Annotated in this window: 50 protein-coding genes, 1 tRNA gene and 3 pseudogenes (2 of these 54 cut by a window edge); 20 read left to right on the top strand and 34 right to left on the bottom strand. The window is 41.2% G+C overall.

What is annotated here, in order from left to right; translation table 11 throughout:
• The 6 genes and pseudogenes from asnS to L0B70_RS08410 form a co-directional block, all read right to left on the bottom strand.
• Positions 1-588 carry the 5' end (the start) of an asparagine--tRNA ligase gene (asnS, locus tag L0B70_RS08435; protein ID WP_235141378.1) on the bottom strand. The gene continues 858 nt to the left of window position 1, outside the view, so only the first 588 of its 1446 coding nucleotides appear in the window; its start codon is at positions 586-588; its stop codon lies beyond the left edge, outside the window.
• Positions 589-876: 288 nt separating this feature from the next.
• Positions 877-1419 carry a ribosome maturation factor RimM gene (gene rimM / locus L0B70_RS08430; protein WP_235141377.1) on the bottom strand — a complete coding sequence of 181 codons (543 nt, stop codon included), beginning with the start codon at positions 1417-1419 and terminating at the stop codon, positions 877-879.
• 227 nt (positions 1420-1646) lie between these two features.
• A pseudogene (locus L0B70_RS08425) lies at positions 1647-2207 on the bottom strand (30S ribosomal protein S16); the annotation flags it as partial.
• Positions 2208-2368: 161 nt separating this feature from the next.
• A complete protein-coding gene (locus tag L0B70_RS08420) occupies positions 2369-2887 on the bottom strand; it encodes a hypothetical protein (protein ID WP_235141376.1) in 519 nt (172 codons plus the stop codon).
• A gap of 109 nt (positions 2888-2996) precedes the next feature.
• Positions 2997-5216 carry a TonB-dependent siderophore receptor gene (locus L0B70_RS08415; protein ID WP_235141375.1) on the bottom strand — a complete coding sequence of 740 codons (2220 nt, stop codon included), beginning with the start codon at positions 5214-5216 and terminating at the stop codon, positions 2997-2999.
• Between the two features lie 228 nt (positions 5217-5444).
• A complete protein-coding gene (locus L0B70_RS08410) occupies positions 5445-7322 on the bottom strand; it encodes an ABC-F family ATP-binding cassette domain-containing protein (protein WP_235141374.1) in 1878 nt (625 codons plus the stop codon).
• 242 nt (positions 7323-7564) lie between these two features.
• On the opposite strand from L0B70_RS08410, the gene L0B70_RS08405 reads away from it, so the two are divergent.
• Positions 7565-8011: a PA2169 family four-helix-bundle protein gene (locus L0B70_RS08405; protein WP_235141373.1), complete on the top strand. Its 447-nt coding sequence runs from the start codon at positions 7565-7567 to the stop codon at positions 8009-8011.
• A gap of 64 nt (positions 8012-8075) precedes the next feature.
• Here the strand turns inward: L0B70_RS08405 and L0B70_RS08400 are convergent, their stop codons facing one another.
• Positions 8076-8939: a glycoside hydrolase family 25 protein gene (locus L0B70_RS08400; protein WP_235141372.1), complete on the bottom strand. Its 864-nt coding sequence runs from the start codon at positions 8937-8939 to the stop codon at positions 8076-8078.
• A 117-nt stretch (positions 8940-9056) separates the two neighbouring features.
• Here L0B70_RS08400 and L0B70_RS08395 point away from each other — a divergent pair, with 117 nt between their 5' ends.
• Positions 9057-9374, top strand: coding sequence for a hypothetical protein (locus tag L0B70_RS08395; RefSeq protein WP_235141371.1), 318 nt, complete (start codon positions 9057-9059; stop codon positions 9372-9374).
• 66 nt (positions 9375-9440) lie between these two features.
• Here L0B70_RS08395 and L0B70_RS08390 read toward each other — a convergent pair whose 3' ends face one another.
• The 7 genes and pseudogenes from L0B70_RS08390 to L0B70_RS08360 form a co-directional block, all read right to left on the bottom strand.
• Entirely contained in the window at positions 9441-11834 is a 2394-nt protein-coding gene (locus tag L0B70_RS08390) for an aldehyde dehydrogenase family protein (protein ID WP_235141370.1), read from the bottom strand.
• Positions 11835-12279: 445 nt separating this feature from the next.
• On the bottom strand, positions 12280-13278 hold the full coding sequence (gene deoC, locus L0B70_RS08385; protein ID WP_235141369.1) for a deoxyribose-phosphate aldolase: 999 nt from the start codon (positions 13276-13278) through the stop codon (positions 12280-12282).
• A 153-nt stretch (positions 13279-13431) separates the two neighbouring features.
• Entirely contained in the window at positions 13432-13902 is a 471-nt protein-coding gene (locus L0B70_RS08380; RefSeq protein ID WP_235141368.1) for an Lrp/AsnC ligand binding domain-containing protein, read from the bottom strand.
• On the bottom strand, positions 13903-14874 hold the full coding sequence (locus tag L0B70_RS08375) for an endonuclease/exonuclease/phosphatase family protein (RefSeq protein WP_235141367.1): 972 nt from the start codon (positions 14872-14874) through the stop codon (positions 13903-13905).
• Positions 14875-14933: 59 nt separating this feature from the next.
• Positions 14934-15571, bottom strand: a pseudogene (gene trmD / locus L0B70_RS08370) (tRNA (guanosine(37)-N1)-methyltransferase TrmD).
• A gap of 32 nt (positions 15572-15603) precedes the next feature.
• Positions 15604-16866, bottom strand: a complete 1263-nt coding sequence (locus tag L0B70_RS08365; RefSeq protein ID WP_235141366.1) for an NAD(P)/FAD-dependent oxidoreductase — start codon at positions 16864-16866, stop codon at positions 15604-15606.
• An 86-nt stretch (positions 16867-16952) separates the two neighbouring features.
• Positions 16953-17150 (bottom strand): T9SS type A sorting domain-containing protein, encoded by a 198-nt coding sequence (locus L0B70_RS08360; RefSeq protein WP_235143575.1) that lies wholly within the window; start codon positions 17148-17150, stop codon positions 16953-16955.
• Positions 17151-17432: 282 nt separating this feature from the next.
• On the opposite strand from L0B70_RS08360, the gene hemB reads away from it, so the two are divergent.
• Complete coding sequence (gene hemB, locus L0B70_RS08355) at positions 17433-18425, top strand: porphobilinogen synthase (RefSeq protein ID WP_235141365.1); 993 nt, start codon at positions 17433-17435, stop codon at positions 18423-18425.
• Positions 18426-18467: 42 nt separating this feature from the next.
• Here the strand turns inward: hemB and L0B70_RS08350 are convergent, their stop codons facing one another.
• From L0B70_RS08350 to L0B70_RS08325, 6 genes are all read right to left on the bottom strand, one after another.
• Complete coding sequence (locus L0B70_RS08350; protein WP_235141364.1) at positions 18468-18761, bottom strand: TM2 domain-containing protein; 294 nt, start codon at positions 18759-18761, stop codon at positions 18468-18470.
• A 59-nt stretch (positions 18762-18820) separates the two neighbouring features.
• On the bottom strand, positions 18821-19330 hold the full coding sequence (locus tag L0B70_RS08345) for a nitroreductase family protein (RefSeq protein ID WP_235141363.1): 510 nt from the start codon (positions 19328-19330) through the stop codon (positions 18821-18823).
• Between the two features lie 41 nt (positions 19331-19371).
• Entirely contained in the window at positions 19372-20010 is a 639-nt protein-coding gene (locus tag L0B70_RS08340) for a DoxX family protein (RefSeq protein WP_235141362.1), read from the bottom strand.
• Positions 20011-20083: 73 nt separating this feature from the next.
• A complete protein-coding gene (locus tag L0B70_RS08335; protein WP_235141361.1) occupies positions 20084-20533 on the bottom strand; it encodes a GreA/GreB family elongation factor in 450 nt (149 codons plus the stop codon).
• Positions 20534-20616: 83 nt separating this feature from the next.
• Positions 20617-21324 carry a 23S rRNA (guanosine(2251)-2'-O)-methyltransferase RlmB gene (gene rlmB, locus L0B70_RS08330; protein ID WP_235143574.1) on the bottom strand — a complete coding sequence of 236 codons (708 nt, stop codon included), beginning with the start codon at positions 21322-21324 and terminating at the stop codon, positions 20617-20619.
• Between the two features lie 140 nt (positions 21325-21464).
• Positions 21465-21935 carry a DinB family protein gene (locus L0B70_RS08325; RefSeq protein ID WP_235141360.1) on the bottom strand — a complete coding sequence of 157 codons (471 nt, stop codon included), beginning with the start codon at positions 21933-21935 and terminating at the stop codon, positions 21465-21467.
• Between the two features lie 361 nt (positions 21936-22296).
• Between L0B70_RS08325 and L0B70_RS08320 the strand changes: the two genes are divergently transcribed.
• The 9 genes from L0B70_RS08320 (at position 22297) to L0B70_RS08280 (ending at position 30840) form a co-directional block, all read left to right on the top strand.
• Positions 22297-23301: a MoxR family ATPase gene (locus tag L0B70_RS08320; protein WP_235141359.1), complete on the top strand. Its 1005-nt coding sequence runs from the start codon at positions 22297-22299 to the stop codon at positions 23299-23301.
• A 68-nt stretch (positions 23302-23369) separates the two neighbouring features.
• Positions 23370-24233, top strand: a complete 864-nt coding sequence (locus L0B70_RS08315; RefSeq protein WP_235141358.1) for a DUF58 domain-containing protein — start codon at positions 23370-23372, stop codon at positions 24231-24233.
• Positions 24234-24289: 56 nt separating this feature from the next.
• On the top strand, positions 24290-25186 hold the full coding sequence (locus L0B70_RS08310; RefSeq protein ID WP_235141357.1) for a BatD family protein: 897 nt from the start codon (positions 24290-24292) through the stop codon (positions 25184-25186).
• A 9-nt stretch (positions 25187-25195) separates the two neighbouring features.
• The gene (locus L0B70_RS08305; protein WP_235141356.1) at positions 25196-26200 is read left to right on the top strand and encodes a VWA domain-containing protein; all 1005 of its coding nucleotides are present in this window, start codon (positions 25196-25198) and stop codon (positions 26198-26200) included.
• A 206-nt stretch (positions 26201-26406) separates the two neighbouring features.
• Entirely contained in the window at positions 26407-27414 is a 1008-nt protein-coding gene (locus L0B70_RS08300) for a VWA domain-containing protein (protein WP_235141355.1), read from the top strand.
• Between the two features lie 88 nt (positions 27415-27502).
• Positions 27503-28246, top strand: coding sequence for a tetratricopeptide repeat protein (locus tag L0B70_RS08295; protein WP_235141354.1), 744 nt, complete (start codon positions 27503-27505; stop codon positions 28244-28246).
• Complete coding sequence (locus L0B70_RS08290; protein ID WP_235141353.1) at positions 28246-29988, top strand: BatD family protein; 1743 nt, start codon at positions 28246-28248, stop codon at positions 29986-29988. Before L0B70_RS08295 ends, L0B70_RS08290 begins: the two co-directional genes overlap by 1 nt.
• Positions 29989-30031: 43 nt before the next feature.
• Positions 30032-30628, top strand: a complete 597-nt coding sequence (locus tag L0B70_RS08285; RefSeq protein ID WP_235141352.1) for a MarC family protein — start codon at positions 30032-30034, stop codon at positions 30626-30628.
• A gap of 11 nt (positions 30629-30639) precedes the next feature.
• Positions 30640-30840, top strand: coding sequence for a hypothetical protein (locus L0B70_RS08280; protein WP_235141351.1), 201 nt, complete (start codon positions 30640-30642; stop codon positions 30838-30840).
• A 23-nt stretch (positions 30841-30863) separates the two neighbouring features.
• Here the strand turns inward: L0B70_RS08280 and L0B70_RS08275 are convergent, their stop codons facing one another.
• The 6 genes from L0B70_RS08275 to L0B70_RS08250 all read right to left on the bottom strand — a co-directional run bounded on the left by L0B70_RS08275 (position 30864) and on the right by L0B70_RS08250 (position 37631).
• Complete coding sequence (locus tag L0B70_RS08275; protein ID WP_235141350.1) at positions 30864-31916, bottom strand: diphosphomevalonate/mevalonate 3,5-bisphosphate decarboxylase family protein; 1053 nt, start codon at positions 31914-31916, stop codon at positions 30864-30866.
• Positions 31917-31999: 83 nt separating this feature from the next.
• The gene (locus L0B70_RS08270) at positions 32000-33778 is read right to left on the bottom strand and encodes a long-chain fatty acid--CoA ligase (protein WP_235141349.1); all 1779 of its coding nucleotides are present in this window, start codon (positions 33776-33778) and stop codon (positions 32000-32002) included.
• A complete protein-coding gene (locus tag L0B70_RS08265; RefSeq protein WP_235141348.1) occupies positions 33775-34794 on the bottom strand; it encodes an SDR family oxidoreductase in 1020 nt (339 codons plus the stop codon). Before L0B70_RS08265 ends, L0B70_RS08270 begins: the two co-directional genes overlap by 4 nt.
• A gap of 28 nt (positions 34795-34822) precedes the next feature.
• Positions 34823-35611: an alpha/beta fold hydrolase gene (locus L0B70_RS08260; protein ID WP_235141347.1), complete on the bottom strand. Its 789-nt coding sequence runs from the start codon at positions 35609-35611 to the stop codon at positions 34823-34825.
• A 34-nt stretch (positions 35612-35645) separates the two neighbouring features.
• Complete coding sequence (locus L0B70_RS08255) at positions 35646-36365, bottom strand: pyridoxine 5'-phosphate synthase (RefSeq protein ID WP_235141346.1); 720 nt, start codon at positions 36363-36365, stop codon at positions 35646-35648.
• A 6-nt stretch (positions 36366-36371) separates the two neighbouring features.
• The gene (locus L0B70_RS08250) at positions 36372-37631 is read right to left on the bottom strand and encodes a mechanosensitive ion channel family protein (protein WP_235141345.1); all 1260 of its coding nucleotides are present in this window, start codon (positions 37629-37631) and stop codon (positions 36372-36374) included.
• Between the two features lie 69 nt (positions 37632-37700).
• On the opposite strand from L0B70_RS08250, the gene L0B70_RS08245 reads away from it, so the two are divergent.
• Positions 37701-38192 (top strand): DUF456 domain-containing protein, encoded by a 492-nt coding sequence (locus L0B70_RS08245; protein WP_235141344.1) that lies wholly within the window; start codon positions 37701-37703, stop codon positions 38190-38192.
• Between the two features lie 4 nt (positions 38193-38196).
• Entirely contained in the window at positions 38197-38829 is a 633-nt protein-coding gene (locus tag L0B70_RS08240) for a hypothetical protein (protein ID WP_235141343.1), read from the top strand.
• Here L0B70_RS08240 and L0B70_RS08235 read toward each other — a convergent pair.
• Positions 38816-39456: pseudogene (locus L0B70_RS08235) on the bottom strand (uracil-DNA glycosylase). The gene L0B70_RS08240 and the pseudogene L0B70_RS08235 sit on opposite strands and share 14 nt — an antisense overlap.
• A 459-nt stretch (positions 39457-39915) precedes the next feature.
• On the opposite strand from L0B70_RS08235, the gene L0B70_RS08230 reads away from it, so the two are divergent.
• Positions 39916-42066: an endonuclease MutS2 gene (locus tag L0B70_RS08230; protein ID WP_235141342.1), complete on the top strand. Its 2151-nt coding sequence runs from the start codon at positions 39916-39918 to the stop codon at positions 42064-42066.
• 16 nt (positions 42067-42082) lie between these two features.
• On the opposite strand, the gene L0B70_RS08225 is transcribed toward L0B70_RS08230, so the two are convergent.
• The 4 genes from L0B70_RS08225 to L0B70_RS08210 all read right to left on the bottom strand — a co-directional run bounded on the left by L0B70_RS08225 (position 42083) and on the right by L0B70_RS08210 (position 46028).
• Positions 42083-42646: a DUF421 domain-containing protein gene (locus tag L0B70_RS08225; protein WP_235141341.1), complete on the bottom strand. Its 564-nt coding sequence runs from the start codon at positions 42644-42646 to the stop codon at positions 42083-42085.
• Positions 42647-42785: 139 nt separating this feature from the next.
• Positions 42786-42858: transfer RNA gene (locus L0B70_RS08220), tRNA-Phe, on the bottom strand.
• An 80-nt stretch (positions 42859-42938) separates the two neighbouring features.
• Positions 42939-44783 carry a lysophospholipid acyltransferase family protein gene (locus L0B70_RS08215; protein ID WP_235141340.1) on the bottom strand — a complete coding sequence of 615 codons (1845 nt, stop codon included), beginning with the start codon at positions 44781-44783 and terminating at the stop codon, positions 42939-42941.
• 6 nt (positions 44784-44789) lie between these two features.
• The gene (locus L0B70_RS08210; RefSeq protein WP_235141339.1) at positions 44790-46028 is read right to left on the bottom strand and encodes an aspartate kinase; all 1239 of its coding nucleotides are present in this window, start codon (positions 46026-46028) and stop codon (positions 44790-44792) included.
• A 253-nt stretch (positions 46029-46281) separates the two neighbouring features.
• Here L0B70_RS08210 and fbp point away from each other — a divergent pair, with 253 nt between their 5' ends.
• The 3 genes from fbp to menC all read left to right on the top strand — a co-directional run bounded on the left by fbp (position 46282) and on the right by menC (position 48915).
• Positions 46282-47292, top strand: a complete 1011-nt coding sequence (gene fbp / locus L0B70_RS08205; RefSeq protein WP_235141338.1) for a class 1 fructose-bisphosphatase — start codon at positions 46282-46284, stop codon at positions 47290-47292.
• Between the two features lie 118 nt (positions 47293-47410).
• The gene (locus L0B70_RS08200) at positions 47411-47872 is read left to right on the top strand and encodes a GNAT family N-acetyltransferase (RefSeq protein ID WP_235141337.1); all 462 of its coding nucleotides are present in this window, start codon (positions 47411-47413) and stop codon (positions 47870-47872) included.
• A gap of 32 nt (positions 47873-47904) precedes the next feature.
• Entirely contained in the window at positions 47905-48915 is a 1011-nt protein-coding gene (gene menC / locus L0B70_RS08195) for an o-succinylbenzoate synthase (protein ID WP_235141336.1), read from the top strand.
• Between the two features lie 109 nt (positions 48916-49024).
• Here the strand turns inward: menC and L0B70_RS08190 are convergent, their stop codons facing one another.
• From L0B70_RS08190 to L0B70_RS08180, 3 genes are all read right to left on the bottom strand, one after another.
• Entirely contained in the window at positions 49025-53242 is a 4218-nt protein-coding gene (locus L0B70_RS08190; RefSeq protein ID WP_235141335.1) for a T9SS type B sorting domain-containing protein, read from the bottom strand.
• A gap of 259 nt (positions 53243-53501) precedes the next feature.
• Positions 53502-54317 carry a sensor histidine kinase gene (locus L0B70_RS08185; RefSeq protein WP_235141334.1) on the bottom strand — a complete coding sequence of 272 codons (816 nt, stop codon included), beginning with the start codon at positions 54315-54317 and terminating at the stop codon, positions 53502-53504.
• A 6-nt stretch (positions 54318-54323) separates the two neighbouring features.
• The gene (locus tag L0B70_RS08180) at positions 54324-54926 is read right to left on the bottom strand and encodes a hypothetical protein (protein ID WP_235141333.1); all 603 of its coding nucleotides are present in this window, start codon (positions 54924-54926) and stop codon (positions 54324-54326) included.
• A gap of 285 nt (positions 54927-55211) precedes the next feature.
• Between L0B70_RS08180 and L0B70_RS08175 the strand changes: the two genes are divergently transcribed.
• Together L0B70_RS08175 and L0B70_RS08170 are read left to right on the top strand one after the other, a co-directional pair.
• The gene (locus L0B70_RS08175; RefSeq protein ID WP_235141332.1) at positions 55212-56906 is read left to right on the top strand and encodes a glutamine--tRNA ligase/YqeY domain fusion protein; all 1695 of its coding nucleotides are present in this window, start codon (positions 55212-55214) and stop codon (positions 56904-56906) included.
• A gap of 514 nt (positions 56907-57420) precedes the next feature.
• A protein-coding gene (locus tag L0B70_RS08170; protein WP_235141331.1) for a thioredoxin family protein crosses the window boundary here: on the top strand, positions 57421-57671 show its start. It continues 922 nt past the right edge of the window; the window shows 251 of its 1173 coding nt (coding positions 1-251); its start codon is at positions 57421-57423; its stop codon lies beyond the right edge, outside the window.

Genomic DNA, 57671 nt, shown 5'->3' with positions numbered 1-57671 from the left:
CTGTTCGAAATCGATGTCGCCGCTTTCGGTGCGCGGAATATTGTTAAGATCAAAGTTTGTAACGCCAAACATTTCTCCGGCCCCTTCTGCATCCGCGCCTGTAACGATAGGCGTGTTCATGTAGAAGAACTGGTTTTGGTTAAAAAACTGATGAATGGCAAAACTCACGGAACTTCTCACGCGGAAGATCGCGCTGAACAAATTGGTTCGAAAGCGCAAATGTGCCTGCTCGCGCAAAAGTTCTAAGGAATGTTTTTTGGGCTGAAGGATAGTTTTGTCGCGTTCTTCGGTAAAGTTATCGCCTAAAACGGTAATTTTTTTCGCGATGATTTCGATGCTCTGTCCCGCGCCCTGGCTCTCGACGACTTCGCCGACGATTTTTAAGGAAGCGGCGTTACTGATGTTTTTAAGGATTTCCTCATCAAACTTTTCGAAGTCGACGACAACCTGCAAATTATTGAGTGTGGAACCATCATTCAAAGCGATAAAACGGTTGGAGCGGAACGCCCGAACCCAGCCCTGAACGGTAATGTCGTGATGAAGTATTTTTTTATAATCGCCTAATAATTCTTTAATGGTCGTTCTCATTGCTAAATTGAAATTTTGATGGTCCGGGGAAACGTTGCTTATTTCCGCTTTTTCGTGAAATCAGTACATGCAAACTTACTAAAAAATGGCGTAATTTTTGATGCAGGCGGAAAAATTTATTAAAAGAATTTTGCTTAAATTAAAGCAGTTTTTAGGAGGGAACCGGAATCGCGACCGGACGTGTGCGGAACTTTTTTTGGCAAAGGTGCGCGGCAAAAAGCGTGAACACTTCGACAAGCTCAGTAATAATTCCAGACGGATGAAGTCGCCTAAAAAATAGGTTGAATACTACTCGTCTTTTTTTGAAGGAACCAGAAAAACGTCCATCAAACCTTCGGGCAATGCCATTTTGAGGAATTTTTCTTCTCTGTTAACTTCCAGAATCCAGTCTTTGATGATGGGAATTACGATCTGCGTGCCTGCTAAATTCAGCACGAAATAGTGTTGGCCGGTTTGGTCGTTAATGGACTCGATGATACCACAGCTTTTGCCGTCTTCTTCGCGGATCTCGAAGCCGATGACATCGTGGTAATAAAATTGGTTGCCGGTTAATTTTGGCAAGGTAGAAAGGGGCAGATAAACGTCCTTGCCCACGGCCTGATTGACAAGCGCTTCGGTAGAATTTTTGAAGGAGATAATAAGCGTTTCGCCCTTACTCCAGGATTGTTTTGCCACGAAAAAAGGAACCAATAATCCGTTGATGTCAACGAATATTGATTCCAGTTTGGTGTACATTTCAGGTTGGTCTGTATCCAGTTTCAAGAACACATTTCCCTGAAGACCGTGTCTGCGTGTGATTTTTCCTAAAAAATAGCAATCTTCTTTTCGCATCACGGTGTTTTTTTTTAAGCTTTTGCTTCGTCAGTTCCTTCTTCAGTTGCAGCTTCGTCGCTTCCTGTAATTTTCTCAGTAACGTTGGCTACGGTTTCTTTCACAGAATCTACAGCTCCTGCAACAGCAGCAGCGGCTCCGCCTAAAGTTTCGGCAACTGTTTCCACAGCTGTTTTTTCTTCTTTCGGTTCTTCAGCAGCTTCAGCAACGGGTGCTTTTGCAGCTTCCTCTTCCGCAGTTTTTGCGTCTTCGGCAGCTTTGACTTCTGCAGCTTTAGCATCGGCAGCAGCTTTTGCTTCTGCTTTTTTCGCATCTTCTTCTGCTTTCGCATCGGCTTCAACTTTGGCAGCAGCGTCTACTCTAGTTTGGTTTACTTTAGTTTCCGCATCAAGAGCAGCCTGTTTAGCTTCTTGTTTAGCTTTGCTCAAACCATCTTTTTTACCAAGAACCTGTTTTTCTTTTCCTTCTAACCAAGCGGCGAATTTTGTATCGGCTTCTGCCTGATCGAAAGCTCCTTTCGCTACTCCACCCTGTAAGTGTTTTTTGTAAAGAACTCCTTTGTAGGAAAGAATTGCACGGGCAGTATCGGTTGGCTGCGCTCCGTTGTTTAACCATTTTACAGCGGAATCGACGTTAAGTTCGATTACTGCAGGGTTAAGAACCGGATTGTAAGTACCGATTTTTTCGATGAATTTACCATCTCTACTTGCTCTTGCATCGGCAACTACGATGTGGAAAAAAGGTTTTCCTTTTTTACCGTGTCTTTGTAATCTGATTTTTACTGACATAAATGTTTGATTTTGTGGGAACTCGTCCCGATTGTTTATAAGGGTGCAAAGATAATCATTTTTTCCAATTCACCAATCGCTAAAACTGCATTTCTGATGGCGATCAGAAAAAAAACATTTAACAAAAGTTTTGTTTAAATGTTTACGTCGTGCAGAGATCTTTATTGAAAAAATACCATGATCAGGGCCAGCACAAATCCGATTCCTGCATAGATCATTCCGCGACGAAAAGCTTTGGATTTGAAATTGAACATCCAAAAAGAGGAGATCACAAAGAAAAACAAAACAAGACCAAACACGGTATTCAGGGAAGCATAGCGGTGGTTTGACGTGGATTTGTGCAACTCATTGAATTTTTCCAAAACGAAAGGCAGTTTCATTTTCGAATATTTTGCCTCGCCGGTTTTCGCGTTGTAGGTTCCGTTTTCGAAGGTTTTCAGGTCGCCGCCGCCGGGTTTAAATTCAACATTACGCATTTTGATCTCTTTCGCGAGTTCTTTATCGGTGAGATTGGGTTTCAAAACAATTTCCGTTTTATTTTCTTTTTTAAGAAAATTGGTGTCGCGGTAAATCAACAATACGCCGCTGATTGCATAAACGGCCATAATTCCCGCCGCGAAATAACCCAGATAGCGGTGGGTGATCCGCATGAATGATTTGGTGTCCTTAATTGCTGCCATAGTTTTCTGTTTTTTTATGAAAGGTTATTTGGTTTTCAACAAGAACAGCGGAAACCGAAGTTTCCACTGTTTATTCTAATAATTTAATTTGATATGAAGAAATTTTCTATTAGAGTTTGTATGTTAAGGTTACGTAGTAATTTCTCGGCGTAATCGGGTTTACGGAGTAGTTTTCGTGATAGTTGTACTCCACCGCATCGAAGAGGTTTCCCACTTTGGCCATGACCGAGAATTTCTTCCAGTCGTAACCTGCAGAAACCGCCGCTGTCACATAATCGCCGACGTCCAAAAACCGGGAGACGCCGTTTCTATCGTTCAAAGTTTTTTTCGTGTCGTTCCAACCCGCGATCCGGCCGCCCACGTAGTAAGCACTTGCGCCGAGTTTCAGACCTTTCACATAATTGGTAAAGGTATAAAAAACCGAGCCGTTCACCGTTGTTGAAGGCGTTCTAACCAATCTTTGATTTTCCACGTATCCAAAATCTGCAGGCGTATCCAGATAAACAGAATGATTGTATGAGGCTCCGGCGATAATCGACAGATTCGGATAAGGATTTCCGGTGATGTCTAATTCTACCCCTTGGCTGCGCATTTTACCGGCGAACTCTTTGAAATTCGAATCACTGTTTGGTAAGCCGTCTTTCATTTCCGCTGTCTGGTAAAAGTTTCGGTTTTCAATTTGGTAAAGGGAAAGGTTCAGTGCCACTGCATTGTTCCAGAAATTCTTTTTCATTCCGACTTCAAACTGATCGATGACAGAGGGCTTCAAAGACTCGCCGCTTACAGCATCCTGTCCTGTGTTTGCGGAAAATGAATTGGTATAGGTAGCAAATAACGATAAATTTTCGTTTGGCATATAAACCAAACCTCCTTTCGGGGAAAAGGCTCTGTCTAACGTCCCCGCCGTGTTCGCCGTAATATCCGTTGCAAAGGTTTTCTTTTCAGATTCTTTGTTCTCAATGTAGGACCATCTTAAACCGGCCAATACTTTAAATTTATCTGAAAGCTCAATATAATCCTGCGCATAAATCCCGAATCTTTGCGTCGGAATCCGGTTTCGGTCTCTTCTTTCGGCCGTTGGGATTGCGCCGGATGCCCAGGAAGAAGGATCATCCAGATAAATGGTTCCGTTGATACTTCCTTTGGTTCCGTATTGGGACTGAGAAAGATTGTACCCATACGAATCATTCGTTCCATAATCGCCATCGGTACCTACTAGAATTTTATGATTTACACTTCCTGTTTTCACCTCACCGTTTAAATTTATCTGCAAAGACGTGTAGTTCTGCTCAGCGTAAGTTCTGTTAACTGGTCTTTTCCAGGACAGTCGAGTAGCGTCGGGCGTTGCATAGCCCCACTGCACGCGTTCCGTAGAAAAATAATCTTTCGTATAATTTTGATAAGAAGCTACTGCGTTCAAAGTCCAAACATCATTAAACTGATGGTTAAATGTAATGCCAGCCGTGGCCTGTTCTACATTTTGAAATTGCCAGTCGGCACCCACAAAGGCATTTCTTGGCAAAAATGTATTTAAAGAGTAAGAATTATCTTTATTGGTAATGGATCCAATTCCGAAGTCGGGAGTGAAATCGTTTTTCAAGTAGTCAGCTTCCACAATCAACTGTGATTTTTCACCGATGTTAAAAAGAAAAGAAGGATTGAAGTAGTATTTTTCAGATTCAACAACATCACGGAAACTGTCGGCAGTTTCGTAGGCGCCATTAACCCGGAACGCCACTTTATCTGAAAGGGGACCGTAAAAATCCACCGTTGGTTTAAAAGTGTTCCAGCTTCCTGCGGAGAAACCGACACTGCCGCCGAAATCGAATCTCGGTTTTTTTGTGATCAAATTCACCACGCCGCCAGCAGCTACATTTCCGTAAAGCATGGCATTTCCACCTTTTAAAACCTCAACTCGCTCTAGACCGGAAACTTCCGGAAAAACACCGCTGTTTACTCTGGCGCCATTCTTAAAAATATTATCGTTTCCAAAATTAAATCCTCTGCCACCAAAACTGTCCTGCGAATTTCCCCGGGACGAGGTGATGTACAAACCGTTGACGTTCTGCAAAACTTCACTCAATTGTTTGGATTGCTGTTGCTCGATGATCTCGTGCGTAACGATGGCGACGGGCTGCGGATTTTCCATAATCGTTAAGTTCGATTTGGAGGAAAGCGGTTTAGCCATGTTCGGATTTCCCGTTTTGTGCAGATTAATATCTTCTATCTGCTGAATTCGAATAGTATCGCTTTCGGGCTTAAACTGCATTTGCGCGTTCACAGACGCAACGATCATTAAGGAGCCAAGAGCAATTATCTGTTTTTTCATAGAACGTTTTTATTTAGACTGAATTAAAATAACAGGGCAAAAGTAAAAAATGAATGATTAACAGACAAGTCTATTTTGAATTATTCTAAATAAAAAGATTCCGTATCGTTTAAGTAATTGAAAATGAACCGTATTCAAGGCAGGTGATTTTTATCACGTTTTTTGAGAATTCGAAATCCAGCAGCATTATTGCGATATCAGCAAGCGAAGTTTATGATACAGGCAATTTTAATCCTGAAGTTCGAGCCAACGCAGCTCCAGTTCCTGCAGTTTTTCCGAAATTGTTTCCAAACTTGTGGAGTAGGATGCGATCTTCGCGTAATCCGTTTCGTTGTTGAGTTTTTCTAAGATTTCGCCGCGCTCTTTTTCCAATTTCGGCATCTCCTTTTCGATGTCCTTTAATTCCTGCTGTTCTTTAAACGACAGCTTTTTAGTTGCAGAAGGAGCGGGCGCTGGAGCCGTTTCTTTTTTAATGGGCTCATGAACAATTTCTGCGGGGAGTTTTTTAGTCGAATCCTGCGATTTTTTCTCGCGGTATTCGGAGAAGGTTCCCACGAAATCTTTGATCACACCGTCACCTTCAAAGGCTAAAATGTGGTCCACTATACGGTCCATAAAATACCGGTCGTGAGAAACGATGATTAAACTGCCCTGAAAAGTGAGAAGAAAATTCTCTAAAACCGTCAACGTCGGTAAATCCAGGTCATTCGTCGGCTCATCAAAAATCAGAAAGTTGGGATTTTGGTAAAGCACGTGCATCAAATGCAGGCGTCTTTTTTCCCCGCCCGAGAGTTTCGAGATCGGCGCATACTGCGTTTGATCATCAAAAAGGAAAAGCCGCAAAAACTGGGAAGCAGAAATTGTTCTGCCGTTTGCCAACGGAAAATTTTCGGAAATATCTTTGATGAAGTCGATGACTCTTTGGTCTTCTTTATATTTTAAACCTTTCTGCGCGAAATAACCGAATTTAATGGTTTCGCCGGTTTCAATTTCTCCTTTGTCATAAGGTTCTAAGCCTTGAATAATATTTAAAAGTGTCGATTTTCCGGCACCGTTTTTCCCCACGATTCCCACTTTTTCGCCGCGCTGAAACTGATATGAGAAATCTTTCAGCAACAAATTGTCGCCGTAGCTTTTGCTGATGTTTTTCAGTTCCAAAATTTTCTGACCCAAACGTTTCATTTCGAAATCGAGTTCCAATTTATCTTTTCGCGTGTCGGTTTTTGCCACTTTTTCGGTTTCGTAGAAATCGCTTTGTCGGGATTTGGATTTGGTTGTACGTGCTTTGGGCTGACGGCGCATCCACTCCAACTCCTTCCTGTAGAGGTTTTGGGCTTTGTCGATGGTAGAATTCATGTTGTCTTCGCGAATGATCTTATTTTCCAAATAGGTTGCATAACTTCCATTGTGCACGTACAGATTAAAATCTTCGATCTCCCAGATAAAATCGCAAACCGCATCCAGAAAATACCGGTCATGCGTTACCAACAGCAAGGTTACCATGGCTTTAGACAGATAATTCTCCAGCCATTCCACCATATCCACATCGAGGTGATTCGTGGGTTCATCCATGATCAACAAAGTATGACGATGTTGCACGCTCGTCTCTACCAAAAGTTTCGCCAGTGCAACTCGTTTGATCTGGCCGCCCGAAAGCGTTTTCATTTTCGAAGTCAGATCCGTGATTTTCAGTTGACTCAAAATTTGACTCATTTCGTTTTCTAAATCCCAGGCTTCGTGAATTTCCATCTCGTTCAACGCTTTGTCCATATCGTCCGGATCTTCAGACAGTAAAGCATGGTGGTAATTTTTCAGGGCCATGATGGGTGCAGAATCAAGCGTCATCATAAATTCTTCTACATTCAACTCACCTTCAAAGTCGATTTCCTGATCGAACAAAACCACCTGAATATCTTTGTTAATAGAAACCGTGCCGGAATCGGCGATCTCTTTGCCCATCAAAATTTTAAGCAACGTCGATTTTCCGGAGCCGTTTTTAGCGACGATGGCAATTTTGTCGCCTTCGTTGATATGAAAAGTGATGTCCCGGAAAAGGGTTTTAACTCCGTAAGATTTCGTAAGGTTTTCGGCTGAAATGTAATTCATTATGTATAGGAATGATGATTTTTGGAAGGTGCAAAAGTACGGAAATTAAATGGGTCTTTTTATGAAAATGTATGTTCGGATGCCGACTGGTCATTTTTTAAAATTCAAAAAAAATATATTTCTTTGAAACGTGTGTCCAACACTTTTTTGTTATTCGTTAAACTGTGTTAAATCTTACCACTTTTCAGAAATTGGAATGTTTTCTGTATTAAAGCACGCAACCAAATTAAAAATAAATTACAATGGAAAATGACAAAGTAGTTAGCTTACTGAACGGTTTACTAACAAAAAATTACGACGCTGAAAAGGGATATAAAGAAGCCGGTGAGAAAATCGAGCACTCCACGTTGAGATCCTATTTCGAAAATCAAGCAAAAAACAGATATGATTTCGGTCATGAAATTAAAGCGTTAATTGCAAAATATGGTGGCGAACCGGACAAAGGAACGAGCGTTGCCGGTGATTTGCACAGAACGTGGATTGCTATTCGTGACGCTTTTACAGATGGCGACCAGGCAATTTACGATGAGTGTATTCGCGGAGAAGAAGCATTTTCTGAAGAGTACGCAGAAGTGCTGAACGACGAAGTAATTCCGCAGGACGTTAAAGAAGTAGTAAGAAAACAGAAAGAATCTGTGGACAAAGCACTGGCATCTTTGCGAACAATGGAAGATTTTTCTTCTAAATAAGATCCAAATTCTTATCTGAAAATTAAAAGAGATTTCAAATGGAATCTCTTTTTTTGTTTTAAAATTAATCGAGGGTCAATCTTTTCAGCGACCACAAGCTGCCGTTGTACACATTTAAGTCCACTTTGGTATTAATTCCACAGACGATTCCGTTTTCTGTGAACTGCCAGATTTCCCAATCCGAATTTGGCGAAGGTTGCGGCACATCGTTATAGTTCGCCAGCCAAATCGGATAATCCTCAAATTCTCCCTCCAGAAAATCTTTGTAATAATGGTAATAAGTGTAGATGATTGGTTTTTCGCCATACGTTTCTTCCACGATGCGACACCAAATTTTCAGATCTTCAATAAGTTTCTTTGTCGATTTTCGGCGCGGAATTTTTTCGATATCTAAAATTGGCGGCAGATCTCCCGATTCTAATTTTACATTGGCGAGAAAATTATTGGCCTGCATCACCGGATCTTCATCGGCCCGATAAAAATGATAGGCGCCCCGGATGAGGTTGTGCTTTTTCGAAAGATTCCAGAACTCCGCGAAATGGCGGTCCGCAGATTTGTTGCCCATTGTTGCGCGCAGCACCACAAATTCGATGGGAATTGCGCGGTTTCCGATACTTAAACTGTCCCACTTAATATCTTCTTTCCTTTGATAATGAGACATATCCATACCGAAGGTCTTGTCTGCATAATCGCCGATGATCTTGTTGATGCGGTTTTCTTCCTTTTCAGAATTCGAAAGCTTTTTATGCTCGAAACGGTTAAAATACATGGCGTAGTAAAAAGAAATCTTTTCCTTCAGATAAAATCCGGTTCCCAGCAGGGCAACGGCCAAAAAAAGGAGCAGAATCTCGCGGCGCAAAAGGAAATGCTTCCTGCGTTTCTTATGAATTTTTCGCGTCGTTTTTTTCTTGATTTTTCTTTTTGCCATGAAGGTGCAAAAATATCATTTAAAAGTGAAAGCGTTAATTTAAAGTTAAAAATATTTGGAAGGAAAGGTTGGCTTGATATATGAAATCGGTACACCTCAACATTAATATTTATCAAAATGAAAACGAAGTTATTATCACTAGCAGCAATAGTTTTATTTGCAGTCACAGTTTCTGCCCAAGAAGTAAAACAGGAAGTGAAAAAAGACGCAAAAGCCGTCGGAACCGCCGTAGAAAACGGTGCTGAATGGACGGGAAAAACCGCGAAAGATGGTGTTAAATGGACCGGCGAAACGGCAAAAAAAGGTGCGAAAGCAACCAAAAGAGGCGTGAAAAAAGCCGGCAAGTGGACGAAGAAAACCGCAAGGAAAGGCGGAGAAGCAGTAAAAGAAGGTTATGAAGACACGAAAGATTTTGTGAAAAAGGAAACAAAATAATTTCCATTCGCTTTCAAACAAACAAGAAAACCATGCGAATCGCATGGTTTTCTTTGTATAGTAATCTTAAGCGCCGTAGGGAATCCAGATGTTTTTAATTTCTGAGGCGTGTCTTAAAAATTCCGGGCCTTCGCCGTGGGATGGATTAAGCCAGTTTCGGTACTTGCCGAAATTTACCCAGGATCTTTTCATCGAATCGGTGGATAATAATTCGATATTTCTACTGCCTTCCTGCGTGCCAAAATACCAGATTCCTTCCACGTTATAATGTTTCGCAAGTTCCGCGGACAGCTCCTCTTTTGGTCCGGTAACAATATTTACGGTTCCTGCAGGAACATCGGAAGTTTCCAAGATCTGATAGAAATCGGTGGCAGAAAAGGGATGCGTCTCCGAAGGAACAACAACTACCCTGTTTCCCATCGCGATCGCAGGGATTACCGTCGAAATAAATCCTAAAAGGGGGTTTTCATCCGGACAGATGATTGCCATAACGCCGATCGCCTCCGGCATTGCTAAAGTGATCATTCGCTGTACGGTTGAATGCGCCGCCCCGTCATATTTGTCGGCATACGCTGCATACGTGTAAATTCTTTCGATGGATTTTTCCACTTCGTCCTGCGCAGATTCGAGAGACTGATTCGTCATTTCTACAATTCTTCCCGCAAACTCTTCCGCGCGGATGGCCAGGTTTTCCGCGATGTAGTAAAGCACCTGCGCCCTTGCGTGCCCCGTCATTCCGCCCCAGGATTTTTCTGCGTGTGCGGCTTCCACAGCGTTTCGGATATCCTTTCGGTTTCCTTCGGAAACTTCGCCAATATATTCGCCAAACGAATTTGTGATTTCCCTGCTGTAACCGCCGTCCGGCCGAGCCTGTTTTCCGCCGATATACATCTTGGTTGTACGGTCGATATCGGCCAAATTATTCTTTGTTTTCTTTGAAATTTTTGATTTTTCTGCTTTCGGAATTAGGGGTTCGGACGTAAATTCGGCTTCTACTTTCGGTTTCATGTATTCGTATAAACCTTCTTTACCACCTTCGCGGCCGAAACCGGATTCTCTGTAGCCGCCAAAACCCGCAGCAGCATCGAACTGATTCGTACAGTTCACCCAGACGCTTCCGGCTTTAATTTTCGGCGCGATGTCTAAAGCGAGATTGATATTTTCGGTCCAAACGCTGGAAGCCAAACCATATCTTGTGTTATTCGCCAAAGCGACGGCTTCGGAATGCGACCGGAAGGTCATGGCGACGAGCACCGGCCCGAAGATTTCTTCCTGCGCAATTACAGCACTTGTAGGGACATCGGTAAATAAAGTAGGCGGATAAAACCAGCCGTTTTCCGGAAGTTTATTTTTTGGCTGATAGATCGTACAGCCTTCATCAATTCCAATCTGAACCATATCTTTAATGGTTTTCAGCTGAATTGGATCGACGATGGAACCAATGTCAACAACTTTGTCCATTGGATCGCCGATGCGCAAATTTTCCATTCGGGCGCGAAGTTTTTTGTAAAAAACCTCAGAAACTGATTCCTGAACTAACAATCGGGAACCGGCGCAGCAAACCTGACCCTGGTTGAACCAGATCGCATCCACAATTCCTTCTACGGCAGAATCCAGATCTGCATCTTCGAAAACGATGAATGGTGATTTTCCGCCGAGTTCCAGCGATATTTTTTTGCCGCTTCCGGCGATGTTTGTTCTTAAAATTTTTCCCACTTTCGTGGAACCTGTGAAGGCTACTTTTTGAATATCGGGATGATTAACCAAAGCGGTTCCGGCAACGGCTCCGCGCCCCGTGATGATATTGACAACACCTTTTGGGAGGCCGACTTTTTCGCAGATCTCGGCGAAAAGCAGCGCGGTTAGCGAGGTATATTCCGCTGGTTTTAAAACAACGGTATTTCCCATAGCCAAAGCAGGCGCTACTTTCCAGGAAAGCATCATTAAAGGGAAATTCCACGGAATGATTTGTCCGACAACACCAACTTCCTGATAATCCCGGAATTCTGTGTCCATCAGTTTTGCCCAGCCTGCATGATGATAAAAATGCCGCGCGACAATCGGAATATCGATGTCGCGGGTTTCGCGAATGGGTTTTCCGTTGTCTAAAGTTTCTAAAACGGCAAAAAGTCTGGAGTGCTTTTGAATTTGCCGTGCGATGGCGTACAAATATTTCGCGCGTTCGAAGCCACCAATCGCTGCCCACGCAGGAAGCGCACTGTTTGCAGCCATAACGGCTTTGTCAATATCGGTTTCGTCGGCTTCGGCAATTTTGGCTAAAAACTCTTTATTAGAAGGATTATTGGAATCCATATAAGTTTTGGAATGTGGTTTTACCCATTCTCCGCCAATGAATAAGTCGAAACTTCTGTTATGATTTTCTAAGAATTCCACAGCGGAAGCTGCGCTTTCGGGAGCGGGACCATAAACCATGGTGTCGTATATTTCTTTGATTTCCATTATGTTGATTTGATAATGTGATGATTTATTTTGTGTTGATTTGGCTACATGTGTTTTTTAACGCAAAGGACGCAAAGATTTATTTCTAAAAGTGCTGCCTGTTTTAAGGGCGCAAAGGGGTTTCACTTAGCAAAGGGGTTAAAAATTCTGTCCTTTTCTTTTTTTATGATTTCTGCTTGTTTATGTTTTTAATGCAAACAACGCGAAGATTTATTTCTAAAAATGCTGCCTATTTTAAGGGTGCAAGGGCGTTTCACTTAGCAAAGGGTTGAAGAATATTTAAGGTGAGACTTCGGTTTAAAATTGGGTTTTTTTAAATTTTATTTTAAGGAATAAATTTTTATTTTCGGGCCGGCACTGCGCCCCGACCTGAGTGGAGCTCTTTTTGCGCAACGGAGTGAAGCAAAAAAGCGGGAACGGAGGGCGGAAAAAGGCGCCCAAAAAATTATGCCATCGGATGACGGAATCCCGCGCTGTATCGTCCGGTTACATAATGCTCCAACTGGCGCTCGATGTCGCCTAACAAGGAACTTGCGCCAAACCGGAACAAATGCGGTGTTAACCAGTCGTTGCCTAATTCTTCTTTTATCAAAATTAAATAATCGAGTGCCTGTTTTGCTTTTTGAATTCCGCCCGCGGGCTTGTAGCCGACCTTCACGCCGGTTAATTCGTAATAATCGCGGATGCAGCGGATCATGACCAAACTCACAGCTAAAGTGGCATTCACCGATTCTTTTCCGGTAGAAGTTTTAATGAAATCGGATCCCGCCATCATGGCGACCCAGGAGGCTTTTGCGACTTTGGTGTAGGTGGGAATTTCGCCGGTTGCTAGAATTGTTTTCATGTGGGCGGCGCCACAAGCTGCGCGGCAAAGCTTAATTTCGTCGTAGAGTTCTTTCCATTTTGATTGTAGCACCAGATCGCGCGAAATAACGATGTCGATTTCTGTAGCGCCGGCTGCGACAGATTTTTTTATTTCGGAAATTTTATCTTCCAGGGAAATTTTACCTGCCGGAAATCCTGTGGATACTGCGGCGATGGGAATTGAAGTTCCCTGTAACGCTTCTTTGGCAAAGGGGATTAAATTGTGATACACACAAACTGCTCCTGTTGTAAGATTGGCGTTCTGCATGCCCAACGTGCGTAAAATATCGGCACGCACGGGATTTTTTGCTTTTTCGCACAGTCGCATTACGTTTCCGCGCGTGTCGTCTCCGGCAAGCGTGGTGAGGTCGATCATGGAAATGGCTTTCAGTAACCAGGCCGCCTGATATTCTTTCTTCACGCTTCGTCGGCCGCCCAACGTAGCTACGCGGCGATCGACGGCGCTGCGATTGACATTAATCGCATCAAAATATTTTGTATTGAAAGCCAAACCTCCGTTTCTTGCTTCGCTTTGAATTTGAGGTGATTGTATTGGATCTTTGTCTATTACGTTCGTCATAAGTCAGAAACTTTTAATAACAATTATAAGTGTAAAATTAACCAATTCTCTTTAAACCGCGTCACGACTTACGGTAAATATTGAATCTGGGCGGAGGTAAAAAAAATACACTCCTTTCGAAGTGTACGAGGTATTATCCACCAATTTTGAATATTAAACCTTTAACTGCCGGTTAATGCTTTGCTCCAAAGATATAAAGGTCTCGGTCCGCGTGACGCCTTTAAGTTTTTGAAGTTTATTTAAAATTACCATAAGATGATCATTGTCGCGACACAACACTTTAAGGAAAATGGTATAATTCCCCGTGGTGTAATGCGCTTCCACTACTTCATTTACTTCCTGCAACGCTTTAATGGCATCGTGATAATGGCTGGGCTGATCTAAAAAGACACCAATATAAGAAACAACTTTGTACCCTATTTTCCGGGCATTAAGGAAAGAGATAGAGTTCTCGATCACGCCAGCCTGTTCAAGTTTTTTAATTCTCTGATGGACGGCAGTGGTAGAAATGCCTACATTTTTAGATATATGGGCTAAGGAAGTTTTCGCATTATCCATCAGCATGTATATAATCTCTTTGTCGACTAAATCTAAATGGTAATCTGAATTAGTTGCATTTTTCATTTATTCATTTTTAGTTTTTAAACTATTTGTAAATTCTGTAAGTACGGGGAAGTGGTCGCTATACCCACCCAAATATCTTGACCCTGCGAAGGTTCTAAAAGGTCGTGTACTGAACTTTTCGTCCCAGGTCGCTAATTTGTGATGATTGAAAACTTTTGATTCTTTAAATTGCAAAGAAGAACTCTTTTCAAAAAAATGGTTAGACAAAATGATCTGGTCAAAAAGTAAGCCACTTTTATAATGAAAAGTAGAAAATTTCCCCTTTTGAAACAATTCCAGGGAGGGGTTAACCAAAATTTTATCTAAATTCTCACCTCGAACAAAATTTTGAATCATTTCATCATCGGGATCTTCATTAAAATCTCCGCAGATTATTATGGCTTCATTTTTTCTGGAAATCATGTCGGTGATTTTACCGCGGAGCTCATTTAAAATGTATTGCCGTTTCGGTTTATTGATGTTTTTCTCCCGTTTGGAAGGGAGGTGCAGCACGAAAACATTGATGATCTCCGACAAGTAGTTGATTCTGCAATGTAAAACATCGCGTGTCGTATCGTAATTGGACGGGTTATTATCGGAAATTTCGAAAAAATAAGTGATAGGTTCTGCCGATACGATTTCGACTTTTGTTTGATCGTAAAGCAGTGCGACATCGACGCCGCGCTCATCCATCGAATCGAAATGAATAACGCCGTAAGTGGAATTAAATGGCGGCAAAGCAACCAGTTCTTCCAGCGGCTTCTGGCCCTGAACCTCTGATAATCCGATGATTAGAGGCAACACACCTTCGGTTTCCTGAATTAGTTCGAAAACGTGAGCGATCTTGAATAATTTATTCGTGTATTTTCTTTGATCCCAGTTTCTCAGGCCAGATATAGTAGGATCTAATTTATGAACGGGCGGGGGATCCGGAGAAAATAGATTCTCAACATTATAAAAAGCGATCAGCTCTTTACCTTCATTATTTGTCATTAAAATTTCCTCCTTTTTATTATTGTAAATTTAATAAAAAAAATTAGTTATGACTGATTTTATTCTAAAATATCCGGTCTTTTTTCCTGGGTAATTTTCAGCGCTTCATCATGAAGCCAAATTTCTATCTTTTTGGAGTTGCCGCTCAGTAAAATTTCCGGAACTTTTAGTCCTTTGTAATCCGAAGGTCTGGTGTAAATAGGCGGCGAAAGAAGATTGTCCTGAAAACTGTCGGTTAAAGCACTTTGTTCGTCATTTAGCACGCCGGGAAGCAATCTGATGATGGAATCGGCGAGCACACAAGCCGCCAGTTCTCCACCCGTCAGAACGTAATCGCCAATTGAAATTTCTTTTGTAATATGAAGTTCGCGCACGCGTTGGTCGATGCCTTTATAATGCCCGCAAAGAAAAATAAGATTTTTTTTAGGGAAAGGGTATTCGCTATCTTCTGCGTTAATGTTTTGCCGTCGGGGGTTAGATAAATGATTTCATCGTAAGTGCGCTGGGATTTTAAGTCGGAAATACACAGATCCAGCGGTTCAACCAACATCACCATTCCGGCGCCACCGCCATAAGGTTCGTCGTCAACCTGCCGATGTTTTCCCAGACCATAATCCCGTAACTGATGAAAATGCACTTCTGCTAAACCCTTATCCACTGCCCGTTTTAAAATAGAGGCTTGAAATGCGCTCGCCATTAATTCGGGCAAAACACTTATAATATCAATTCTCATTGTTCAGTATTGTTCTTTCTGTTCGGAAGGATAATTAGGCGCAGCGAGGAGTCTTTGTTGAAGTAACTCCACATCCAGTTAAAAAAGATGGCGATTTTGTTTCGTACAGAAAGAATGAGCATTAAATGCAGGAACATCCAGAAATACCAGGCCAAAAGACCTTGGAATTTAAAACCAGGAAGATCGACGACCGCCCGGTGTTTCCCGATAGTGGCCATACTCCCCTGATCATTGTATTCATATTCCTTCCAATCTTTTTCGGAATCTTTCAATAGATTTTTGGCTAAATTTTTACCTTGATTAATGGCAACATTGGCAACCTGAGGATGCGCGTCCGGATATTTTGGAGTTTCCATATGCGCAATATCTCCAATAGCGAAAATATTATCGTAGCCTTGAACCCGATTATAACGATCCGTTTTGTAACGGTTTCTGACAATAACTGCCGGATTCAAACCGTCGATTATATTTCCCGTTACACCTGCAGCCCAGATGACATTATTGGAAGCGATTGTTTTTCCGCTTTTCATGCTTACTTTATCGCCGTCGTAATCGGTCACAAATTCGTCACTCATCAGGTGAACGCCAAGTTCTTTCAGGTACTGTTCCGATTTTACCTGAGCTTCCTCACTCATTACATTTAAAGGCATATCTGTCGAACTAATCAAAACGATCTTTAAATCATCAAAATTCATGTGGGGATAATCGCGCGGAAGAATATCTTTTTTCATCTCGGCAAAGGCACCGGCCAATTCCACCCCTGTGGGACCGCTGCCAACGATTACAACATTCCAGTTGCCATCATCGGAACGTCGCTTTTCAATAATTAATTTCTCGAACGTTGAAAGGACGTGGTTCCGTATCGCGATGGCTTCCTGCGTATTTTTCATCCCAAACGTAAGACTTTCCATCTTCGTGTTCCCGAAAAAATTAGTCTTACATCCGGTGGCGATTACCAATTTATCGTAGGTAAATTCGGCTTCGGCAGTAACGATTTTATTTTGTTCCGGTACAATTTTCTCAACCTCAATCATTCGATATTGAATGTTGCGGGATCTTTGAAATATTTTTCGAAAAGGAAAAGAAATGTTACTCGGTTCAATCCGTCCACATGCCACCTGGTAAAAAAGAGGCTGAAACATGTGATGATTCACCTTGTCGATAACGATTACTTTTTTTCGCTTTTTATTGAGTGCTTTTGCCAACTGAAGTCCGGCAAATCCACCACCGATGATTACAATTTTTTCGCGTGTTCCCATAGGACAAAATTACGGAATTTTTTATAGTTGGAATTTTCAAATAGAAACGGTACAAATAAAAAAATCCTTGTTACCAAGGATTCTGCTTATTGTTTAATGATTTGGGTGACTTTCTGCGTATTGTCACTCAACGTATACTTCATGAGATATTTGCCGGGTCTTAATTTATCCAGACGAATCTCGCCAGAATTCATATTCACCACATATTCGGCAACCTGCACTCCTAAGATGGAATAAAAAGTTACGGATTTAACTTTTAAACTTGCATCTTTTGACTTTACTATAATAAAATCTTTTGCCGGGTTCGGAAAGGCTAAAAGTGCGCCATCGTCAGATTTCTGATTGGCAGCAATCGGTTCTCTCCCAACAGACTGAGCGGAAACTTTTTCCGAAAAAAACTGTTAAACTGCCGATAAATATTAAAGAAAATAATAATTTTTTCACCTTATAACGCTTTACGTTGTATAATTGCACCTACAAATGTAAGAATTTCGTATAAATACACAATAGTTTTTTAATAAAACTATAATTAAATTTGCAGCAGCTAATTCAAATATTATTCCAAAATGATTATTTATTCCAGAAATCGCAGATTACGTACAACACCTTCTATGAGAGCCTTGGTACAGGAAACATATCTCACAACCAACGATTTCGTCATGCCCATTTTTGTAATGGAGGGCGAGAATAAAGAGGAAGCAATTCCGTCCATGCCGGGAATAATGCGCCGAACGTTGGACCTGACTGTAAAAGAGTGCAAAGAATTATTTTCTTTAGGCGTAAAAGGGGTGAATCTTTATATGAAAGTTTCGGAAAACCTGAAAGATAACCGCGGAACCGAATCCTGGAACAAAAACGGCTTGATGCAAAATACCATCAAAGCGATTAAAGATGCAGTGCCGGAAATGATCATTATGCCCGACGTGGCGCTGGATCCCTACTCTATTTATGGACACGACGGAATTATTACCAACGGAAAGATTGATAACGATGCGACGAACGACGCGCTGGTGAAAATGTCGGTTTCGCATGCTGAAGCAGGTGCAGACATCGTCGCGCCGAGCGATATGATGGACGGTCGTGTGGGCGTTATCCGCGCAGGTTTGGAAGAAAATGGTTTTACTGACGTGGGAATTTTAAGCTACGCCGCTAAATATGCGAGTTCTTTTTACGGACCGTTCAGAAGCGCTTTGGATTCGGCTCCCGTGGACAATCAGGAAATTCCGAAAGATAAAAAAACGTATCAGATGGATTTTCACAATTCACGCGAGGCCATCGACGAAGTCTTAAAAGATGTGGCTGAAGGTGCCGATATCATTATGATTAAACCCGGAATGCCTTATCTTGATATCGTAGCGAAAGTTCGCGACGTTATCGATCTTCCAGTCGCAGTTTTTAACGTAAGCGGCGAATACGCGATGTTGAAAGCGGCCGCGCAAAACGGCTGGCTGGATAACGACAAAGCCATTATCGAAAGTTTAACCTGCATCAAAAGAGCCGGCGCCGATATGATTTTCACGTACGCCGCGAAAGAAGCAGCGATCTTGCTGAATCAATAAGATTTATAAAAAAGAGCTTCTAAAATTAGAAGCTCTTCCTCTTTAAAACCAACCTTTTTTATTTTGAATATATGTCTGATCGAATTGGGCATCACTCATCGTAAAATAAATAATGCCTTCAATAAAGGGAATTACGGAGGCAACACCACAAGTAACGATGTTAAGACCGATTTGGATAACTCCTTCTTTAATGTAGCCAAGAAAAAATTTGTTCGCACCAAAAATTCCAAGTAAAATCCCCAAAAGCCCCGCGGCGATTTTCTTCTCGGAACGGTAATTTCCGTTATTAAAATTCTGATTTTGTGAAGATCCCTGAGTATAACCGTAAGTTTCCATTGTTTGATTTTTTAATTAGTAGTTTGGAAATCAGTCGGAAGATCGCAGAAAAAGTTACATCAAACCTTGCCAAGATAGAACAATCCAAGACATCTTTGATTTTCGTCTAAATTGAGAAAATCATTCAAATGACTTACCGTTCCGGGAGAACTCCAATAGCATCCCACATTATTTGCACTTGCGGTAAGATACATATTCTGCACGCCCATCGCCGTCGCAGCGATTTCTTCCCACTCCGGAACCAGGCCGCTGAAGTTCACACAAATGGTGATGATGGCGTCGGATTTTGAAATCTTATTCGAAATATCCAGATATTTTTTTTCCAGAAAAGTTTCGGGTGAGGTTGTGGTCTTATAAATTTCGGCGAGTTTTTTTCCCAATTGTGCTTTTTCTTCCTTCCGAAAAACCCTCAAACGCCAGGGTTTTGTTTTTTTGTGATTTGGGGCAAACTTTGCGGAACTCAGAATTTCTTCTAAAACTTCCTCCTCAATGGCTTCCCCGGTATAATCTTTCGGAAAAACACTTCTTCTGTTTTCGATGATTTTTCTTAAAACTGTAGCTTCATTCATAAAGACAAAATTACAAATTGTAAATCCAACCGAAATTTAATTTAAAGAGGAGTGTGGAAAATTTTGCGGTTACTTTTATAACTGATAAAATTACTGCCTGTAAAAGTGAGCACGATCAACCCAACCAAAATCAATGTTACGACGCGGGAAGTTTCGCCCATCAAGGGATTTAATACTGAAAGAATAAGGAAAAGAACACTATAAATAATTCCTGCAGTTACCCATATTTTACCGGGTTCGGGAAAGGATTCGATGGTGATATTTTTTTTCCGGCTTACGATAGGAAGCAGTTTTTGATGATCCCAAATCAGTAATAAAATCACGGCGATCATCATTAAAGAAGTAATAATCCAGGTTCCTTTAAAAGACAGACTTAAGGTAATGAGCCAAACATTGGTAAGAATTGCGGCAAACAGGAGCGTACCTAAAAGTGCATAGCGTTGCGTGAGCAATAAAACTCCCGCCGTTATTTGCGCCAGGCCAAGAAAATTCCAGTAAAATCCGGATTGATAAAGGGCTTCAAAAAAATATCCAATGGGTGATTCTGTGGAAATATTCGTAAAACGGTGTCCTATTAATTTTGTCATTCCGGAGGGGAGAAAAGCCAGTCCAACCAGATATCTTAAATGAATGATGATCCAATTATTTAACTTATTTCTCCTTAACTGCCGAAATTTCATAGGGCTCACATTTAAAAATAAAGACTAAAAAAAGAAGGTTACTTAATATTTCTGAGAATAATCAGCATCTTCACTACATAATCTCCATGATTTCCTGACTGATGTTATTGAGCACAAAGGAATCGCCCGGTTTTTTACCGAACATTATTTTGGCCATGGGACTTTCCTCGGAGATGGCATAAAAACGGTCGCCTTCGAAGAAAAACTCACCCAACGACACGGAAATGTAGAACCTCGCCTTATTCGTGAAGACAAGCGACCCAATATTCACCCTTTCAGACGGCGCGTTCAGCACCTTATTTAACTTGTGTTTCAGATCGTTCAGTGATGCCAACTGTTTCTGCATTTGGTAGATTTCCTCCTGCATTTCTTCACGCATCGAATCGTATTTTGGCGTCTTTTTAATTTCATGGCTTGCTTCCACGGTGAACTCCAAAAAATTCTTTAGCTTAACAATTTTTTCGGCTATCGTTTCTTTTACGTATTCTCGAATATCAGATTTGGAAACGGTCTTATTCAGCATAAACCTTAATTTTTTAATAAATATAAAAAATCTTTTTTAAACTGTTTCTCTAGTTTTTAAATGATCACGATCGGAAAATCTGATTACAAAACTTCCTTGATTTTCTGGCGCATGGCCTCGTAAAGAATAGCACCACACGCTACGGAAACGTTGAGTGATTCCGTTTTACCTTCTATCGGCAATTTTATTTTTTCGTCGGAATGATGTAAAACTTCCTTGGAGATTCCGGTTTCTTCATTTCCCATCACGATGGCGCAAGGTTGCGTGAAATCGACGTCGTAATATAATTTTTGGGCTTTTTCTGTCGCAGAAAAGACCTGAAGACCGGATTGCTGCAGAAAATCGACGGTATGGGCAAGATTTTTTTCTTTACAGATTTTTAAATTATAAATAGCGCCGGCGGAAGTTTTAATGGCGTCGGAATTAATTGGTGCCGCGCCTTTTTCTGGAAGAACGACGGCGTGAATCCCGACGCATTCTGCAGTACGGCAAATCGCACCAAAATTTCTGACATCCGTTAAACGGTCTAAAATTAAAAGAAAAGGCGTCTTGCCTTCCTCGAAAAGTCGCGGCAAAACATCTTCAATTTTTTCAAACGGCACATCGGAAATAAAGGCTACAACGCCCTGATGATTTTTTCGGGTGAAGCGGTTCAGTTTTTCAACCGGAACATAATTCGCGCGGATCTTATGTTTGGCCAAAAGATTTTTCAGTTCGTGGTAAATATCGCCCTGCAAAGCATTCTGCAGAAATATCTTATCAACGGTTTTTCCAGCTTCCAAAGCTTCCATTACGGGTCTTAAGCCGAAAATGAAATCGTCTTTTTTATTGGGTTCCGAACTGAAATTTCCGGGTTTGTCGTTTCTATTTTGAAAATCTTTCAATCTATTTTATTTTTAATTTTTTAAACAATTAGAACGGGTTTTTTCTGCTAAAAACCTTCTCCTAAAATGGCTCTTTTCTGCGCCATAGCGTAACCAAAATGCAAACTTTCGTGCATGTTATTAAAAATGATGGCGTCCTGAATACTTTTGAGATCCAGCCCAAAACTCGTGGTGTACGGGGTGTAATCGGCAAAGAAATCTGCATCGTAATCCTTCATCAGGATTTTTGACGTTTCGGTAAGCAGAAAAGCCAGATCATCAACTTCCGACTGCTGGACGTTGAGGTTTGGAAGCGTTCCTTTTTTGTAGGTTTCGATCCAGTATTTATCGATGCGGAAGGGGTTTCCACTTAAATAGTAACACAAAAGCTGCTGCGTGGCCACAGTGTGTGCGATATTCCAGTAAAGATTGTTATTGAAACCATCGGGAATCAACATTAAATCTTTTTGGGAAGTATTTTGAAGAATTTCTAAAAGATTTCGTCGGACCTGGCGGTGTGCCTGAAAATGATAATTCATTTTGCTGTTTTTAATGCCCCAAAAATAGGTTAATTAACTGAAAAAGACAAAACTAGATACGCTCATTTTCGCCGAAGAAGAAAACCACTTCATATTTTGCTGGTGACGGTTGTTTTCTTAGAAGATCCCACCGTAACCAGTCCTGATTGCAGCGGTTACCCCGCAACACGCGTTGGCAAAAGCAGTGGCGTGAGGAATAGGAGCGGAAAGCAGGTTCCCGACTCCCCATAATCCCGCGGAAACGGCTTTGTAGGCGGATCAGCGGATTTCTTTTAACAAACTTTAACTTTACATTGGCATTAATTGTGTTGATTGGTGTGGGTATTTAGCAGAAATTTACACTTTAAATTTTAGTAACACTATGTCAGAACTACATCAAGCGGAAGATATCAGACAGCTCACCGAAAAAGTAAGGGAACAGAATTATTTTTTCACCCTCCTAAAACAAGAAATCAACAAAGCAATTATCGGACAGGAATACATGGTAGATCGTTTACTCATCGGTCTTCTGGGGAATGGTCACGTTCTGTTGGAAGGGGTTCCGGGTTTGGCGAAAACTTTGGCGATTAAAACTTTGGCAGATGCTGTTGAAGGAGAATTTTCGCGAATTCAGTTTACGCCCGATTTATTACCCGCAGATGTGGTCGGAACGTTGATCTACAATATTAAAGAAAACGATTTTTCCATTAAAAGAGGTCCTATTTTCGCAAACTTTGTTTTGGCGGATGAGATCAACCGGGCGCCCTCCAAAGTGCAGTCAGCTTTACTGGAAGCGATGCAGGAAAAACAGGTGACCATCGGTGATGAAACGATGCCTTTACCCAAACCGTTTTTGGTTCTGGCCACGCAGAATCCCATCGATCAGGAAGGAACTTACCTTTTACCGGAAGCGCAGAGCGACCGTTTTATGATGAAATGCACCATCAGCTATCCGGATTTTGAGGATGAAAGAGAAATTATGAAAATGGTGGCCACCTCGCATCAACCCGTAATTCGTCCGGTAATTTCACTGCAGAATATTGTGGAAGCGAAAGAACTCATCAATCAGATTTATCTGGACGAAAAAATTGAAAAATACATTTTGGATATGGTTTTCGCGACGCGTTTCCCGGAGAAATACGGACTTTCAGAACTGAAAAGCCTGATCAGTTTCGGAGCTTCGCCACGAGCGTCCATCAACCTCGCGATCGCCGGACGGGCCATGGCATTCCTGAAAAACAGGGCTTTTGTAATTCCGGAAGATATTAAAGATATTGCAAAGGATATTTTGCGCCACCGAATTGGTTTGAGTTTCGAAGCCGAAGCCGAAGAAATTACCGCCGACGATATTGTGGATAAAATTTTAGGAAAAGTTCAGGCACCTTAAAACATCAGTGATAAATGATTGTTGGCGATCGATTTTCCGGATCGTAACTCAATAACCGCCGCTCAATTATGGAAATTAAAGACATCATCAAAAAAGTAAAGCAAATTGAAATTCGGACGAAGAAAAAGTCCGAGGCTACTTTGATGGGTCAATATCACAGCGCATTCAAAGGTCAGGGAATGACTTTTTCAGAGGTTCGCCCTTACCAGTTCGGTGACGAGATTCGCCGGATCGACTGGAATAAAACCGCGCGTTTTCGCGAACCTTTCGTGAAAGTGATGGAAGAAGAACGCGAACTGACGATGATGCTTTTGGTGGACATTTCCGCCTCCATGAATTACGGCACAAAAACGCAGCTGAAACGCGAGTTCGTCGCAGAGATTGCGGCAAGTCTGGGTTTTTCGGCTGCCGGAAATAACGATAAAGTAGGCTTAATTCTGTTCGCTGACAAAGTATATAAAGTAATTCCGCCGCAAAAAGGAAGAAAACATATTCTGGCGATTATCAGTAATATTTTAAGCGCAGATTACGTTCCCGCCGAATCGAAAATCCACGTCGCGCTGGAATATATGATGAATGTTTTCAAAAAAAGATCGTTTCTTTTTATGTTTTCGGATTTTGAAGATGCTTATGATGTTAAAATTCTGAGAGTCGCCTCGCGGAAACATCAGTTGCTGGGAATGCGGATTTTTGATGATAAAGACAATGAAATTCCGGATGTAGGATATACGCTTTTTCAGGATGCAGAAACCGGCAGACAGGTTTGGGCAAACACGTCGAGCGCAAGATGGCGGTACGAATTCGCGGAGAAACAAAAGCAGGAAGTCCGCAGTTTGGAGGAAGCTTTTGAAAGTTCCTCGGCAGGTTTTATGAATATCAATACGGGCGAAGATTATTCGAAATTTTTGTATCAGTATTTTAGAAAGAGGTGATGAAATCTCTCTCCTTATGGCAATGCAGTTTGCATTCAATAAAAATAAATTAAGTTTTGAAAAAAATATTTTTTATCGTTTTCTCCCTTCTCAATGTTGTGCTGTTTGCGCAGACATTGGGCTCCAAACTCGACAAAAAAACTTTGGCTTTAGGCGAAGTGGGTACTTTTCGGGTGAGCATTTCTAACCTTCAGGGAAAAGATGTTGTGTCGGCACCAGTTAACGAACTGCTGCCCTTTCATTTTGAGGAGATCAAAGACAGCATCAGCAAAGAAGCCGATCATTACGACAGAATTATTGAATTTCAGGTATTTGAAGAAGGAAAATTTAATATTCCCGCGCTGGATTTTCGCATCGGCGGCGAACTTTACCACACCATTCCCTACGAAGTTGAAGTCATCAATACCGCGCAAAAAGGCGATCAAATTAACGACATCATGAAAAACAAAGAGGTAAAACTCGATGTTAAAGATTACTGGCAGATGTACAAATGGTATATTTTAGGTGTTTTAATTGTACTCGCTCTGATATTTATTATTTATCAGATCATCAAATATGGCAAACGCAGAAAAAGCTCTCCCGCTGTTATGACGAACCAAACCTTGAAAGATCTGGAGAATTTAAAGAAGAAAAAATATATCGAAAATGGCGATTACCGGTCCTTTTATGTGGAATTAATCGACATCTCCCGAAACTTTATGACCAAACAATATCAAATTCCGGCCGATGTTTTACTCACCGATGATCTTATCGATGTGATGAAGCTGAACAACGCTATTTCGCCCGAAAATGAAAAGATCGTCGAAGAAATTTTCCTTCGCGGAGATCTCGTGAAATTTGCAAAAACGTTTCCGGACCAAACCACTATGGAGAAAGACTTTAATGAAATGAAAACCTTTGTGAAAAGATCGTCCAAAGATCTGGAAATGGACCAATTACGAACCGGAGTATAACAGAAAAAAATGGCATTTAATTTTTTAAATTTCGAATTTTACAGTCCGTGGTTCCTACTGCTCTTTCTGGCCTTCCTTCCTCTTTTTATTCTGGATATGCGGAAGAAAGCACGCGCCGGCATCAAAGTTCCCACAACGAAGAACATGCAGGAAAACAGAGGCATACTGTTCGTTCTTTTTCTGTTGAAAATTTCGAAATACCTCATTCTCACCTGTTTAATCATCGCAATGGCGCGCCCGCGAACCTTTACCATTTCGCAGGATCAGGACGACAGCAAAGGAATCGACATTATGCTCTCCGTAGACGTTTCCCTCAGTATGCTCGCCAAAGATCTTGAGCCCGACCGCCTCACCGCTCTTAAAAATATCGCCAAACGGTTCGTCGATAAACGACCCGGCGACCGCATTGGCCTCGTTACCTATTCCGGCGAGGCTTTTACGAAAGTTCCCGTAACTTCCGATCACGCCGTGGTTATCGATGAATTAGAAAATCTAAACCCGCTCGAACTGCAGCCCGGAACCGCCATTGGCGAAGGACTTTCCGTTGCCGTAAGCCACCTGAAAAGCAGCAAGGCCAAGTCGAAAATCATCATTTTAATGACGGACGGCGTAAATACCATTGAAAATGCCATGCCCACGCAGGTTGGGGCTCAACTTGCAAAAACCAACGACATCAAAGTATATTCCATCGGAATTGGAACCAATGGTTACGCCCTGATGCCCACCTCTACGGATATTTTCGGCGATCTCGTTTTCTCTGAAGCCGAAGTAAAAATCGACGAGCCGGTTCTGCGCGAAATTGCCCAAACCACCGGCGGCAGGTACTTTCGCGCTACATCCAACGAAAGTTTAGAGAACGTTTACGAGGAAATTAACCAACTCGAAAAATCCGAACTGAAATCTACCAAACTCTATAATTATCAGGAATATTTCCGGATTTTCCTCTGGATTGCACTGGTTATTTTGGTTTTAGATGCACTTTTACGCTGGGTATTTTACAAATTTTTAAGTTAAAAAATGCGTATTTTTAGAAGCACCACTTTTTCAGTTTCTCCGAAAAGACCACCCGCTTTTCATTCCAATCTTTTTCTTTTCCCGAAGAAAAAGAAAAAGGATTTTCCCTTCAATCGGGGCTGGAAGACAGGGGATTTTGTCTTCCAACAGGAAAAGAAGCTGATAAAAAACCTCGAGCGGTTGTGCCTGAAATAAAGAATTAAAAAATGAACTGGACTTTAGGAAATTACTGGTATTTACTTTTGCTGCTGCTTTTGCCGCTGCTCGGCATTATTATGGTCGCTTACCTCAAATGGAAAAATACTAAAAAAGATGTCTTTGCTGAAGCCAGGTTTCAGCCCGAACTCTTCGAGAAAAAATCGGCGTTTTCCAAAATATTGCCCCTACTTTATCTTTTAGGCACGCTCTTCCTTATCATTGCCATCGTCGACGTTTTAAGCGGCCGTGAGGAAGTAAAGACGAAACAGAAAATGAACAACGTCATCTTTCTGCTCGATGTTTCCAACTCCATGAATGCGCAGGATGTAGAACCCAACCGTCTTGATGAAGCCAAAAACATCATCGTGAACACGATGTCCAAAATGCGCAATGATAAAGTTGGAATCGTGGTTTTTGCCGGCGAAGCGACATCCATAATGCCCTTAACAACTGATTTTACCGCTGTGGAAACGTATATTGGCGGCGTAGAAACAAGCATCGTGAAATTACAGGGAACCGATTTTTTAACCGGAATGAAAACGGTAGCTTTTAAATTTAAAGACATTGCAAAAGGCTCCCGGAAAGTCGTTATTTTAAGCGACGGCGAAGATAATGAAAGCAATGAAAAATCTGCCATCAAGTTGGCGAACAAAGAAGGAATTACTGCCATCACCGTGGGCATTGGTTCGGAAGAAGGTGCGCCCATCCCGGAGTACGTTTTCGGCCAGTTGATGGGTTATAAAACCGATATGAATGGGCAAACTGTTATTTCCAAACGGCAGGTTAATGCGCTGAAGAATATCGCTGCGCAAACCGGCGGAACTTACGTGGACGGAAATAATCTGGAAAGTGCCAGTTCACAGATCATCGATGGACTGGCGAGAACTTCTACCTCCTCCGAAAGCATCGTGAAATCCCAAAATGCCATTCATTATTACCAGTATTTTCTGGGAGTTTCCCTCTTCTTTTTTCTTCTTATTTTCCTGTTGAATCCTAAGAAGGACTTTAATATTTAAGTCATAATCCACAAATACAGAGTATTTTAACCCAAATTTAACAATATCTGAGAGGAATCTTAACATATAAAGAGATAATTTTGCAGTAATGAATTTGAAACTACTTTTTGCAGCGCTTATCGCCATCTTTTGCTTACCTTTTTTTTCCGCTCAGGAAAACTACAATACGCTTGTCTACAAAGGGAATCAGGATTTTGGTAAAAAGAACTACGAATCTTCCTCTTCCAAATACCTGGAAGCGGTTCAGCTAAACGATAAAGATTTTACAGCCCATTACAATCTGGGCAATTCCCTGTACAAACGTAAGATGTACGACGAAGCGAAAGCGGAGTTCGAAAAAGCGGAGCAACGTGCCGCATCCCTTCCCGACAAAGCCGCTTCTCTTTATAATCTGGGAAACGCCCATTTCGAAAAGAATGACACCAAGAAAGCGGCCGAATTGTATAAACAGGCACTGAAACAGGATCCTTACAACGAAACGATTCGTAAAAATTACGAGATCGCCATGCTTAAAGAGAAGGAGAAGGAAAACCAAAAAAATAAAAAAGATCAATCCGGCGGCGGCGGCGGAAATGATCAGGAAAAAGACAGCAAAAAAGGTCAGGAAAAAGGAGATACACCCGAACAGCAGGCCGGCAACGGACAGAAAAATAAAGGCGAAGGTGCAGGCCAGGATCCTAATGAAAATAAAAACGATAACTCCGGTAAAATGCCGAAAGATCTTGAAAACTCAATTCTTAATCGTGTAGAAAATAAAGAACGGGAAACCGCAAAACGGATTCTTAATAAAAATTCCTATTCGATGCCGCAAAGCAACGAAAAGGATTGGTGATGAAACGGCGACTACCTTACATATTATTTCTATTTTCTGCCCTGTTCACTTATGGACAGGTCACTTTGGCAGTTTCTGAAGTTAAAGACGCGAAAGTTAACCAGCGTTTTAACCTAACGGTGATTTTGGAAATTAACGGAGAAAATATGGAACAGGAAACGCCGCTCCGTATGCCGGATCTTTCCAAATTCGATATTATTGGTTCGGCTTCAGAACAAAATACAATTGTTCTGGATGGAAAGAAAGGCGAAGTCCTCAATCAAATGGTTTACCAGTGGGTTTTGAGCCCGAAAGAAAGCGGAAAAGTAAAATTCGGCTCCGTGCTTGTAACCGTTAACGGAAAAATTTACAAAACTGAACCTTTCGAGTTCAACGTACGAGAAAGCGAAGCGAATGCGGCCCTTTCCAACAACGCAGCTCACCGACGAAGTGAGGTCTTCCTAAATTTGGAATTCCAAAATAAGGTCGTTTATAAAAATCAGCCGGCTGTAGCAATCCTGCGTGCGTACAGTAAGGATTACGGAAATTTCCGAAAAGTGAGCAACATCCAGTTCCGGCCGCAGGGAAATGTGCGCATTACACCAATTAATCTTACGAAATCTGAAATAGAGACCAACGCCGGCATGGCCTCGCAAATTCTCGGAACCTATATGGTTTTGCCGAATGAAAGCGGAACAGTGGAGATTAATCCCGTTTCTGCCCTTGTTTCAAATACCTCAAGACCCACCAAAATTTCATCGAATAAAGCAAAATTAAGTGTAAAAAAACTTCCGGCCGGAATGCCGCTGGATTTTAAAAATGCTGTCGGCCAATTCGACGTATCAGTGGCGCAGGGTAATTCGTCCGAAACTCCTGAAGTCGAAAAACCCGTTACCATCACGATGAGACTTTCGGGTGCGGGAAATTTGGAAACACTGCATTTACCGCAAATCGTAAATTCGCCCAATTATATTTCATTCACGCCGCAAATTACCTTTAATACTAACCTGAAAAAGAATGGCTTATCCGGCAATGTAATAGCAGATTATGTGATTATTCCAAAAAAATCGGGACCTGTTTCCATTAATTTTGAAAATTTTTCCTTCTTTGATCCGCAGAGAGAAAAATATGTAGACCTTGGCACAAAATCGCTGCTCCTTAATGTGAAAACGCATGACCAAATTGTAGATGCAAAAACGACCATCGAAAAAGTGAACGATTATACGAACGTTGTTTTAGAGACCGTAAATACGCCGATATTACAAACGCACAACTTAAAAATTAAAGATAAAAGCTCTATCAACTGGAAAATTGTGGTAGGCAACTTGGGATTAATGGTGGTCGTACTTTCCCTCTTTTTATTCATTAGAAAGAAAACAAAAAAAAGAACTTTACCGTTAACCACGACTCCCACCAAGTCTGCTTCTATTGCGGAGACCGAAGCGATCATCAGACAAAATTTAAATCATCATTTTCAGGAAAGTATCGATTATCTAAAAAAATTAGTAGAAGCGAAAGACTTTAAAAAATTCTTCGCCGCTTACCAGGAATTGCATACGGACGTGAAAAAATATTTTTCCGTGCAAAATGAATCTGAATTCAGGAAATATCTGGAACGGACACATGGTGCTAATTTCGTCGATGAATACAGGGATTTTTCCGAAAAAATTCAGATCGAAAAGTTTGCGCCTTTTCATACAGAAGAACATATTGAAGCTCTTTTACAATCCATCGTGACATTATATCAAGAAATTATAAAATAACCAATTATTTTTTATATTTTTGCGAAATTAATAATTTCACCCCATGTTTGAACATTTTTCGCTCAAAGAAACGCTCACCACAACAATGGTTTTGTTTGCCGTAATCGATATAGTAGGCTCCATTCCTATCATTGTTGGGCTGAAAAAGAAGTTTGGAAAAATTGAAGCGGAACGCGCTTCAATCGTGGCGGGGCTTCTAATGATATTCTTTCTTTTTATCGGAAACAACATTCTGAAATTAATTGGGGTAGATGTTAATTCCTTTGCGATTGCGGGTGCCTTCGTCATCTTTGTCATTGCTCTGGAAATGATTTTAGGCATCGAAATACAAAAAAATACAGAGGCGAAATCTGCTTCGATCGTGCCGATCGCTTTTCCGCTTATTGCCGGCGCGGGAACGTTAACGACGACGCTTTCTCTGCGTGCGGAATATCATGACATCAATATTATTTCGGGTATTATTCTGAATACAATTTTCGTATATTTGGTGCTGCGATCGTCGAACTGGCTCGAAAATAAACTGGGCGACGGCACACTTCAGGTTTTGCAAAAAGTTTTCGGTATTGTTTTGCTTGCGATTTCTATTAAATTGTTTACAGCCAACTTTGCGCAGCTTTTTTCAACCTATGTTAAATTTTAAATTCAATAGTAATGCAACGCTTCTATAAAATATTCTTAGTCCTTTTCGTAATTTTTATCGCATTTAATCTTTATATGATGGAATGGGATTTAGGCTTTTGGCATGAAGAGAATTCAAAATTCATCCTCTCCATGTCTGCGGGAATTTTGGGTATTATTGTGGTTTTTGTTTTGAACACCATGAGCAAACTTGGCGCGCCAAAAAAACCGTAAGCGGCTTTTTTTCACCACTTTCTCTAAAACCTCATCACATCCTTCACCACTCCATTATTTTGGGTGTGCTGCAACAGTTCTTTGATGATGAATTCCTTTATTTTATCTTCATCTTTATTGCGGGGAAAAAGCAGATGCACATTTGCACCCGCGTCTAATGTGAAGAAAAGCGGAAGATCGGTCTCTTTCCGAAAGTCCCAAATCTTATTAATGACGGCTAAAGTTCCGGTTTTCATGAGGATGAAGGCCGGCTCGCTCATCATCATCATGGCGTGCAAGGTTAAGGCCTCGTGTTCTACCAACTGAATAAAACGTTTCAAATCCCCAACCTTCAAAATTTCTTTCAAAGTAGAAAAATTCTCATGCGCTTCCTGAAATCTACGTTCGGCGTACGGATTAGTGGTCATCAAACCGTGACCAACAGTAGAACTCACGGATTTTTCACCCTCGTGAATAAGCAGAACCCAATCATTGAAATTCTTGAAAATAGAATGAATGTCCTTCGACGGAAAAGCGACGGCAAAAAGATCGGAACTGGCCTCCACTTCTTTTGTTTCGCCCCAAACGACCAATCCATTGTAGAGACTTCTGCAGGCGCTGCCGCTTCCTAAACGGGCAAGAAAACTGGCTTTTTTTAACTTGAAATCTTCCTCGGCTTTTCCACAAAACAGATCGTCCACTTCCATCAGGCATTTTGCGATGGCGCCGAATCCAGAGGCGGAACTGGCGATGCCGGAACTATGCGGGAAGGTATTTTCCGTTCGGATGATGTATTTTCCTTTTAAAATCCAGGGTAAAAAAGCTTCGATATTTTTGAAATATTTTTCAATCTTTTCCGCAAATTTCTTTTCTTCTGTACTACTTAAAAAAGTCTGGACAGAGAATTTTTCGTCCGCCAGAAACTCGATTTCCGTGTTGGTTTTGCACTGACTTAAAGTATAACTGATGCTGGGGTTTGCAGGAATCTGATTTTCATATTTGCCCCAATATTTTATCAATGCGATGTTGGAAGGGCAAGATTCTGACACCTTAGCGTTTGCAGTTTTGTACTTTTTTGATCCGAAAAATTCTTCCATAACTTGAATTTCGCGGCTTCGCCGCCTTCTTTTTTTATTATTTGTTAACAAAACATCCTGCGGTATCGCCGCTTCCTAAAAACCTACTTACTAAACGCTGAGTTCGCGTACATTCGATCGATAACATCGGCATATTTCTTTAAAACGACGTTGCGCTTCACCTTAAGTGTGGGTGTAATTTCGCCGCTGTTAATTTCAAATTCTGCCGGCATCAAAACAAACTTTTTCACTTTTTCAAAGCCGGAAAGACCTTTCTGAATTTCTTCAATTTTTTCGTGATAAAATTCTTTTATTTTTTCTGAATTTACAATTTCTTCCCACGTGGTAAAAGGAATATTCATCTTCTCCATCTGCTCCTTTAAGGACTCAAAATTTGGAATAATCAAGGCGGTGACAAACGGTTTTCCTTCCGCCACAACCATCACCTGATTTACAAAATTATTATTGGAGAGAAGATTTTCCAGAGGTTGTGGCGCCACATACTTACCGTTGGATGTTTTCATCAAATCTTTTATTCGGTCGGTGATAAAGAGGTTTCCCTGTGCATCAAATCTTCCGGCGTCGCCCGTTTTAAACCAACCATCTGCTGTGAAGACTTCTGCAGTTTCGTCGGGTTTCTTGTAGTAGCCTTTCATAATTCCGCTTCCTTTGGCGAGAATCTCGTCGTTTTCGCCAATTTTAATTTGCGTATCACCAATGGGAATTCCGGCGGAGCCGTGTTCAAAGTGATGAAACGGAAAACACGTTAACGTAGCCGTGGTTTCAGTTAAGCCATAACCAACAGTGACGTGAATACCAATAGCTTCAAAAAAACGCGTAACCTCCGACGAAACGGAAGCGCCACCACAGGGCATGAACCAGAGTTTTCCGCCCATTTTATTTTTAATCTTGTTGAAAACCAATAGTCCCGCCACCTTATTTTTAATCTGTAAAGAAACCGGCACCGACTTTTGCAGTCTGCGATTCTCGGCGACTTCGGTTCCTACTTTCACGGCCCAGGAAAAGATTCTCTTTTTCGTATCCGAACTGTTTTGTGCCAATTCGTTTACGCCGGCATATATTTTTTGATAAAACCGTGGCACAGCGCACATCATGGTGGGTTTAATCTCTGTTAAGGCACTGGCAATAAGTTTGGTATTTTCTAAAAAATAAACCGTTGCGCCACCGGATAAGGCGAGCAACGTCCAGCTGCGTTCGAAAACATGCGTCAGTGGTAAAAATGCAAGGGACTTTTCATTCTCGAAATTTTTAAATTTAAAAAAATCGAAATGAGCTTCGACGGACTTGTGGAAATTTCCATGTGTTAACATAACGCCCTTCGGTGCTCCCGTGGTGCCGGACGTGTAAATGATGGTGGCCAGGTCCTCATTTTCTTTCGCGCAAATATTAAAATTCTCCGCCGCTTCTTTTATAAAATCCTGAAAATATTGGCTGCGGTCTTTCTGAATCCAAATCGATTTTTTCGCTGCAATAATTTGGGTGAGGAACGCGCTATTTTCTAAAATTTTAAAGGAAGCATCGTATTGTTCCTGATTACCCACCAAAATTATCCTGCATTCAGCTTCATTCAAAATATAGGCGGCCTGATCCAGATTGTTTGTGGAATAAATAGGTACTGTTACGGCGCCCAGAGATAAAACAGCCAAATCGAAAACGATCCATTCGGCGGAATTATCGGAATAGATCGCTACTCTGTCGTTTGCTGAAATCCCGGCTTCGCGTAAAGCGTTTGCTGTTTTAAAAACCATCCGGCTTAAATCTGACCAGTGAATTTCTTTCCACTGCTCCTTTTTCTTAAAACCGATGGCGGATTTAGAGGGAAATTTTTCGGCATTTTTATTTAAAAACTCTGCAATATTCATGTGATCTGGGACTTCTTTTGGTCTGAAATATAATTCTTTAAATGAAAATCTACGCTTTCCGTCACCGGAATAAAAGAATAGTTCAGTTCATCTTTAATTTTTTGATTGGATACGATGCGGTGCGAAGTTACGGCTTCAATATTAACTTTATTCAGGATTCTTAATGGTGGTAAAAGCCAGCCGAACAAGACATTTAGAACATAACCGAAATTCAGAACGGATTTTGATAAAACTCTCGCTTTTGTTTTGCCCAGTTTTGCGCGGATCAGGTTTGCCATATCGACGACCCTTTTATTTTCGGAAATAACGATGAATCTTTCGTTATATACATTCCTTCCCATCAACTGGATTGCAATGTTTGTAACGTCTCTAACATCCACGTAATTCGAACTTCCGCTCATGGCAAAGGGCTGTTTCTCGAAGGTTCCAAAAATTTCACCACTGCTCGATTGCCAGTTTCCGCTGCCGATGATGATGCCAGGATTGATGATAACCGTATTTAAACCTTCTGCAGCGGCGCGCCAAACTTCCATTTCGGAAAAATGCTTAGACTTTGCATAACCCGAGTGGTGAAGCTTGGAGTTATAATTGGAATCTTCCGTCATTTCGCCTTTTTCATCCACGCCATCCAAAACGGAGATTGAACTTACAAAACAGAATTTTTTCACCATTGAATTTTCGCAGGCGTACAACAAATTTTTTGTGCCTTTGATGTTGGAAAGATACATTTCGTGCCGGTCGTCCGGATGAAAACTGACTTTAGCGGCACAATGATAGACCTCCGTCACGTTTTCGACTGCTTTTTTCAGCGATCTTAAATCTTGAAAATCAACCTCAACCCACTCGATCCTATTGAAAAAATCGTCTGGATTATCGGTGTAAAACTGAAAGGAATGTTTAACCTCTGCGAGATTGCTGGATTTTCTTTTCGTGGCGCGCACCGCTTTACCGCGCTTCAGCAATTCTAAAACGAGTACTCTTCCGAGAATTCCTGTGGCGCCGGTGACTAAAACCATGATTTATTGTGGTTGGTGAAGAGCGAAATTAATGATCTTTCGGCTCGGAAAGAAAATCTTTAACAAGTTCATTAAAATCTGTGGGATTTTCCGCCTGTACCCAATGTCCCGCATTTTTTACGGTAACGATCGAAGCGTTCGGAAACTGTTGTTTAATCTGAAACTCATCCTGCGGTAAAATATAGTTGGAATTTCCGCCGGAAATAAATAAAGTTGGTCCAGTAAAGACGCCAAATTTAATGGCATTGGAAACAAATTCGCTGTACTTCTCCGCAAGAGTTTTGAGGTTAAAACGCCAGTTTAAGCTTTTATCTTCGGTCCAGTAAAGACTTTTTGCTAAAAACTGAATAACGGATTTCTCCGGAATGTACTGCTCTAAAACCTCTTCCGCTTCCTGCCGCGTCGTTATTTTTTCGAAATCAACACTTTGCAGGGCTTTCAAAATACCTTGGTGATGCGGCGGATAGGCTTTTGGTGCGATATCGACAACAATAAGCTTTTCCACTTTCAGGGGATATTTAATGGCGAACTGCATAACGGCTTTTCCGCCCAGCGAATGTCCTAACAGATTACATTTTTCGAGCTTGTGGAACTCCATGTAATGTAAAATATCGTGGGCCAAATCATCATGCGACATTTCGGGCGAGTGAAAACTTTTGCCGTGATTTCTTAAATCGATTAAGTGAACCGGAAATAGCGCGCTCATTTCCTTGCCAAAACTTCCCCAGTTATCGAGCATGCCAAACAAACCGTGGAACACCAAAAGAGGTGTTCCGGAGTAATCCTGTCCGTATATTTTTGAATGTAAAATTTCCATCAATAATTAATTTTTAAGAATTAAAACTGCCTGTTTACCATTTTGCCAACCGCTTCAAATAGGCTTGTACGGTATTTTCAAGGCCCATATATAGCGCTTCGGAAATTAAAGCGTGCCCAATGGAAACTTCCAGCAAATTAGGAATGTTGTCTGCAAAATACTTTAAATTATCTAAACTTAAATCATGTCCGGCATTCATCCCGAGCCCATATTTCTCCGCTTCGATGGCGGTTTCAACGTAAAGTTTAATGGCTTCTTCTTTATTTTTCGGATAGTTCGTGGCATACGCTTCTGTGTAAAGTTCGATGCGGTCGGCGCCGGTTTCTTTCGCAAATTTTACCATATCCGGATTTGGATCCAAAAATATTGACGTTCGGATTCCGGCACTTTTAAATTCCGAAATAACATTTTTTAAAAAGCCCAAATGTGCTTTGCAATCCCACCCGGCGTTGGAGGTGAGGGCATCATTCGCGTCAGGCACCAAAGTGACCTGCTCCGGTTTAACTTCCAAGACCAGGTCGATAAAGGGCCGGTGCGGATTGCCTTCGATGTTAAATTCGGTATGAACCAAAGGTTTCAGGTCGTAGACATCTTTCTGCGTGATATGCCTTTGGTCTGGACGTGGATGGATTGTGATTCCCTGCGCGCCGAATTCCTGTAGCTTTACTGCCGCTTCAGTCACACTCGGCAATTCGCCGCCACGTGCATTTCGAAGGGTGGCAATTTTATTAATATTTACGCTGAGTTTCGTCATTTTTTCTTAAATTTTTGTGAACTGCATAATTTCCAGATCGAAGTCCTTGGAAGCGACCAAAAGGTGATCGAAAATATCGGCCATAATTTTTTCATATATCTCCCACTGCGAATCATTGGTGAAACAATAGATTTCCAAAGGCAAACCCTGCGGCGTATTTTCGAGCTGGCGAACCATCAACGTTCCTTCCTGATCAATATGTTCGTTTTTCTTGAGGTAATTAAAGGCGTACTCCCGAAACACACCAATATTCGTTAATTGTCGACCGTTGATCACCAAATCGGAATTCTGAAGGGATTCGCGTTCTTTAATAATACTCGCCTTCACTTCACCGAGATAATCTTTTATTACGTTGATCTTTTCCAATCGGTTTACCTCCTCAATGTTCAGAAATTTAAAAGAATGGATGTTAAAGATAATGGAACGTTTGATGCGCCGTGTGTTGCTTTCCGACATCACCTGGAGATTTTTGATCTCCGTTGTCAGCAAATCATAGGTTGGAATTGTTGAAATGGTTTTGTCGAAATTCTGGATCTTTGTCGTTAAAAGATTCAAGTCTTCAATGGTGCCTTCCAGATTGTATTTCGGAATTCCGATCCAGTCGCCAACCTTCAGATTTTTTGATGTTGCAACATGAATTCCCGTCACAAATCCCAAGATAGTATCGCGGAAAACCAGCACCATCACCGCCGTAATTGCTCCCAAACTCCCTACAATGGCGGAACCACTGATGCCGAAAATAACGCAGATAGCAATAACCGAAGAAACAAAAATCCCGAAGATCTTTACGGTTTGCGATACGGCATTCAGGGCGATTATTTTGTAGTAATCCTGTTTGATGATGAAATAGTTTCGGAACGCAGCCAATGCGCGGTAAAGCATTCCTGCAACGACGAGGACTATCGCCAGGCCGATCATTCTCTCCAGGAAGATAAAACTTTTCGGGTGGCGGTAAAACACGGAAAACAGGGCAAAACTCCCGAACAGAAGTGCGATTAAATGTGAAAAGGAATTGGTTATTCTGGATTGGTAAATGGATCTTAGAACCGGATATTTATCATTGTCGTAAAATAATTTGAAAATCGTGTTGATGAGCAGTTTCATCAGAAAATCGACCAGATAAATCAGCGCGACAAAAATGGCAAATTTAAAGAGGATCTGGCAGAACAAAACCCAGCCATCCGGGATGTTGTCCTTCACAAAGAAGTGAATCATATCACTCATCGTCTCCAGAAAATCTTTGGTATCTTTCAGTTCACTATTCATTAAGGCAAAAATAGGAAAACCGATTGTCTTTCCCCGATTTATAACTACTTTTAACAAAATTTATCAAGTATGGACGCTTCTTTAATTCAGTTAGCGAGTATAATTCTCTTAATTCTGGGGCTGGTCGGAACGTTCCTTCCTGTTTTGCCGGGATTGCTCTTAAGCCTCTGTGGCTTGCTCATTTATAAGTTCGGGACCGATACGCCTTTATCGATGGTTTACATCTGGATTTTTGTGTTTCTTACGGCCCTTTCTGTCGTTCTTAATTACGTGATCCCCGCACGCACGAACCGAAAATACGGCGGCACGCGCTGGGGAAGTATAGGCTCGGTGGTCGGAACACTGGTGGGAATGTTTTTTATTCCTGTTCCTTTTGGGTTTTTAATCGGGATGTTTTTGGGTGTTTTTGTGGGCGAATTATTGCATGACGCAAGCGACAGAAAAAAAGCATGGAATTCAACAAAAGGCGCATTTATCGGTTTTTTATATGGCACAGGATTTAATTTCATTGTAGGTTTGGCAATGTTTTTGGTAGTTTTGATAGATATCTTTAAAAATTAAACTTATGATACCAAAAATCGTTATTACTGCCCTGGGAATTTTTAGCCTCGCCACGTGTCAAAACCAAAAAACTTCCCAAAATTCAACGATCACACCGAATAGCGAAATTGCGACAAATACCTCCACAAAATCTACACCCGTGAAAACAAATAACACCGGAGAACCGGAAATGTCTGTCGGACTTCCACCGGATCGCGACGCAGTAAAAACTGCGCAGGAAGAACAGGGATCATCCAGCATGAATAAGTCGGGAGTTGTTTATTTATCGGAAGGCGAAAACAAATTCCTGAAAGAATATGAAATGAATGTCACCTTCAAAAGAATGGTGGAAGACAGCCGCTGCCCCCAAGGCGCTAACTGTGTTTGGGAAGGTGTTGCCACCGCAGAAATCGAATTAATGGGCTTGGCAACAAGACCGATGACGGTTAGAATTAGCACTATGAACAGTGCCGACAGAGGTTATTCGAAAATGCAGGCTTTTAACGGTTACAATGTTTCCCTAGTAGAAGTTGCGCCCGAAATAACGTCTGCAAAAGGCTTTAATGCTTTAAAAGGCAAGTACAAAATTGGGCTTCGTTTTGAAAAAGGAACTCCCGTGGATCCGAAAACACAGCGTGGCGGAACTACCACGAAATAGGTTTTAGATTTTTAGATTTTAAATAATCGTTGATCGTCGAAAAAGGCTTGCTGCCATAAAAACCGCGATAAACCGAAAACGGCGAAGGATGCGCCGATTTAATAATAAAATGTTGAGAGGAATCGATAAGTTCCTCTTTTTTTGTGCAAAAGCGCCCCACAAAACAAACACAACATTTTCTTTACGCTCCGAAATCTCTGCGATAATAAAATTCGTAAACCGTTCCCAGCCCAGATCTTTGTGCGAATTTGGTTCGTGCGCTTTCACCGTTAAAGTCGCATTTAAAAGTAAAACGCCTTGTTTCGCCCAGTCATCGAGTTCTTTTTTCGTGCGTTCAATTCCTAAATCATCTTTCAATTCCGTGAAAATATTTTTGAGCGAGGGCGGCGCTGTAACATTCTCCGAGACGGAAAAACACAGGCCGTTCGCCTGAAAATCATTATGATACGGATCCTGACCGATGATGACGACCTTTACCTCATTAAAAGGCGTTAATTCCAAGGCGCGAAAAATCTGCTTTTTCGGCGGGAAACATTTTTCGGCGGCGTATCTTGCTTTTACGTTTTCCCAAAGATCCTGAAAATAGGGACTTTCTTTGATGGGGGCTAGAATTTCGGTCCAGGTCATTCGTTTTTTTGATGTTTGATATATGATGAACGATATGCGATGATAGGTTACAAATTTACGCTAAGTCGAAAATAATATCTTCCTAATATTTTTCGTACGTGCAGTTTTCATTTGAAATAAATTGAAATTTCTGAAATAAATTTAATGGAATTTAAATTTTTTCTACCGGCGAAAACTTCAATTTTGGTCAAATTTAATTCTTTGAAGGCGTAATTTAAAATAAAATGGGCAGCTTTAGACATCATTTATTTTTCCTGAAAGTCTGTCAGCAGTTCGTAGCTTAATCTCACATTGTATCTATCGTCGGGGACTTTCAAAACAAAGCCTGTTAAAATCAGAGAGCTGGTATTTTTTTCAAAGATAAAAAATTCAACCGCCGGACTTTACTAATATTTTTTAACACGGACCGCTTCCTAAAACTTTTCGTCTTATTATGTTAAAATAAATTAATTTTGCAAAGTGCATATACAAAAAGACGATTTAGACGAACTTGAATTTCCCGAATTACTCGCGGAAATCGCCCCTTTTGCTTACTCCAAGAAAACAGCAGATAAAATTTCGAAACTGCGGCCTTTCGCGCAGGACGAAGCCGAAATTTCCTTAAAAAAAGTAGCCGAATTTTTATCGAGTTTCGAAAGCGATAACGCTATTCCCTTTCACGAATATGAAGATATTGAGGAAGAACTGAAACTGATGGTCATCGAAAATTACCGTCTGGAAAACGCATCGTTTCTTAAAATAAAAAGTTTAACGGAGCAGATTGCAAGGTTACAAAAGTTTTATCCCGTTTATGAGGATTTATTTCGGAACCTACACAACGACGTGAAAGATTTGGAATACCGAAAGGAAATTATCGACCGCATCGACAAAGTTTTAAACCGCTTCGGAGAAGTTAAAAGTGAAGCTTCGCCCATTTTAAAGACGTTGCGGGCAGACATTTCTCACGCCAGAAAAGCCATTCAGGAAAACTTCAACAGAAGTTTAACCGCGCTGACGAATACCGATTATCTGGATGATATCCGCGAAAGTATTATCGATGATCAGCGCGTACTCGCGGTGAAATCGGGGTATAAAAAGCGCGTGCCGGGACGAGTTTTGGGACTTTCGAAAACCGGCTCGATTACATACATTCAGCCGGAATCCGTGGTGAAACATCAGTTTAAACTTCGCGAGGACATTGAGGAAGAAAAGAAAGAAGTCGATAAAATCTTAAGAAAACTGACGACAGAAATCGCCGAATTTCAGCCGCAGCTTTCCGACTATCAAACCTATATTTTCGATTTAGATCTCACGCGCGCGAAGGCTAAATTCGCCGAAAAAATACACGGTGTTTTACCGAAAATCAACGTCCACAAAACGATGCGGCTCGTGCAGGCGTATCACCCTTTGCTTTGGATCCGAAATTTAGCAGAGAAAAAGAAAATCTTCCCGCAGACGTTAACTTTTACGGAACATAACCGGATCATCTGTATTTCCGGGCCCAACGCGGGCGGAAAATCGATTACTTTGAAGACTGTTGGTCTGCTGCAGCTCATGATTCAGAGTGGAATTTTGGTGCCGGTTCACCCGAAATCGGAGATGTTTTTCTTCGATAAACTGATGACGGATATTGGTGACAATCAGTCGATTGAAAATCAACTTTCTACGTATTCGTCGCGGCTGAAGAAGATGTCGACCATTATTAAAGAAGCAAATGCAGACACGCTTTTGTTGATCGATGAATTTGGAACCGGTTCCGACCCCGAACTCGGCGGCGCGCTGGCTGAAGCTTTTTTGGAATTTTTCTACGACAAGAAAAGTTTTGCCATCATCACCACCCATTACACAAACATTAAACTCGTTATCGAGCAGCTGCCAAATGCCCAAAATGCGGCCATGCTTTTTGATGAACATTCGCTGGAACCGCTTTATAAACTGGAAGTTGGGCAGGCGGGAAGTTCTTTCACTTTCGAAGTGGCAGAAAAAAATAAAATTCCAAAATACATCATCGAGGCGGCAAAGAAAAAAGTGGAGCACGACATCATCAATCTGGATAAGACGATCGTAAAACTTCAGCAGGAAAAATTTGAGGTCGAAAAATTACGGACCGATCTCACCGAAAAGCGCGATTCTACACAAAATAAAAAGGAAAACCTGGAAAAACTGAACGAGCAACTGCAGCAAAAACTTTTCAACTTTCAAAAACTCTATGAAGACGAACACCGGAAACTTCAATTTGGAAATAAAATTGAAGGTTTTATCGATTCCTACATCAAAGGGAAATCGCGAAAACTGGTCGTCGGCGACTTCGTGAAAATTCTGGAGCAGGAAAAATTCCGAAAACTTGGCGCGGACAAAGACGAAAATAAGAAGATGCAAATCGTGAAGCGCAAAATTACGCAGCAGCTGAAAAAAGTGGATGTTCAGGAAAAAATTGTTGAGACGCACGAGAAATTGGAAGATAAACGCCAGCGGGAACGTGCGGTTTGGATGAAAGTGGGACAACGGGTAAGAATTCCGGGCTCTACCAGCGTTGGAACCATAGAAAAAATTGAGAAAAACGGTAAAGTTTCGGTGAATTACGGAACTTTCAAAACGCAGATTTCAGGTGATGAACTTGAGCGGATTTAAAAATAACCTCGATTTTCTATTTTAAACTGTCCAAATGCTCCGGTAGAATCGAATTTTCCAGAACGGGATCGTCAAATTTATACACGCTCAGCACGCCGGATTGTTCATAATATGCATGTTCCACCTCCGAAAGATAGCGGATTCCCTCCTGCCGAAGTAGCATGTACACTTCATTTTCATCGATATCGTCTTCGGTAAAATTTTCTTTTAAAAGCTGTCCGTTCTCCACGAGTTTCATGACTTTCGGATCGGTAATCCGCCGTACCGGTTCATATTTAATCCCAATATAAACGTAAAATTTTTGAAAAGCGGCGATCAAGGTGATAACCGCAATGGGCACGGCCAACGGAATGTCTGGGTAAAACATGGCATCGCCCACGGCACTTCCCATGGCGACGATCAGCAGAACATCTGCGCTGCCTAAGCCGCCCACAACCCGCTTTCCGAGCCACCTGATCATCAGAATGGTATAAACCATGATAATGAGAACCCGCAAAATGATTTCCAAATAAATCATATAGGTAAATTCTCCGAAAATCATTTTCCAAAAATCAAACGTATACTCGCTGGCTTCGATCATAATTGCGTATTTTAAATTAGTTTAAGCGCAGGATAAAGCTACTAAATTTCGCGCCATAATTATAACTTGCCGTAAAGAGAATAAACGTTATCAAAGCAAAAAAAATCACCTACATTGCTGTAAGTGATTGATATTAAAGTGGTCTCTCCAGGAATCGAACCAGGGACACATGGATTTTCAATCCATTGCTCTACCAACTGAGCTAAGAGACCTTTCGTTAATTGAGTGGTGCAAAAATAGGAACTTTCTTCTTCTCTCACAAATCATTTCGAAACTATTTCACGCCAATCCCCTAAGTTTGTTGATTATCAACGTGATTATTTTCTTCTTTTTGAATTTGCTCACTCATTTCCTCCAAAACAGGTTTAATGGTACTTTCGGGAAGTTCGCTGATTCGAATATACATTAAACCATCAATGGCATCATTAAAACTCGGATCAACGTTAAAGGAAACGACTTTCGCGTTTTGTTTGATATACTTTTTGATGAGAACCGGCAAACGCATTTCAGGTTCCAGATCATCGATTATTTTATCGAGTTTGTTTAAGTCGGATTCTACCTCATCGAAAAAAAGATGTTTATCGCGGTCTTTTAATTTTACCTTGAATTCATTTTTTGGGTGAATGTATTGTGCCACCGCCGAATCGTAATAATTGGAACGCATAAATTCGATCATCAAAGATTTGGAAAATTCCGAAAATTTGTCTGAAATACTTACGCCACCCATCAGAAATTTATGCTCCGGATTTCGCAGGCAAACATGAACAATACCGCGCCATAAAAGGAAAAGCGGCAGCGGCTTCTGCTGATATTCCGCCGAAATATAGGCCCTGCCCATTTCGATTACTTTGCGGAAGAAAGGCCGTAATTCCGGATCAAATTCAAACAAAGAGCTCGTATAAAAGCCGTTGATGCCGTGTTTCTTCATTACCTCGCTTCCCAATGCCATTCGGTAAGCGCCGGCCAGTTTTTGGGCTTTATTATCCCATAAAAACAGATGACGGTAATGCTCGTCATATTCGTCCAGATCGAAGGGTAGATTGCTGCCCTCGCCAATTTTCCGGAACGTCAGTTCGCGCTGTCGCCCGATCTCCCGCATGATTGAGGGAATCTCGGAATAGGCTGCAAAAAAAACTTCATAAATTCCGTTCCGGAAAAGCATTTTGTCCGCTTTATACAACGCGTTGATTTCGTTGATTAAATCTTCCTGCGGCGTCTCGTCGATGATGTTCTGCACAACATTCTCTTCCTTTAACAAAGCAAAATTCAGCTTTAAATTGGGAAGTTTCAGCTGCTCGGCGATCGTTCTTCTTTTTTCATAATAAGATTTCAGCATGTAGATTTTCTTCTGCAGAAATTCGCCCATCTCTTCGATGGTATCGTGATCTTCCAAAACTTTTACCGAAATCTGTTTTCCGATGCGGATTCGAATGGGTTTCTCGCGGTTGTGCATCATTTCCGCCGGCAGCAGCAAGGTTTGCAAATCGGGATGAAGTTTGGAAAAATGGTAAAAAACGCGGCTGTTTTTCGCATGAAAATACATGGGAACCACGGGAACTTTTGCCATTTTAATAAGTTTTAAAGCCGGCTTCTCCCAGGTCTTATCTAAAATTTCGCCGAATTCATTATTTTTATTAGAAACTTCGCCTGCCGGAAATATGCCCACGCAACCGCCGCTCTGCAAATGCTTCAGTGTTTCGCGCATTCCCACGGAGCTGTTGCGCGCATCTTTGCGGCCTTCAAAAGGATTTACAGGAATGACGAAAGGTTTCATGGGCTCGATTTTTTCTAAAAGAAAATTGCCCATAATCTTAAAATCCGGCCGGATTTCCGTGAGGATTTTCGTCATTAAAATTCCGTCGATCGCGCCCAGCGGATGATTGGAAACCAAAATAAAAGGTCCTGTTTTCGGCACTTTCGCCAAATCTTCCGCAAATACAATGTATTTTAAATTTCTTTCGCGCACGAAGGCATCGAAAAAATCTTTGCCTTTTTTGTTTTTCAGGACGTCGTACAGCTGATTAACTTCATTAATCTTCGTTAAACGCATAATGGCAGACGCTACCGGATTTTTCATAAACCCGATCTTGCCTAAACCCGATGCCTTAATTAGATCATTCTTAGAAATGAGACTCATTGGTTATTAGTTAGTTACGACTTGAATCGTTTTTTTAGAAATTTGCTCTAATAATATATTTTTATTTTCGTAAAATTTATTTAAGTCCTCTAATTTAGCGTTTCTCACGGTAAAAAGCGAAACACTTTTCACCATTTCGGTATTAAAGCTGATTTGCAGTTCCTGGTTTAGATGGTCGATGGCATCATATTTATCTTCAATGCAGAGCGCAAGCGAGATTGCAGAAGTCTGCATCAGGGAAATCGTAATTTTATTCTTAGCCAGCAGCGCAAAAATTTGGCTTAAATGCTCCTCGGCGATAAAGGAGAAATCCCGCGTCGAAATATGGATTAAACTCTGGTTTTCTTTTAAAATATAGGTTTCCTGCTCCTCGTTTTTTGCAGAAGCGCCCACTTTGGTTCCCGGATTTCTTGGATCCAGAAAAGATTTCACATAGAAAGGAATATTTTTCTGCTTCAGTGGCTGCAGGGTTTTTGGATGAATGATTGACGCACCGTAATAGGCCATTTCAATCGCTTCTTCATAGGAAATGTTGGACAAAAGTTTTACGTTTTCGAACTTTCGCGGATCGCCCGTCATCACACCCGGAACATCTTTCCAGATCGTCATCGCCTCCGCGTTTAAACAGTAGGCAAAGATAGCGGCAGAATAATCGGAGCCTTCCCGGCCCAGCGTTACGGTAAAATTATTGGCCTCCGATGCGATGAAACCCTGCGTTACGAAACACGTTTGGAGATTTATTTCGGCAATATTCCGTTGCGTGGCTTCCCAGTTGATGTTGCCCTCGCGGTAGTTGCTGTCGGTTTTAATATAATCCCGGGCATCAAGCCATTCGTTTTTGAATTGAATGTCATTCAGGTATTCGCTCACAATTTTACTGGAGATCATTTCGCCACAGCTCACAACCTGATCGTAAACAAAATTATAGTTGGGCGATTTATTCCGGCGTAAAAAAGATTCAATATCATCAAAAAACAGAGAGATTTCCGCCAAAACCGGATGGTCTTTTTGAAAAAGACCCTCTGAAATTTCCAGATGGTTTTGCTTCACCTTTTCAATTTCTGTTTGGTAATCGATCTTGTTGAAATAGTTTTCAACGGCTTTTTCTAAGGCATTGGTCGTCTTCCCCATGGCCGAAACAACCAGCAAACAATTTTCGAAACCTTCCGATCCTAAGACGACCGAGACATTTTTCACACTTTCGGCATCTTTCACAGAGGCACCACCAAACTTAAAAACTTTCATCTAAATATTTAAATATCAATAATTTATGCAACTAAAACCTTTGCCGAAGAAAAAATTTTAAAGTTCAAAATTATCAATTTAGCACGGAATAAAAAAACTTGGTCAACTATTAGAGAAAATGACTTTCAAAATTAATCCGTCGGTGCTGCGCCAAATTCCGGCAGAAACACCTATTGTCTCACTTTAATGAAAAGAAAAGCGGACGAATCCAAAGAAATTTCCGAAATTTGTGATAATTCAAAAAGCATAACAAATGTCAGAACAAAATTTTCAGACCCTCGGTGAATTTATTATTGATAAGCAGGAAGACTTTCAATACAGCACCGGAGAACTTTCCCGCCTTTTAAGCGCCATTCGGTTGGCTTCAAAAGTGGTGAACCGCGAGGTAAACAAAGCCGGAATCGCGAACATCATTGGGAATTCGGGACTTGAAAATATTCAGGGCGAAGTACAGCAGAAGCTGGATGTTCTGGCGAACGAAATTTTTATCGAAGCTTTATCCCAACGCGAAGTAGTGTGCGGCATCGCCTCCGAAGAAAACGACGATTACATCGAAGTCAAAACCGGCCCCAACGCACACCTAAGCAAATATGTCGTGCTGATTGATCCTTTAGACGGCTCCTCTAATATCGATGTGAACGTTTCTGTAGGAACCATTTTCTCCATTTACCGACGCGTTACCGAACCCGGAACGCCGGTTGGTCTGGAAGATTTTTTACAGAAAGGCGTCAATCAGGCTGCGGCAGGTTATGTGGTTTACGGCTCCTCGACGATGATTGTTTATACGACCGGCAACGGCGTGAATGGTTTTACGCTGGATCCAAGTTTAGGAACCTATTACCTCTCCCACCCTTGCATGAAATTCCCGAAAACGGGAAAAATTTATTCCATTAACGAAGGAAATTATGCGAAATTTCCGCAGGGCGTAAAAGATTACATCAAATTCTGCCAGGAAGAAGAAGGCGACCGTCCTTACACGTCGCGCTACATCGGCAGTTTGGTGTCGGATTTCCACCGAAATATGATTAAAGGCGGCATTTACATCTATCCGTCGACGTCGCAGTCGCCGAACGGTAAGCTGCGTTTGCTCTACGAATGTAATCCCATGGCCTATCTCGCGGAACAGGCCGGCGGAAAATGTACGGACGGTTTCCGCCGGATTATGGAAATTGAGCCGACAGAACTGCACCAGCGCGTTCCCTTTTTCTGCGGCAGCTCCGTGATGGTGGAGAAAGCCGAAGAATTTATGGAAAACAATAAGTAGTACTTTTTTTTGTAGCTTAATCCCGCTTTCCACTATATCTTTTTATCCGCGGCGGATAAAAAGGATGTCGTTGCAATAGGGGCTATTTACCGGTAGAAATCAAAATTCAATACCTCTTGTGGAACACATTATTATTGAAAGAGCGGCTGCGGCCGATCATTCGGTTTTAACTCCGATCAGTTTTGAGAGTAAAGCATTTTGGGGTTATTCCACGGCGCAATTGGAAACATGGAAAGAGGATCTTATTATAACTCCGGAATACATTTCTCAAAATCATGTCTATAAAATGGTTTTAAACTCCCACATCATCGGCTTTTACTCCTTTATTCGGATTAGTGATGATCATATTATATTGGAGCACTTGTTTGTACGCCCGGAGCATATCGGCAAAGGTTTCGGAAAAAATCTGCTCGACCATTTTTTAAAAATCGCGGAAGATCTGAAAAGCAAGAGCATTACGCTGGAAGCCGATCCGCACGCAGAATCTTTTTACAAAAAATTTGGATTTACGACTTTTGGATTTAAGGAATCATCGGTCGCCGGCCGATTTCTTCCGGAGATGATCTATCATTTTAAGTAATATTTTACGCACTTCTCCCATTATTTCAGGAAATGAAAACAGCAACCTTTAAAAAATATATCCTCAACTTTAAGCGCCCCAGCGGAACTTCACGCGGGGTTTTGTTGACGAAAGAAACTTACTTTCTTGAAATATCGCAAAACGGCAAGACAGGTCTCGGCGAATGCGGTCTTTTTCGCGGTTTGAGTTATGATGACGTGCCGAATTACGAAGAAAAACTCGCCTGGCTTTGCGAAAATATCAATGCAGATGCAAAATTTTTGAAAGAGGAACTGCAGCAATTTCCGTCTATTTGGTTTGGATATGAACAGGCTGTCTTAAATTTAAAACACGAACGTGATCTCTATTTTCCCAGTGAATTTACACAGGGAAATGCTTCCATAAAAATCAATGGCCTCATCTGGATGGGAAGCGCGGCATTTATGCAGGAACAGATCGAGGAAAAACTGGCAGAAGGTTTCGACTGCATCAAACTCAAAATCGGTGTCGACTGGCCTTCCGAAAAGAAAATACTGGGCGAACTGCGCCAAAAATTTCCGAAAGAACAGCTGGAACTCCGGGTCGATGCCAACGGTGGCTTCACAGTCGCCGAAGCAAAAGATGCGCTGAAAGAACTTGCAGACCTGGAAATTCATTCCATCGAACAACCCATTAAAGCAGGAAATATCACCGAAATGAAAACGCTCTGTGCTGAAACTCCCACGCCGATTGCCTTGGACGAAGAACTCATCGGCATTTTGACTTTAGACCAAAAGAAGAAACTTTTAGAAGAAATAAAACCGCAATACATTATTCTGAAACCATCATTAATCGGCGGCTTTTCGGGCAGTGATGAATGGATTTCGCTTGCAGAAAATCTTGGCGTTGGCTGGTGGATTACGTCGGCGCTTGAAAGCAATATCGGTTTGACCGCCATTGCGCAATATACTTTTACGAAAAATCCGACGATGCCTCAGGGTTTAGGCACGGGCGGACTTTTTACGAATAATTTCGAGTCCAGTCTGGTACTGAAAAGCGACCAGCTTTCGATGTTTAAGCCGTAAGATTTCATTAAATAACCCCTCCAAAAAAAAGATTTCTTCCGCGTAAGAACAAGCCGCAAACCGTGAGTTTAACTGTGATTTATTCGACTGTACCCGAAAAATTGCTTTCTTAGTTCCTGTTTTTTAGCAAAACCCAACCGGTATACGTTCGTCCGTCCGGCAAAGTGATTACATACCAATACGTTCCGGTATTTACAACGCGTGATGAATTGGTTCCGTCCCAAATGAATCTTGTTTCGCTGTCCTGTTCGAAAACTTTTGCCTGGAAACGGTTAAAAACTTTAAGATTCGCCTGTTTTCCGTTAAAAACATTTAAATCATTAATAATCCATTTATCATTGTATCCATCTGCATTTGGCGTAAAGGCATTTTTAATATCTAAAATTACTCCTTCTTTTGTTTCCGGAAGACAGGTTGAGCCCTCAAATTTTACATAAAAAGTAGTAATCCCAAAAGGCAGATTGGTGAAAACATTACTCTCCACAAAATTAATTCCGTCGATGGAATAAAGAATTTTTTGACTTCCTATGGCGATGACGGTGATCGTATTTCCGGTCGCTTTAAGTTCTGTAATAACAGGAACCTCAAATATTTTCACCTCGAAAGTGGTGCTGAAAGTGCAGCCATTGGCCGCTACAACATTTATTTTATAAAGACCCGGAACATTCACGCCTAACAGTTTATCGCTCGTCGAAACTATTTTGCCCGACGGATCCAGCCATTCGAAAGCTACGATATTAAGCGTCGAAAAATCGGGCTGAATATCCACTGAACTTTCTTTACAGAAGTAATACTCCGGTAAAGTGAACATCGGTGTTTTCTTCAAGGATAAATTAATTTCCACTTTATCCGGGCAAAAACCGTTCGTCATCACTTTTACAAAGATCTTTTGCGCACCGCTATTTTCGTGATAAAGGAAGGCATTTGGCGTTGAAATCCTGTTTGTACCATTATTGAGGTCTGAAAAAGTTGGATAATATTCGAAAGATGCAGCGCCAATAAAAATTTGACTTTCAAATTGCGTCAGGTCGATATTTTCGCTGCCGTCGTTTCCTGTGTCGCACGTGTTGGTAACGATGAAAGGTCCGCTGTTCGCCAGTTTCACTTTCTGTCCAAATCTAAAATCAACGGACGCCGTATCAAAACAACCTGGAATATTGCCGACGCGCACCCAAACTCTGGTCACACTCGAATCGAACGTAAATTTCTCCGGATTTTGAATGACGTTGATATTATTGTTTGCATCGGCCTGTGTTTTAAAGAAGGTAAAATGATTGTCGGAACTTTGCGTAAACACCATTTGCGGGGTGTATTGCGTGAGATCAAGATCATATAAGCCGTCTAAATTATCGTCGCAAATATCTGAGATAATTGAATTAAGCGCTTTTGGCGGTAAATACGTTTGAAGTTCGATGGGTGCAACGGAATAACACGCCGTTACTTTCGAAGAAAATCGCGCCCAAACCAAAACTTTAGATCGGGTGGTCACCACCGGAGAATTAATCTGCGTCGCAGGATTACCAGCGTTTGCTTCGGTTTCAGTCTTGTAGTAAGAAACCTTTATATCACCAAACGGAATTGAGTTTTCACCCTGTAAAAACAATTGCGGATAAGCGTCAGCGAGATTAAAGGATTCGTTCAGGTTAAAATCGTAATCACATTTTTGCAGAATGGCCGGATGTAAAATAATGACCGGTAAAAAGTCTAACGCAATATTAATGGTGCTTACCGAATAACAACCCCCGTTGGTGAAAGAAACTTTTACATATACAACCCCACTTTTATGCGATACGAAGGCGGTAGGATTATTTATTAAACCGGACAAAGAATGGTTTGTCGCGTCGTAATATTGGTAGTATTGAAAAGCTACCGGGTTTGCGCCGTTATAAATTTCGGATTGTAAAGCCGTGAGATCAACCGGTTCTAAGCCGTCATTATTATTATCGCAAACAGAATTTCTTACAAGATTTACGGCTGTTTTTATAACGGGTGTGGGAACCAAACTGATGTTGATTTCAAAAATATTGGAGCAACCGTAAGAAGTAATTTTAACAAAAAGCTTTATTGCACTTTGAACATTGTACGTTGATAATGGATTAATGTTATTTTCGGCATCGGTTTGAGTGGCGAAATAAGTGACCGCCGCGTTCTGAGAACCTTTGATCTTGGTACTGAAATTGGAAAGCACATAGTTTTCTGCACCATCATTATTAAAATCGCAAACCACAAACTGGGTTTCAGCAATTACAACATGAACTAAATTGATTTGAATTTCCTTTACGGCGTAGCAACCGGTGGAATCGGTAAATCTTACATAGAAAGATTTTTTCACCAAATTTCCGTCAACACTCACCGTTTGAAGGTTCGAAATTGGATTTAGATTATTTTCAGCGTCCTCTTCGGAATCAAAGTAAGAAACAGCGATTCCAATTGGAGACTGCAACAGCATTCCCGCCGAATAGGTACTCAGATTTACCGAAATATCCTCGGTTCCATCAAAGCAAATGTGTACCGACTGGCTTTTGGCAACGACTTCTGTAAAAGTAATCTCCATATTTACCGTCGCAATGCTGAAACATCCACCCGGAAACGCTATGCGTACAAAAACAGGATACGTTCCTTCTACGATCGTACCTGTAATACTGCCGGTGCCGGACAAAGCGGCCTGATAGCTCAGATAAAAACTTAAATTAACATTGGGGTCGGTAGTTACCAGCGGTCCCAAAACATCGCCATAATTAAAGGGTTCCACCATGTCATATTTAAAATCGCAGGTGGACCACTTAAAAGTAACCGGCGAATTTACAACAGGACTCGCCGAAAAAGTCACACTAATCGGTCCGAAAACCTGACTGCAGGCGGCGGTTTGATAATTAACATACAGTTGGGTGCTGGCGGTAAAATCAGCTCTTGTTACTTCATTCACATTATTGGCCGCATCAGCCGCCGATAAAAAATAATGAATAGTACCATTAATTGGCGCATTAAATAATTTGAGATTCAGCGAAGAGAGCTGAAAATTGGTTTCAACACCATCATTATTATTATCGCAAATTTCTACGGTGTTGGTTAATAAGATGGTCGAAATGGTACTCAAATTTAAAACAGAAGTTCGGTAACAGGTAGGATCCAGTTTATTTTGAACGCGCACATAAAACTTTTTACTGCCAGACAATACGAAAGTTTTGGGTTGCGGATTGGCGCCACTTTGCGCTTCTGCTAAAGAATTATGAAAAGTAAAGCCGAAGTTTGCGGGATCTTGTGGGGTGAGATCTCCCACGTAATCATCTAAATTAACATTGAAAGAAGTATTGCCACAGAAAATTTCTGTGAAATTTTTAGCTAAAGGATAATCAGCGGCGAATGTTACCGTAGCGGTATCTTCTAAAACATACTCAAAATTTCCACACAGCGGATATTTTACTTTTACGGTATAGACTTCATTTTTCTCCGGACAAAGACTTATTGTGGCACCGCTGCCCAGATTTTGATTGCTGGAATTAAACCAGGAAATCTGCGGGGTAATCGCCTGCCCTGCAGGCGTGAATTTATAGGCTTCGTTTTGTGCCTGCCAAACTCCTGTATTTCGCCCGGCAGGAGAATAACCAGTTGTCCGGTCATCATTAATCATCCCAATAAGCGAATTTTTAAATTTTGCAGTGGAGCACGGCAACGGTTTGTTCTCCACGAAAACCTCGACAACGTTTGAACCTTCCGATAGCACAATCTGCGATGTAGAAGTCTCTGTGCAGCCTAAAAGCCTGCCTTTATAGAAGTTGATGATCAGTTTGCGGCAAGGCGCGATGCCTTCAATTCGGTAGTAAATTTCGGAATCGTTATCTTTCGAAAAGATCAGATCGCTATACGCGCCAAAAACACTGCTTCGCGGCAGCGACGCACTGGGATTTAAATCTTCAACATTCGGATAATTAACGTTGCCAAGCTGCGAGGTATTAAACGATATAACGCCGTTGGTACCAATAATTACCTGGTTATAATTATTGCCAAAATAGCAAAAGTTAAACGGAAGATCTATTTTGTCAAAAAACAAATCATCGCCATTCGCCAAAAGCGGGGTTCCGGCGTTAAAGTCGCCATATGGCATGAAATTTTCCGCAGAAACGGTGTACGAATCGGTTTTGTTGAAAACGGGAACGCTGGCAGTTAGCTGCAGGCAGTTACCATTTAAAGGATAATTGCAGTCAATTTCTGGATTTTCGTTTCCTAAAACGTCGGTAATTGTTGTTCCAGCACAAATCTGCTGTCCTGCAAGAGGACAACTGAAAAATAAGAAAGAACAAATAAGAAAAAATACTTTTGTATGCATAGGATACAGTGATCTTTTATTTTTGTTTTTCTTTCAAAATTTGTGTGTGTTAATAGTTAGAAATAAGAATTGCGAATGATTTAAAAAATAAATCCGACCGCATTATTTTTAGACATAAAAACCCTCAGGTGATCTCTTTGATCATAACCCCAACCTGATCGTTTAATAACTGTTGCAAGTTTAGTGAATTATTTCCGATTAAAACTACTTTCGGTTGAATTTATTCCTGAAAGCCTGCAAATTGAATAACGCGGACCCGCTAAACCTCTGCTTCCTGCGGTATTTTTTTATCGAGATTAATCCTTAAATGGATGTGTAATCCTTTATCTGAGGGGATAAAATTAAATTCGCCACATACCGATTCCATGCGCGAGCGCATATTTGCCAAACCATTCCCCGCGGTAACATTTTCGCTCATTCCGATGCCATCGTCGATAATATCGATCGTGAAAATTTTTCCTGTAAGATTAAAGCTGATCCTTACGTTTTCGGATTTACTGTGCTTGTAAATATTATTCAGCGATTCTTTTACACACATAAAAATATTGCGCCGTGTTTCCGGCAATATTTCGTGTAAGCCCATTTCATTTTTTGTAATATGAACCTTGATGCTTGATTTTGCAAAAAACCGCCGCGTATAATTAATGATGCGTTGTGTAAAATTCGCCAGACTGTCATTCCCCACTTTCAGATTCCAAAGCATTTGCCGCATCGAAATGTTCAGTTCATCGCATATTTCGAGAAGTTCTTCGATATTTTGGCTGATGCTCTCGTCGGTAGTTTTCCGCTTTAAAAATTCGGTTTGCAGCTTCAGGGCAGAAAGTCCCGCGCCCAAATCGTCGTGAAGATCATGAGAGATCCGTTCCTGTTCCTTGCGTGTTCTTTTTTGGAAATCGACCTCTTTTTGTAGAAGCCGGGTTTGGTATTCCATATCTTTCAAGCGCTTTTCCCGATCGAAAACCATTTGGCGGCGGTAATATAAAACGATGATGAAGATCAGAAACATCACGATCATCACCATCAAAAGAATGGCGAGAATAATAGAAATTTTTATATCAACAGGCAGCATTTTCATGGCATACTAAGATTTTCGCGTTACTGCAAGGAAAAAAAACACATAAGTGATCACTACAGAAATCTTGAAAATTTTATCTAAAAAAATTAAGAATTCATGATCATTTTCGGCGAGCCAATACATCAATGAAACCCTGAAGAGAAAAATAACACTCCAAAATATCAGCGCACAACTTACCCAAAAAGCCTGTTTCTGCAGTATAAAAGTGGTATCGGTATTATTAATCTCATTAAAAAACCACCACAAAGAAAGAAAGATATAAAAAACGGCGATCGTAATTCCCAAAGCGATCGGAAAAGTCTGTAGGGAAGTAAACACGCATATCAAACTGCAAATGAGTGCCAAAAAACCCGCAACATAAATCATCTTTCGCTGCCGTATATTTTTTCGGGAATAATAAAAAGTGAAAAAACCGATATACAAAAATGTACCTATTTTATAAATCTCATTCGTCTCTACCGCCAGAAAATGCGGCAATGTTTCTACAATAGCGACGATAAGAAAATACACAAAAAGACAGGAATTATCTTTCTTTCTACGTAAAAAAGAGACGGACAAACAGAGGTAAATCAGAATAAAATAGATCGCGACAAGAGAAGAGACAAACATAAATTTATAATTTCATAGGTAAGAAGTGAGTAAAATTTAAATTTAGTTTAAACGGAAAAATTCTTCGCAACAGTGCGCGCACATAAAGTCCATTTGTGTTCTTCGACCTCTGGCCGAATTAATGATAAATTTAATAAAAATTTGCGACTTTAACGCCATTTTCGCGGTAAAGTTTAATATTTCGTAATCAAATAGGACGTCTTCCGCGGTCTATTAATTTTAACAGCAACAATGTCTGCGGGCGAATTGTAATAAGTTCGTCTTTTTCCTCAATAATCTGTAAATTTGCTTCCTACAAGATTAAAGAATGGAAGAAGAAAAAAGTCCCTCAATTTTATTGAGCAGATTATAGAAGACGATTTAGCCAACGGATTTCCGAAAGATAATCTCAGATTCCGCTTTCCGCCGGAACCAAATGGATATCTGCACGTGGGCCACACCAAAGCCATCTGTATTAATTTCGGTTTGGGCGAAAAATACGGCGCTCCCGTGAACCTGCGTTTTGATGATACCAATCCCGAAAAGGAAGAACAGGAATTTGTGGATTCCATTAAAGCAGATATCGAATGGTTGGGTTTTAAATACGATCAGGAATTATATGCATCAGATTATTTCGACCAGCTTTACGACTGGGCCGTTCAAATGATTAAAGAGGGTAAAGCTTATGTGGATGAACAACCTTCGGAAGAAATTACGGCACAGCGCAAAAATCCTTTTGAAGACGGCGTTGATTCGCCCTTCAGAAACCGACCAATAACGGAAAGTCTGGAACTTTTTGAAAAAATGAAAAATGGCGACTTCGATGAAGGTGCCATGTCGCTGCGAGCAAAAATCGATATGAAATCGCCGAACATGAATATGCGCGACCCCGTGATGTACCGAATTTTGAAAAGACCACACCACAGAACCGGCGATAAGTGGAAGATTTATCCCATGTACGATTGGGCGCATGGCGAATCCGACTATATTGAACAGATTTCTCATTCTTTATGTTCGCTGGAATTCGAAAATCACCGTCCGCTGTACGATTGGTATCTGGATCAGGTTTATGAGGAAAATACCGTACGCAACAAGCAGCGGGAATTTGCGCGGATGAATGTTTCCTACCTCATCACCTCCAAACGGAAACTGCAGCGATTGGTCGCCGAAAACGCAGTTACAGGCTGGGACGATCCCAGAATGCCGACGATTTCGGGCATGCGAAGATTGGGTTATACTCCAGCCGCCATCAAAAATTTTATTGAACGCGTGGGCGTTGCAAAAAGAGAAAACCTCATCGACATTCAGTTGCTGGAATTTTTTGTGCGCGAAGATTTAAATAAAGTGGCGACGCGGGTGATGGCGGTAGTTGATCCCGTTAAACTGGTTATTACAAACTATCCGGAAAATCAGGAAGAATGGCTGGAAACGGAAAATAATCCGGAAGAAGAAAACGCCGGAACACGCGAAATTCCTTTTTCCAGAGAGCTGTATATCGAGCGCGAAGATTTCAAAGAAGAAGCCAACAAAAAGTTTTTCCGTTTGAAATTAGGCAGCGAAGTCCGTTTGAAATCTGCATACATCATTAAAGCAGAAAGCGTGGACAAAGACGAAAACGGCGAGATTAAAACGATTTACGCGACTTATGACGAGAAAAGTAAGTCTGGCAGCGGCACGGAAGAAAGTTTAAGAAAAGTAAAGGGAACGTTGCACTGGGTTTCCGCAAAACATGCGATCCCCGTGGATGTGCGGATTTACGACCGGCTTTTCACCACGCCGCAACCCGACGCCGAAAAAGAAACGGATTTCATGCAGTTCATCAATCCGGAAAGTTTAAAAACCGTTCAGGGATTTGCTGAACCGAGCCTGAAAAACGCGGAAATCGGCCATTCTTATCAGTTCCAAAGAATTGGTTATTTTACGAAAGACCGGGATTCTACCGACGAAAAATTGGTTTTTAACCGAACGGTTACTTTGAAAGATTCATTTAAACTGGATTAAACTACTTTTACGATACACTAAACTTCGGGCTTTCCCGGAGTTTTTTAGCGTCAATTTCAAAAAGTATTTCCGACGGACAGTTCTTTTTTAAAGTACAATCCGAGACATTTTCAACATAAAAAGACCGTCTCAAAACTGAGACGGTTTATAAAAATCATTTGAAATATTACTTCCTTACTGCTTTGAAAGATTTCACAGGTCCGTCTTCCATTTTGAGCGTTACAGTGAAGTCCGGTTTTCAAGGCTGAAAGATCAAGCTGTGCAGCAGGTTTCATATTTTTAACCTGTCTTCTTGATACATCGCTTACGATCACTGCTTTTACCCCTTTTACATCCGAGATGGTTAGTGCATATACGGATAATCCCACTTGGATTAATGTTTTCTACAGCCCAATAATTTTTATAATTAACAGCACAATTAAGACATGATTACTTTAAAGCCACGCGAAACCACTTTAAAAAACAGAAACATTATTTTTTTATAATTAACTTCGCACCAAATTTTTAATAAAATATGCAAAAGTTACTTTCACTCTTTCTTCTCACCATTTCTGCGCTCTTATTTTCTCAGGAGAGTATTGATTTTCAGAATTTATCCTTCAAAGAAATTTTGGCAAAGGCAAAAAGTGAAAAGAAACTGGTTTTTATTGATGCCTATGCAGTTTGGTGCGGTCCCTGCAAAATGATGGAGAAAAATATTTTCCCTTTGCCCGCTGTTAAAGACTATTACAATGCTAATTTCATCAACGCGAGATTCGATATGGA

The sequence above is a fragment of the Kaistella sp. 97-N-M2 genome, assembly GCF_021513235.1.
GTDB lineage: Bacteria > Bacteroidota > Bacteroidia > Flavobacteriales > Weeksellaceae > Kaistella.
Note: the sequence above shows the minus strand (reverse complement) of the source record. Positions and strands in the feature narration are given on the sequence as shown.

Coding starts and splice junctions, on each gene's coding strand:
- rimM (WP_235141377.1), bottom strand. CDS start 1,419: ATGCGAAAAGAAGATTGCTATTTTTTAGGAAAAATCACACGCAGACAC.
- L0B70_RS08420 (WP_235141376.1), bottom strand. CDS start 2,887: ATGGCAGCAATTAAGGACACCAAATCATTCATGCGGATCACCCACCGC.
- L0B70_RS08415 (WP_235141375.1), bottom strand. CDS start 5,216: ATGAAAAAACAGATAATTGCTCTTGGCTCCTTAATGATCGTTGCGTCT.
- L0B70_RS08410 (WP_235141374.1), bottom strand. CDS start 7,322: ATGAATTACATTTCAGCCGAAAACCTTACGAAATCTTACGGAGTTAAA.
- L0B70_RS08405 (WP_235141373.1), top strand. CDS start 7,565: ATGGAAAATGACAAAGTAGTTAGCTTACTGAACGGTTTACTAACAAAA.
- L0B70_RS08400 (WP_235141372.1), bottom strand. CDS start 8,939: ATGGCAAAAAGAAAAATCAAGAAAAAAACGACGCGAAAAATTCATAAG.
- L0B70_RS08395 (WP_235141371.1), top strand. CDS start 9,057: ATGAAAACGAAGTTATTATCACTAGCAGCAATAGTTTTATTTGCAGTC.
- L0B70_RS08390 (WP_235141370.1), bottom strand. CDS start 11,834: ATGGAAATCAAAGAAATATACGACACCATGGTTTATGGTCCCGCTCCC.
- deoC (WP_235141369.1), bottom strand. CDS start 13,278: ATGACGAACGTAATAGACAAAGATCCAATACAATCACCTCAAATTCAA.
- L0B70_RS08380 (WP_235141368.1), bottom strand. CDS start 13,902: ATGAAAAATGCAACTAATTCAGATTACCATTTAGATTTAGTCGACAAA.
- L0B70_RS08375 (WP_235141367.1), bottom strand. CDS start 14,874: ATGACAAATAATGAAGGTAAAGAGCTGATCGCTTTTTATAATGTTGAG.
- L0B70_RS08365 (WP_235141366.1), bottom strand. CDS start 16,866: ATGGGAACACGCGAAAAAATTGTAATCATCGGTGGTGGATTTGCCGGA.
- hemB (WP_235141365.1), top strand. CDS start 17,433: ATGATTATTTATTCCAGAAATCGCAGATTACGTACAACACCTTCTATG.
- L0B70_RS08350 (WP_235141364.1), bottom strand. CDS start 18,761: ATGGAAACTTACGGTTATACTCAGGGATCTTCACAAAATCAGAATTTT.
- L0B70_RS08345 (WP_235141363.1), bottom strand. CDS start 19,330: ATGAATGAAGCTACAGTTTTAAGAAAAATCATCGAAAACAGAAGAAGT.
- L0B70_RS08340 (WP_235141362.1), bottom strand. CDS start 20,010: ATGAAATTTCGGCAGTTAAGGAGAAATAAGTTAAATAATTGGATCATC.
- L0B70_RS08335 (WP_235141361.1), bottom strand. CDS start 20,533: ATGCTGAATAAGACCGTTTCCAAATCTGATATTCGAGAATACGTAAAA.
- rlmB (WP_235143574.1), bottom strand. CDS start 21,324: ATGGAAGCTTTGGAAGCTGGAAAAACCGTTGATAAGATATTTCTGCAG.
- L0B70_RS08325 (WP_235141360.1), bottom strand. CDS start 21,935: ATGAATTATCATTTTCAGGCACACCGCCAGGTCCGACGAAATCTTTTA.
- L0B70_RS08320 (WP_235141359.1), top strand. CDS start 22,297: ATGTCAGAACTACATCAAGCGGAAGATATCAGACAGCTCACCGAAAAA.
- L0B70_RS08315 (WP_235141358.1), top strand. CDS start 23,370: ATGGAAATTAAAGACATCATCAAAAAAGTAAAGCAAATTGAAATTCGG.
- L0B70_RS08305 (WP_235141356.1), top strand. CDS start 25,196: ATGGCATTTAATTTTTTAAATTTCGAATTTTACAGTCCGTGGTTCCTA.
- L0B70_RS08300 (WP_235141355.1), top strand. CDS start 26,407: ATGAACTGGACTTTAGGAAATTACTGGTATTTACTTTTGCTGCTGCTT.
- L0B70_RS08295 (WP_235141354.1), top strand. CDS start 27,503: ATGAATTTGAAACTACTTTTTGCAGCGCTTATCGCCATCTTTTGCTTA.
- L0B70_RS08290 (WP_235141353.1), top strand. CDS start 28,246: ATGAAACGGCGACTACCTTACATATTATTTCTATTTTCTGCCCTGTTC.
- L0B70_RS08285 (WP_235141352.1), top strand. CDS start 30,032: ATGTTTGAACATTTTTCGCTCAAAGAAACGCTCACCACAACAATGGTT.
- L0B70_RS08280 (WP_235141351.1), top strand. CDS start 30,640: ATGCAACGCTTCTATAAAATATTCTTAGTCCTTTTCGTAATTTTTATC.
- L0B70_RS08275 (WP_235141350.1), bottom strand. CDS start 31,916: ATGGAAGAATTTTTCGGATCAAAAAAGTACAAAACTGCAAACGCTAAG.
- L0B70_RS08270 (WP_235141349.1), bottom strand. CDS start 33,778: ATGAATATTGCAGAGTTTTTAAATAAAAATGCCGAAAAATTTCCCTCT.
- L0B70_RS08265 (WP_235141348.1), bottom strand. CDS start 34,794: ATGGTTTTAGTCACCGGCGCCACAGGAATTCTCGGAAGAGTACTCGTT.
- L0B70_RS08260 (WP_235141347.1), bottom strand. CDS start 35,611: ATGGAAATTTTACATTCAAAAATATACGGACAGGATTACTCCGGAACA.
- L0B70_RS08255 (WP_235141346.1), bottom strand. CDS start 36,365: ATGACGAAACTCAGCGTAAATATTAATAAAATTGCCACCCTTCGAAAT.
- L0B70_RS08250 (WP_235141345.1), bottom strand. CDS start 37,631: ATGAATAGTGAACTGAAAGATACCAAAGATTTTCTGGAGACGATGAGT.
- L0B70_RS08245 (WP_235141344.1), top strand. CDS start 37,701: ATGGACGCTTCTTTAATTCAGTTAGCGAGTATAATTCTCTTAATTCTG.
- L0B70_RS08240 (WP_235141343.1), top strand. CDS start 38,197: ATGATACCAAAAATCGTTATTACTGCCCTGGGAATTTTTAGCCTCGCC.
- L0B70_RS08225 (WP_235141341.1), bottom strand. CDS start 42,646: ATGATCGAAGCCAGCGAGTATACGTTTGATTTTTGGAAAATGATTTTC.
- L0B70_RS08215 (WP_235141340.1), bottom strand. CDS start 44,783: ATGAGTCTCATTTCTAAGAATGATCTAATTAAGGCATCGGGTTTAGGC.
- L0B70_RS08210 (WP_235141339.1), bottom strand. CDS start 46,028: ATGAAAGTTTTTAAGTTTGGTGGTGCCTCTGTGAAAGATGCCGAAAGT.
- fbp (WP_235141338.1), top strand. CDS start 46,282: ATGTCAGAACAAAATTTTCAGACCCTCGGTGAATTTATTATTGATAAG.
- menC (WP_235141336.1), top strand. CDS start 47,905: ATGAAAACAGCAACCTTTAAAAAATATATCCTCAACTTTAAGCGCCCC.
- L0B70_RS08190 (WP_235141335.1), bottom strand. CDS start 53,242: ATGCATACAAAAGTATTTTTTCTTATTTGTTCTTTCTTATTTTTCAGT.
- L0B70_RS08185 (WP_235141334.1), bottom strand. CDS start 54,317: ATGAAAATGCTGCCTGTTGATATAAAAATTTCTATTATTCTCGCCATT.
- L0B70_RS08180 (WP_235141333.1), bottom strand. CDS start 54,926: ATGTTTGTCTCTTCTCTTGTCGCGATCTATTTTATTCTGATTTACCTC.